The sequence below is a fragment of the Allonocardiopsis opalescens genome, assembly GCF_003002095.1.
GTDB lineage: Bacteria > Actinomycetota > Actinomycetes > Streptosporangiales > Streptosporangiaceae > Allonocardiopsis > Allonocardiopsis opalescens.
The window spans coordinates 1-54897 of record NZ_PVZC01000005.1 but is presented as its reverse complement, the minus strand read 5'-3'; the positions used below and the strand labels follow the sequence as shown (position 1 = coordinate 54897).

General features: G+C 73.4%; 55 protein-coding genes and 1 pseudogene. 22 read left to right on the top strand and 34 right to left on the bottom strand.

Annotation, left to right across the window (positions count from 1 at the left end; genetic code table 11):
- Positions 1-5 precede the first annotated feature (5 nt).
- On the top strand, positions 6-674 hold the full coding sequence (locus CLV72_RS17205; RefSeq protein WP_106247278.1) for a hypothetical protein: 669 nt from the start codon (positions 6-8) through the stop codon (positions 672-674).
- Between the two features lie 6 nt (positions 675-680).
- Here CLV72_RS17205 and CLV72_RS17200 read toward each other — a convergent pair whose 3' ends face one another.
- Positions 681-1253 carry a TetR/AcrR family transcriptional regulator gene (locus CLV72_RS17200; protein ID WP_106247276.1) on the bottom strand — a complete coding sequence of 191 codons (573 nt, stop codon included), beginning with the start codon at positions 1251-1253 and terminating at the stop codon, positions 681-683.
- Positions 1254-1367: 114 nt separating this feature from the next.
- Between CLV72_RS17200 and CLV72_RS17195 the strand changes: the two genes are divergently transcribed.
- The 3 genes from CLV72_RS17195 (at position 1368) to CLV72_RS17185 (ending at position 4585) form a co-directional block, all read left to right on the top strand.
- Positions 1368-2555, top strand: coding sequence for a serine hydrolase domain-containing protein (locus tag CLV72_RS17195; RefSeq protein ID WP_106247273.1), 1188 nt, complete (start codon positions 1368-1370; stop codon positions 2553-2555).
- A gap of 88 nt (positions 2556-2643) precedes the next feature.
- Positions 2644-3546: a siderophore-interacting protein gene (locus CLV72_RS17190; protein ID WP_106247270.1), complete on the top strand. Its 903-nt coding sequence runs from the start codon at positions 2644-2646 to the stop codon at positions 3544-3546.
- A gap of 64 nt (positions 3547-3610) precedes the next feature.
- A complete protein-coding gene (locus CLV72_RS17185; protein WP_106247268.1) occupies positions 3611-4585 on the top strand; it encodes an ABC transporter substrate-binding protein in 975 nt (324 codons plus the stop codon).
- 47 nt (positions 4586-4632) lie between these two features.
- On the opposite strand, the gene CLV72_RS17180 is transcribed toward CLV72_RS17185, so the two are convergent.
- The 6 genes from CLV72_RS17180 to CLV72_RS17155 all read right to left on the bottom strand — a co-directional run bounded on the left by CLV72_RS17180 (position 4633) and on the right by CLV72_RS17155 (position 9387).
- A complete protein-coding gene (locus CLV72_RS17180; protein ID WP_106247265.1) occupies positions 4633-5061 on the bottom strand; it encodes a DoxX family membrane protein in 429 nt (142 codons plus the stop codon).
- 94 nt (positions 5062-5155) lie between these two features.
- On the bottom strand, positions 5156-6100 hold the full coding sequence (locus CLV72_RS17175) for an alpha/beta hydrolase family protein (RefSeq protein WP_106247263.1): 945 nt from the start codon (positions 6098-6100) through the stop codon (positions 5156-5158).
- A gap of 120 nt (positions 6101-6220) precedes the next feature.
- On the bottom strand, positions 6221-6817 hold the full coding sequence (locus tag CLV72_RS17170; protein WP_106247261.1) for a hypothetical protein: 597 nt from the start codon (positions 6815-6817) through the stop codon (positions 6221-6223).
- A gap of 154 nt (positions 6818-6971) precedes the next feature.
- Entirely contained in the window at positions 6972-7811 is an 840-nt protein-coding gene (locus CLV72_RS17165) for an alpha/beta fold hydrolase (protein ID WP_106247259.1), read from the bottom strand.
- The gene (locus CLV72_RS17160) at positions 7808-8239 is read right to left on the bottom strand and encodes a helix-turn-helix domain-containing protein (RefSeq protein ID WP_106247257.1); all 432 of its coding nucleotides are present in this window, start codon (positions 8237-8239) and stop codon (positions 7808-7810) included. The genes CLV72_RS17165 and CLV72_RS17160 overlap by 4 nt, the downstream gene beginning before the upstream one ends.
- Positions 8240-8331: 92 nt before the next feature.
- Positions 8332-9387: a hypothetical protein gene (locus CLV72_RS17155; protein WP_106247255.1), complete on the bottom strand. Its 1056-nt coding sequence runs from the start codon at positions 9385-9387 to the stop codon at positions 8332-8334.
- 220 nt (positions 9388-9607) lie between these two features.
- Here CLV72_RS17155 and CLV72_RS17150 point away from each other — a divergent pair, with 220 nt between their 5' ends.
- The gene (locus tag CLV72_RS17150) at positions 9608-10612 is read left to right on the top strand and encodes a helix-turn-helix domain-containing protein (protein WP_170141010.1); all 1005 of its coding nucleotides are present in this window, start codon (positions 9608-9610) and stop codon (positions 10610-10612) included.
- 102 nt (positions 10613-10714) lie between these two features.
- Here the strand turns inward: CLV72_RS17150 and CLV72_RS17145 are convergent, their stop codons facing one another.
- The 4 genes from CLV72_RS17145 to CLV72_RS17130 all read right to left on the bottom strand — a co-directional run bounded on the left by CLV72_RS17145 (position 10715) and on the right by CLV72_RS17130 (position 16453).
- Positions 10715-11353, bottom strand: a complete 639-nt coding sequence (locus CLV72_RS17145; RefSeq protein ID WP_106247249.1) for a DsbA family oxidoreductase — start codon at positions 11351-11353, stop codon at positions 10715-10717.
- Positions 11354-11501: 148 nt separating this feature from the next.
- Positions 11502-12719 carry an FAD-dependent oxidoreductase gene (locus CLV72_RS17140; protein WP_106247246.1) on the bottom strand — a complete coding sequence of 406 codons (1218 nt, stop codon included), beginning with the start codon at positions 12717-12719 and terminating at the stop codon, positions 11502-11504.
- A gap of 192 nt (positions 12720-12911) precedes the next feature.
- Positions 12912-13559 (bottom strand): PadR family transcriptional regulator, encoded by a 648-nt coding sequence (locus tag CLV72_RS33675; RefSeq protein ID WP_106247243.1) that lies wholly within the window; start codon positions 13557-13559, stop codon positions 12912-12914.
- Positions 13560-13705: 146 nt separating this feature from the next.
- Positions 13706-16453, bottom strand: coding sequence for an AfsR/SARP family transcriptional regulator (locus tag CLV72_RS17130; RefSeq protein ID WP_170141009.1), 2748 nt, complete (start codon positions 16451-16453; stop codon positions 13706-13708).
- Between the two features lie 423 nt (positions 16454-16876).
- On the opposite strand from CLV72_RS17130, the gene CLV72_RS17125 reads away from it, so the two are divergent.
- Positions 16877-18193 carry a hypothetical protein gene (locus CLV72_RS17125; RefSeq protein ID WP_146159466.1) on the top strand — a complete coding sequence of 439 codons (1317 nt, stop codon included), beginning with the start codon at positions 16877-16879 and terminating at the stop codon, positions 18191-18193.
- A 175-nt stretch (positions 18194-18368) separates the two neighbouring features.
- Here the strand turns inward: CLV72_RS17125 and CLV72_RS17120 are convergent, their stop codons facing one another.
- Complete coding sequence (locus CLV72_RS17120; protein ID WP_245930272.1) at positions 18369-19235, bottom strand: aminoglycoside phosphotransferase family protein; 867 nt, start codon at positions 19233-19235, stop codon at positions 18369-18371.
- Between the two features lie 175 nt (positions 19236-19410).
- On the opposite strand from CLV72_RS17120, the gene CLV72_RS17115 reads away from it, so the two are divergent.
- A complete protein-coding gene (locus tag CLV72_RS17115) occupies positions 19411-19965 on the top strand; it encodes a dihydrofolate reductase family protein (RefSeq protein ID WP_106247232.1) in 555 nt (184 codons plus the stop codon).
- Positions 19966-19996: 31 nt separating this feature from the next.
- Here the strand turns inward: CLV72_RS17115 and CLV72_RS17110 are convergent, their stop codons facing one another.
- A complete protein-coding gene (locus CLV72_RS17110) occupies positions 19997-21178 on the bottom strand; it encodes a serine hydrolase domain-containing protein (protein WP_106247229.1) in 1182 nt (393 codons plus the stop codon).
- A 41-nt stretch (positions 21179-21219) separates the two neighbouring features.
- Positions 21220-21597, bottom strand: coding sequence for a hypothetical protein (locus CLV72_RS17105; RefSeq protein WP_106247226.1), 378 nt, complete (start codon positions 21595-21597; stop codon positions 21220-21222).
- Positions 21598-21944: 347 nt separating this feature from the next.
- Between CLV72_RS17105 and CLV72_RS17100 the strand changes: the two genes are divergently transcribed.
- Positions 21945-22790 (top strand): GH12 family glycosyl hydrolase domain-containing protein, encoded by an 846-nt coding sequence (locus tag CLV72_RS17100; protein WP_211302918.1) that lies wholly within the window; start codon positions 21945-21947, stop codon positions 22788-22790.
- Positions 22791-22935: 145 nt separating this feature from the next.
- Here CLV72_RS17100 and CLV72_RS17095 read toward each other — a convergent pair whose 3' ends face one another.
- The 3 genes from CLV72_RS17095 to CLV72_RS17085 are packed head-to-tail and all read right to left on the bottom strand — an operon-like array spanning position 22936 to position 25337.
- Entirely contained in the window at positions 22936-23778 is an 843-nt protein-coding gene (locus CLV72_RS17095; RefSeq protein WP_106247220.1) for a MerR family transcriptional regulator, read from the bottom strand.
- Positions 23779-23820: 42 nt separating this feature from the next.
- Positions 23821-24411 carry a YdcF family protein gene (locus CLV72_RS17090; protein ID WP_106247218.1) on the bottom strand — a complete coding sequence of 197 codons (591 nt, stop codon included), beginning with the start codon at positions 24409-24411 and terminating at the stop codon, positions 23821-23823.
- A complete protein-coding gene (locus tag CLV72_RS17085; RefSeq protein WP_245930271.1) occupies positions 24408-25337 on the bottom strand; it encodes an alpha/beta hydrolase fold domain-containing protein in 930 nt (309 codons plus the stop codon). Before CLV72_RS17085 ends, CLV72_RS17090 begins: the two co-directional genes overlap by 4 nt.
- Positions 25338-25545: 208 nt before the next feature.
- Here CLV72_RS17085 and CLV72_RS17080 point away from each other — a divergent pair, with 208 nt between their 5' ends.
- The 3 genes from CLV72_RS17080 (at position 25546) to CLV72_RS17070 (ending at position 27515) form a co-directional block, all read left to right on the top strand.
- Positions 25546-25887, top strand: coding sequence for a hypothetical protein (locus CLV72_RS17080; protein ID WP_106247213.1), 342 nt, complete (start codon positions 25546-25548; stop codon positions 25885-25887).
- A gap of 35 nt (positions 25888-25922) precedes the next feature.
- On the top strand, positions 25923-26897 hold the full coding sequence (locus tag CLV72_RS33670) for a helix-turn-helix transcriptional regulator (protein ID WP_106247210.1): 975 nt from the start codon (positions 25923-25925) through the stop codon (positions 26895-26897).
- 66 nt (positions 26898-26963) lie between these two features.
- Entirely contained in the window at positions 26964-27515 is a 552-nt protein-coding gene (locus CLV72_RS17070; protein ID WP_106247208.1) for a YciI family protein, read from the top strand.
- A 12-nt stretch (positions 27516-27527) separates the two neighbouring features.
- Here the strand turns inward: CLV72_RS17070 and CLV72_RS17065 are convergent, their stop codons facing one another.
- On the bottom strand, positions 27528-29018 hold the full coding sequence (locus CLV72_RS17065; protein ID WP_425428077.1) for a DHA2 family efflux MFS transporter permease subunit: 1491 nt from the start codon (positions 29016-29018) through the stop codon (positions 27528-27530).
- Positions 29019-29198: 180 nt separating this feature from the next.
- On the opposite strand from CLV72_RS17065, the gene CLV72_RS17060 reads away from it, so the two are divergent.
- Positions 29199-29807: a TetR family transcriptional regulator gene (locus CLV72_RS17060; RefSeq protein WP_170141008.1), complete on the top strand. Its 609-nt coding sequence runs from the start codon at positions 29199-29201 to the stop codon at positions 29805-29807.
- On the opposite strand, the gene CLV72_RS17055 is transcribed toward CLV72_RS17060, so the two are convergent.
- The gene (locus CLV72_RS17055; protein WP_106247202.1) at positions 29798-30391 is read right to left on the bottom strand and encodes a TetR/AcrR family transcriptional regulator; all 594 of its coding nucleotides are present in this window, start codon (positions 30389-30391) and stop codon (positions 29798-29800) included. The two genes, CLV72_RS17060 and CLV72_RS17055, sit on opposite strands and share 10 nt — an antisense overlap.
- Positions 30381-31937: an MFS transporter gene (locus CLV72_RS17050; RefSeq protein WP_106247199.1), complete on the bottom strand. Its 1557-nt coding sequence runs from the start codon at positions 31935-31937 to the stop codon at positions 30381-30383. Before CLV72_RS17050 ends, CLV72_RS17055 begins: the two co-directional genes overlap by 11 nt.
- Before the next feature lie 62 nt (positions 31938-31999).
- On the opposite strand from CLV72_RS17050, the gene CLV72_RS17045 reads away from it, so the two are divergent.
- On the top strand, positions 32000-32338 hold the full coding sequence (locus CLV72_RS17045; RefSeq protein WP_245930311.1) for a hypothetical protein: 339 nt from the start codon (positions 32000-32002) through the stop codon (positions 32336-32338).
- 360 nt (positions 32339-32698) lie between these two features.
- Positions 32699-34009: a cation:proton antiporter gene (locus tag CLV72_RS17040; protein WP_106247196.1), complete on the top strand. Its 1311-nt coding sequence runs from the start codon at positions 32699-32701 to the stop codon at positions 34007-34009.
- 61 nt (positions 34010-34070) lie between these two features.
- Here CLV72_RS17040 and CLV72_RS17035 read toward each other — a convergent pair whose 3' ends face one another.
- On the bottom strand, positions 34071-34793 hold the full coding sequence (locus CLV72_RS17035; RefSeq protein WP_106247193.1) for an SDR family oxidoreductase: 723 nt from the start codon (positions 34791-34793) through the stop codon (positions 34071-34073).
- 114 nt (positions 34794-34907) lie between these two features.
- Here CLV72_RS17035 and CLV72_RS17030 point away from each other — a divergent pair, with 114 nt between their 5' ends.
- Positions 34908-35294 (top strand): MerR family transcriptional regulator, encoded by a 387-nt coding sequence (locus CLV72_RS17030; protein WP_106247190.1) that lies wholly within the window; start codon positions 34908-34910, stop codon positions 35292-35294.
- Positions 35295-35310: 16 nt separating this feature from the next.
- Here the strand turns inward: CLV72_RS17030 and CLV72_RS17025 are convergent, their stop codons facing one another.
- The 3 genes from CLV72_RS17025 to CLV72_RS17015 form a co-directional block, all read right to left on the bottom strand.
- Complete coding sequence (locus tag CLV72_RS17025) at positions 35311-35841, bottom strand: hemerythrin domain-containing protein (RefSeq protein ID WP_106247188.1); 531 nt, start codon at positions 35839-35841, stop codon at positions 35311-35313.
- A 107-nt stretch (positions 35842-35948) separates the two neighbouring features.
- Entirely contained in the window at positions 35949-36278 is a 330-nt protein-coding gene (locus CLV72_RS17020; RefSeq protein ID WP_281262428.1) for an SDR family oxidoreductase, read from the bottom strand.
- Between the two features lie 15 nt (positions 36279-36293).
- Entirely contained in the window at positions 36294-37241 is a 948-nt protein-coding gene (locus tag CLV72_RS17015) for an EamA family transporter (protein ID WP_245930270.1), read from the bottom strand.
- 80 nt (positions 37242-37321) lie between these two features.
- Here CLV72_RS17015 and CLV72_RS17010 point away from each other — a divergent pair, with 80 nt between their 5' ends.
- Positions 37322-38236, top strand: coding sequence for a LysR family transcriptional regulator (locus CLV72_RS17010; protein ID WP_106247182.1), 915 nt, complete (start codon positions 37322-37324; stop codon positions 38234-38236).
- Here CLV72_RS17010 and CLV72_RS17005 read toward each other — a convergent pair.
- Positions 38211-38552: a VOC family protein gene (locus CLV72_RS17005; protein ID WP_106247179.1), complete on the bottom strand. Its 342-nt coding sequence runs from the start codon at positions 38550-38552 to the stop codon at positions 38211-38213. The genes CLV72_RS17010 and CLV72_RS17005 overlap by 26 nt on opposite strands.
- A 194-nt stretch (positions 38553-38746) precedes the next feature.
- On the opposite strand from CLV72_RS17005, the gene CLV72_RS17000 reads away from it, so the two are divergent.
- Both CLV72_RS17000 and CLV72_RS16995 read left to right on the top strand, forming a co-directional pair.
- Positions 38747-40336 carry an alkaline phosphatase D family protein gene (locus CLV72_RS17000; RefSeq protein WP_106247176.1) on the top strand — a complete coding sequence of 530 codons (1590 nt, stop codon included), beginning with the start codon at positions 38747-38749 and terminating at the stop codon, positions 40334-40336.
- 80 nt (positions 40337-40416) lie between these two features.
- Positions 40417-41082 (top strand): class I SAM-dependent DNA methyltransferase, encoded by a 666-nt coding sequence (locus CLV72_RS16995; protein WP_106247174.1) that lies wholly within the window; start codon positions 40417-40419, stop codon positions 41080-41082.
- Positions 41083-41156: 74 nt separating this feature from the next.
- Here CLV72_RS16995 and CLV72_RS16990 read toward each other — a convergent pair whose 3' ends face one another.
- Together CLV72_RS16990 and CLV72_RS16985 are read right to left on the bottom strand one after the other, a co-directional pair.
- A complete protein-coding gene (locus tag CLV72_RS16990) occupies positions 41157-41588 on the bottom strand; it encodes a peptidase inhibitor family I36 protein (protein WP_106247171.1) in 432 nt (143 codons plus the stop codon).
- Between the two features lie 295 nt (positions 41589-41883).
- Positions 41884-43275, bottom strand: a complete 1392-nt coding sequence (locus CLV72_RS16985) for a glutamate-cysteine ligase family protein (RefSeq protein ID WP_106247169.1) — start codon at positions 43273-43275, stop codon at positions 41884-41886.
- 250 nt (positions 43276-43525) lie between these two features.
- Between CLV72_RS16985 and CLV72_RS33665 the strand changes: the two genes are divergently transcribed.
- The 3 genes and pseudogenes from CLV72_RS33665 to CLV72_RS33315 form a co-directional block, all read left to right on the top strand.
- Positions 43526-44395, top strand: coding sequence for an alpha/beta fold hydrolase (locus CLV72_RS33665; protein ID WP_106247167.1), 870 nt, complete (start codon positions 43526-43528; stop codon positions 44393-44395).
- A gap of 225 nt (positions 44396-44620) precedes the next feature.
- Positions 44621-45271 carry a DUF1707 SHOCT-like domain-containing protein gene (locus tag CLV72_RS16975; protein WP_106247164.1) on the top strand — a complete coding sequence of 217 codons (651 nt, stop codon included), beginning with the start codon at positions 44621-44623 and terminating at the stop codon, positions 45269-45271.
- A gap of 36 nt (positions 45272-45307) precedes the next feature.
- A pseudogene (locus tag CLV72_RS33315) lies at positions 45308-45865 on the top strand (class I SAM-dependent methyltransferase); the annotation flags it as partial.
- Positions 45866-46353: 488 nt separating this feature from the next.
- Here CLV72_RS33315 and CLV72_RS16965 read toward each other — a convergent pair.
- Positions 46354-47382, bottom strand: a complete 1029-nt coding sequence (locus tag CLV72_RS16965; RefSeq protein WP_106247161.1) for a helix-turn-helix transcriptional regulator — start codon at positions 47380-47382, stop codon at positions 46354-46356.
- 114 nt (positions 47383-47496) lie between these two features.
- Here CLV72_RS16965 and CLV72_RS16960 point away from each other — a divergent pair, with 114 nt between their 5' ends.
- Complete coding sequence (locus tag CLV72_RS16960) at positions 47497-47964, top strand: VOC family protein (RefSeq protein WP_106248350.1); 468 nt, start codon at positions 47497-47499, stop codon at positions 47962-47964.
- A gap of 178 nt (positions 47965-48142) precedes the next feature.
- Here CLV72_RS16960 and CLV72_RS16955 read toward each other — a convergent pair whose 3' ends face one another.
- From CLV72_RS16955 to CLV72_RS16930, 6 genes are all read right to left on the bottom strand, one after another.
- Positions 48143-49366: a glycosyltransferase gene (locus CLV72_RS16955; protein WP_106247159.1), complete on the bottom strand. Its 1224-nt coding sequence runs from the start codon at positions 49364-49366 to the stop codon at positions 48143-48145.
- The gene (locus tag CLV72_RS16950) at positions 49363-49815 is read right to left on the bottom strand and encodes a GbsR/MarR family transcriptional regulator (RefSeq protein WP_106247157.1); all 453 of its coding nucleotides are present in this window, start codon (positions 49813-49815) and stop codon (positions 49363-49365) included. Before CLV72_RS16950 ends, CLV72_RS16955 begins: the two co-directional genes overlap by 4 nt.
- A gap of 112 nt (positions 49816-49927) precedes the next feature.
- Entirely contained in the window at positions 49928-51070 is a 1143-nt protein-coding gene (locus tag CLV72_RS16945) for an FAD-dependent monooxygenase (protein WP_106247155.1), read from the bottom strand.
- Complete coding sequence (locus CLV72_RS16940; RefSeq protein ID WP_106247152.1) at positions 51067-51522, bottom strand: GbsR/MarR family transcriptional regulator; 456 nt, start codon at positions 51520-51522, stop codon at positions 51067-51069. Before CLV72_RS16940 ends, CLV72_RS16945 begins: the two co-directional genes overlap by 4 nt.
- Before the next feature lie 206 nt (positions 51523-51728).
- The gene (gene nhaA, locus CLV72_RS16935; protein ID WP_211302915.1) at positions 51729-52955 is read right to left on the bottom strand and encodes a Na+/H+ antiporter NhaA; all 1227 of its coding nucleotides are present in this window, start codon (positions 52953-52955) and stop codon (positions 51729-51731) included.
- A 168-nt stretch (positions 52956-53123) separates the two neighbouring features.
- Positions 53124-54767, bottom strand: coding sequence for an ABC transporter permease (locus tag CLV72_RS16930; protein ID WP_106247147.1), 1644 nt, complete (start codon positions 54765-54767; stop codon positions 53124-53126).
- Between the last annotated feature and the right edge of the window lie 130 nt (positions 54768-54897).

Here is a 54897-nt window from a genome sequence, read left to right as displayed (position 1 = left end):
CCACCATGACCCGGTACCCCGCTCCGCCGTTCGTCCGGCCCGAGCCGCACGGCTTCCTCTACCTTGGCTTCACCGCCGAGCCGCAGCGGCCGCCCTTCTACCGGCTAACCCCGGGGCGGCGGCGCGCGGCCGAGCGGCTGGTCACCGCCGCCCGTACTCTCGCCGAGCGCCCGGAGGTCGCCTCCGCGCGGGTGTTCCGCGCGGTGTTCATCCCGCCGCTGCCCGGCGCGCCCCGCCATGACCTGGCCATGCTGGTGCGCACCTCCGGCCCCGGCGAGCTCGCGCCGCTGCGCGCCTCGGCGGAGCTGGCCGAGCTGGGCGGCGAAGTGCTGCTCGCGGGCACCAACGCCGCCCGGATCGGCGAGACGGAGGCGCGCGAGGACGCCGTCTTCCTGTTCAACCACTTCACCGCCGAGTCCGGCGCCGACCCGGTGGCGGTCTGGCGCGGCCTGGCCGGCTGGTACACGGCAAAGACGGGGATCGACAACTCCACGGCGCTGCGGTCCGAACCGCCCTCGCGCTTCCCCTTCGTCAACTACGCGCGGCTGCCCGGCGGAGCGCTGCCCTTCCTGGTGAACCAGCTCGCCCGGCCGAGCTTCCACCGCTTCGTCCGGGCCACCCTCGCGGCCGAGGGCATGGCGGCCTGCCCGGCCTTCCACCGGCTGGTGCGCTGACGTCGCTCAGCCGCCGCCGGCCGCCGGGGCCAGCCCGATGACCGCGGCGGCCCCGGCCACCAGCTCCTCGCGCAGTTCGTTCGCCGGCACGTCGGTGAACTGGGCGGCAGGATCGGTGGCGGCGGCGAAGGCCTGCGCGGCCCGCAGCCGCGCCCGCCAGTCGGCGCCGGGCCCGGCGAGCAGGTCGACCGCGCGGTCCACGGTGGCGACCACGCGCTCGACCACCCGCGTCGAGCCGTCGCTGTAGACCGACGCGTCGCGCAGCAGCAGCCGCATGGTGTCGCGGTGGGTGACGATGACGTCGACGCATCCGCGCAGCACCCGGCGCTTGGCCTCGGCGGGGTCCCGCTCGGCCGCGGCGGCGTCGACGGCCCGGGCGAGTTCGTCGATCGGCGTGCCGATCAGGCTTTCCAGGATCTCGGCCTTGCTGCTGAAGTGGTAGTACAGCGATGGCTTGGTGATGCCGAGCCGCTCGGCGATCTCCCGCATGGTGGCCGCGCGGTAGGTGTGCGCCGCGAACAGCTCGCAGGCGGCGGCCAGGATCCTCTCGCGGGTGCTCTCCGTCTGCTGGGTGCTCATCGGGTCCCTTCTGCTCCGTGCCCGCACCGATGATAGCGCTTTGCCAACCTACCGTTAGGTCGGTTAGCCTACCGACCGATAGGTAGGCAGGTGGACCGGGAGAGGCGGTCGGACATGGCGGTGGAGATCGGCGGCGGTACGGCGCCGGGCTGGGACGCGGTGCGCAAGGGCTTCGAGCGGAACTTCGCCGAGCGGGGAGAGGTGGGCGCCTCGGTCGCGGTGCTGCACCGGGGCGTGCCGGTGGTCGACCTGTGGGGCGGGCTCGCCGACCCGGCCACCGGCAGGCCCTGGCACCGGGACACCGTCGTGGCGATCGCCTCGACCACCAAGGCGCTGGTGTCGATCACTGTGCTGAGCATGGTCGAGCGCGGTGAGCTGGAGCTGGACCGCCCGGTCGCGGAGTACTGGCCCGCCTTCCGCGCCGAGGGCAAGGGCGGGATCACGCTGCGCACGGTGCTCGCGCACCGCTCGGGCGTGGTCTCGCTGGAGCACCGGCCGATCACCCGCGAGGGGCTGGCCGCGGGGACGCCCGTCTTCGAGGCGATCGCCTCGGCCCGTCCGCAGTGGGAGCCCGGCACCGCCCACGGCTACCACGGCGTGACCTTCGGCCACCTGCTCAGCGCCGTGGTCGAAGGGGTGACCGGCCGGACCGTTGGGGCGCTGTTCGCCGAGCGGATCGCCCGGCCGCTGGGCGCCGACTGCCACATCGGGCTGCCCGAGAGCGAGCTGCCCCGGCTGGCCGCGCTGGTGCTGCCGGGCACCGCCGAGGAGGTGGAGCTGGGCAGCGGCGTGGCCGAGCTGGCCGGGCTCTACCAGGGGCTGGCCGACCCGTCCTCGCTGACCTACCGCGCCCTGTACGGCAGTATGCGGATCGGCTGGGAGTCGGCGGCCGATCCGGCGTACTCCCTGCTGGAGGCGCCGTCCACCGACGGCGTGGCCAGTGCTGCCGGCCTGGCGCGGCTGTTCGCGGCGACCATCGGGGAGGTGGGCGGCGTCCGGCTGATCGGGCCCGCGCTGGTCCGGGAGGCGGCGGCCGCGCACTCCAGCGGACGGGACCGGGTGCTCGGCATCCGCACCGACTGGGGCCTGGGCTTCATGGTCCCCGGCGGTCCCTTCGTGCCCCGGGCGCTGCCCGCGGGCGCCTTCGGGCACGGCGGTGCGACCGGCTCCTTCGCCTTCGCCGACCCCGCGCACGAGCTGTCCTTCGGCTACGCGCCCAACCGCGGGTCCGAACTGCTCGAAGGCAATGACCTGCGGGTGAACACCCTGGTGGACGCGGTGTACGACTGCCTTCACGGCTGACGGCGGCGGCGCGCGGGGCCTGGCGCGCGGCGGACCGTTCACTGGATCACCATTGCGGTTAAGGTTAGGCTAGCCTTATTGTTCGGCCATGGAGTCCATCCGGGCCGCGATCCGCCGGCTGACGCGCGAGCACACCCCGATCACCTGCACGGTGACGGTCGACTCGATCGACCGGGTCTCCGACGGCTTCGTCCGGATCGGGCTGCGCGGACCGGCCCTCGCCGACTACCGGGTGCCCCGGCCGGCGGACGCGTTCAAGATCGCCCTCCCGCCGGACCGCGGCGGCGCGGTCGAGTTCCCCGAGCGCGGCCCCGACCGGCTGCCCTACTGGCGCGAGGGCGCCAGGCCGCCGGTCTTCCGCGCCTTCACGGTCCGCCGCCACCAGCCCGAGCGCGCCCGGGTGGAGTTCGACGCGGCGGTCCACCCCACCGGGGCCGTCAGCCGGTGGCTGGGCACGGCGGCCGTCGGCGACACCATCGGGCTCGGCGGGATGCGCCGGGAGTTCCACGAGGCCGAAGTCGTCGACCGGCACCTCGTCATCGGCGACTCCAGTGCGCTGCCGGCCGTCGCCGCCATCGTCGAGTCGCTGAGCGGGCGGGTGCCCGCACGCGTGTACCTGGCCGCCGACCACGACTCCGACCGCGCCCTGGTGCCCCGCCGCGAGCACGTGCGGGTGCACTGGGTCGAGGGCGGCTCGCCCACCGGCGACGGATCGGCGCTGGAGCGCGCGGTGCTCGGCGAGACCGGCCGCGGCGAGCGGATCCAGCTCTGGCTGGCCGGCGAGGCCGGGGTGGTGCGCCGGCTGCGCGGCTTCGCACTGGACACGCTGGGCGTGGCGCGCGACGACATGCACGCCGCCGCCTACTGGAAGGACGGCACCAGCGGCACCGAGGCCGACGCGGCGCAGCTGCTCCGCTACCGCGAGCAGGTCGCGGCCGGCGGCGACGCCGCCGACCCGGACGTGCGCGAGGCCGTGGAGCTCGGTGTCTGAGTCCCGCGGGCACCCCCGGCACCGACCCGAACCGACGACACCGACGAGAAGAGACGGACCAGTCATGGTGACACAGCGCGGCCGATCCGCATCGGCCCGGACCCTGGCCGCCGCACTGCTGTTGGCCGCCACCGCGGGCTGCGGGGCGCTGGAGACGGCGGCCGGCAGCGTCGGCACCGACAGCAGGGAGGGCGCCATCACCGTCGAGCACCGCTTCGGCACCACCACCCTCGACGCGGTGCCCGAGCGGATCGTCACCATCGACCTCCAGTGGACCGACGTCATGCTCGCGATGGGCGTCGAACCCGTCGGCTACACGGTCGACCCCTTCATGCCGGAGTCCGGGGTGCCCTGGCAGCAGCTGCCGGCCGACGCGGCGGCGCTGCCCACCGTGGACGGCCTGCCCGTCGAGCGGATCGCCGAGCTCCAGCCCGACCTCATCGTGGGCAACCACTCCATCGCCGACGAGCAGACCTACCAGCTGCTGTCCGAGATCGCCCCCACCATCCCCGACCTCGACGAACTCCAGGTCGGGGACTGGCGGAACCTCACCAGGGCCGCCGGCCAGGTGCTCGGCGATCCCGAGGCCGCGCAGGGGGTGATCGACTCCGTCGACGGGGAGGTGGCCGCGGCCGCCGGCGAGCTGTCGGCCCTTGACGGCCGCACCTTCGCCCTGGCGCAGTACATCGTCGGCGACTCACTGGTCGTGGTCGCCGACGAGCAGGACGGGTCGAGCCTGTTCTTCCAGGGGCTCGGCATGGAGCTGTACCCGCCGGTCGCGACCGAGGGGGCGGAGACCGGCCAGCCCCGCCTGAGCGTCAGCACCGAGCGGTCCGACCTGCTCCGCGCCGACCTGCTCGCCTTCCTGGTCAACGGCGGCGACGAGAGCGACCTCGCCGACATCCCCGGCTTCGACCGGCTGCCCGGCACCGTCGCGGTACTGGACTATCCGACCATCGTCGGGCTGAACACGCCCACCCCGCTGTCGATCCCGCACGCGCTGGCGGAACTGCGCCCCTACCTGGAAGAGGTCGGCTGACCCGGCGCTCCGCTCAGTGCTCCCGGCCCGCTCCCGGCCCGCTCCGCTCAGTGCTCCCGCCGCTCCGCCGCCGCGTCGGCCAGCAGGCCCAGGCCGATCGCGAGCAGCCACACGTCCTTGCTGACGCCGATCCCCTCGGGGGTCGGCCAGACGCTCCCGGGCTTGCGCAGCGCCGGGGTGCGCAGGTAGAGCGCGACCAGGCCGGACGAGAAGCCGGTCAGCGCGGCGCCGGCCAGCGCCCCGGGCACGAAGGGCGCCAGCAGCGCCGCGCCGGTCGCGATCTCGGTGGCGGCGAGCAGGCGCAGGAAGGTGCGGGGCGGGACGCTGCGCAGGAAGGGGAAGGCGCCGGCGGCCATGCCGTGCGTTCCGGCGGCCTGCTCCTCGCCGCCGTCCCACTTCTCCAGTCCGCTGTGCAGGATGTAGGCGCCGGCCGCCAGCCGGCCGGGCGCGGTCCGCGCCTTTCGCAGCAGTTCCATCGGTCCTCCTCCACGATGATCACTTCTGCGGGCGCACTTCCCAGCGGCGCGGCGGTCTAGCCCTCGACCGCCCGTCCGGCGGCACCCCGTCCGCTCAGCCCGGGGCCTCCGGTGTGCGGGCGGTGATCCAGCGGGTGAGCATGTCGAGGTAGCCGGCCGCCAGGCGGGTACCGCCCGTCTGCACGCGGTGGTCGGCGCCCGGGACGACCTCAACGGTCAGCGTCGCCCGCTTTGAGCGGAGCGGGTGGCAGGCGGCGGCCCCGAACAGGCGGACGCTCTCGGCGACGGGCACCAGTTCGTCGGCGCCGCCGAAGACGGCCAGGTGCGGGCCGCGCAGCCGGAGCGCGTCGGGGACCGGATCGTGGTCGTTCTTGCGGGTGAGGAACGGCCACAGGCGCTCGTCCACCCGGGCCCAGTAGTGCTCCAGGAAGGCCCGGGGCCGCCCGGCGGCGCCGAGCAGCCGCTTCGCCGCGGCGAAGTCGGCGCCGACGCGGCCCGCCTCGACCAGGCGGTCGTACAGGGCGAGGGCGCGTTCGGTCTCGGCCGCGGTGGTACGGGCCCGCCCCAGCGCGCCCGCCAGCGCGTGGCGCTCCTGCACCGCAGGAGTCGTCCCCGGGCAGCCGCATGTCACCACCCAGGCCGCGTCCTCGCGCCCGGCGGCGGCGCGCAGCACGACCCAGCCGCCCTCGCTGTGGCCGAACAGGCCGACCGCGTCGGCGCGCACCCCGGGCCGGGCGCGCAGGAAGTCCAGCGCCGCGGCCGCGTCGGCGGCCAGGTCGTCCATCGTCGCCGCGCGCCAGTCGCCGGACGACTCGCCGACACCGCGCTTGTCGTAGCACAGCACCGCGAAGCCGGCCGCCGCGAGGTGGCGCCGGATCGGCGGGAAGTAGACGTCGTTGTCGCGGTCGGTGGGGCCGGAGCCGCCGACCATGACCACCCCCGGGCTCGGCGCCTCCCGGCCGGGCAGGGTCAGCGAGCCGGCCAGGCTCACCGCGCTGCCGGCGAAGCGGACGGGGCGGGCGCGGGGAGCGGGTGGCATGGCACCAGTGTCGCGCATCGACATTGAAGCTCCTGCCTGGGCAGACGCCGGCGCCGTCCGGCGGTGCGGCCGGACGGCGCCCGCGGGCCGCTGGGCGGCGCTGCGTCGAAGGGGCGGATCTCAGCGCCAGCGGATGGAGGACGCCTGGTCCTCCATCGCGCCGAGGTGCATCCGCCTGCTGTGCCAGCCCGTCTGCGCTCCGGCGTAGTTCGGGTCCTCGTAGAGGTTCGGCTCGCAGGCGTTCCAGCCCTGGGAGGAGGAGATGCGGTCGTCCCACCAGGTGTCGTAGTTGTCGATGTCGCTGATCCGGTAGGCGATGGTCGTGCCGTTCCCGCAGCCGCTGTTCCCCGTGACGTTCCAGAACTCCCCGCCCTCGTCGGGGTGCTGCCAGAAGGTCGAGATGGGCACGGACGCAACCGCGGCGGCGGGCGAGCCGTCGGCCTCCGTCAGCGCGTTCATGCGCGCGGCGAACTCCGTACTGGCCGCGGCGGTGCGCGCGTCGGCCGGGGCATCGGCGATGAGCCCGCCGGTCGCGTGGACGATCGCCTCCTGGAAGCTGTCGAAGCAGCGCACGGCCCCGGTGTCCAGGTTCAGGTTGCAGCCGCCCGCGCCCTGGGCGGGCGGCGCGGCGGCCGTCCCGGCGTAGGCGGGCGCGGCGGCGGCCAGCCCGAGGAGTACGGCGGCGGCCACCGTGATCGATCTGCGCTTGGTTCCCATGTCGTTTCCCCGTTTCGCGAACGGCCGGCCGCGACGGGTCGTCGCGGTCGGCCGCCCAGGTCTGCCTGCCCCGGAATCGTCACACGGTTCACCCGCGGTGTCCTTGGCGAGGCGTCCACGGGCCTTAACACCGAGTGCACACCCGGCGGCCGCGTCAGCCGCGGAGGAACGCGAGGACGGACCCGGTCGCGCCGATGACCGAGTGCCCGACCCCGGGCAGCAGATCGACGGTGGCGTGCGGCACACTGCCGCGCACCCGGCGGGCGGTCTCCGCGGAGTCGAGCATGGCGTCGCGGTCGCCGGCTATCACCAGCACGGGCATGGTCAGCCGGCGCAGCGCGTCGTCGGGGAAGACCGGCAGCCGCTCGGTGCGCGGCCTGAAGTGGGTGAAGGTCAGCACCAGGTGGTCGAGGAAGGGTTCGGCCTCCGGCGCGCTCAGGCCCGCGACGGAGCGCGCCGACCGGCGTATCCCCCACGGGCCCAGCAGGTTCAGCAGAAGGGTCGCGGGCAGCCAGCCGTACTTTTGCCGCCCCACGCCGCCGGGGCACAGCAGGGCCAGCCGGGTCACCCGCTCCGGCCGGCGGGTGGCGAAGTCCAGCGCCATCCAGCCGCCCAGCGAGGCGCCGACCACCGAGGCGCCGTCGATCCCGAGCCCGTCGAACACGTCGTCCAGCCAGTGCGCGTAGGCGCCGGAGGCCAGCGCAGGACGCGAGGGCGCGCTCAGGCCCGCCTCGCCGATGAGGTCGACGGCGTAGGTGCGGAAGTGCTCGGACCAGGGGCCGATGTCGGACATCCACATGGTGTTGTTCGCGCCCGATCCGTGCAGCAGCACCAAGGGCGGCGCGTCCGGCGGCCCCGAGGCGAGGACGAAGGTCTCGCCCTCGCGGGTGGGCAGGCGCAGCCGCTCGGACGGGACCGGCCAGCCGCCCAGCAGCTCCTGGTAGCGCCGCTTGAGTTCGCTCTCCCCGGCCGGGGACCGGTAGATCGCGCTCATGGCGCCAGCGCCGCGTCGACGAACTCGAACAGCCGGGCGCTGTCGCGCAGGCCGCCGAGGATGATGATCTTCAGGCGGGCCCGCTCCGCGTCATAGGCCGTCTCGATCCGCAGCGGCCGGTCGCCCTGGCCGCGGTTGGCGGCCGCGCCCATCACCAGGGTGGTGACGCGGTCGGCCGTCTCGGGGCCGACCGCGTCGATCTCCACGATGCTCGACACCTCGGTGTGCCGCTGCCGCCGGACGGTCTCGCGCAGCGGAGCGGGTACCGGGCGGCCGGTGAAGGACTCAAGGTCCTCGTGCGCGATCCGGTACTGCTTCCCGATGCGCACGGCCGCCAGCCGGCCGTCGCGCACGTAGTTGCGGACGGTGCGGACATGCAGGCCAAGCCGCTCGGCCACCTGTTCCACCGAGTAGAGATGTTCACTCATGGAAGTACTCTAAATTCCGTTAAGTGTCAGTGCAATAGGGAAGTTTGAGGAATTTAGGGAGTGATGGAGTAGGTGGGCTGAGCCGGCCGGCATCACGGCGCCGGCGCGGGTGCCCCGGCGTCGGCACGGCGCGTCCGGTGCCGGGCCCAGGCCAGCAGGGCGGCGACCGCGACCAGGAACAGCGCGTTGGACGCGTACTTGCCCGCCGCGTCGGTGCCCTCCAGCGGCGGGACCAGGAAGGCCATCACCGCGTAGAGCAGCAGCGGAGCGCCGGCCGCGGCCAGCACGTGCAGCCGCGTCCAGCCGGTGCGGCGCGACCACGACCACAGCAGCGCGCCCAGCAGCGCCAGGATCAGCACCGACAGCGCGATGCTCGGCCACGCCCAGCCGCCCGCCTCGGGCTCGCGGGCCAGCCCGTGCGCGGCCAGCAGCACGAAGGCGGCGGTGCCGACCAGCCAGGGCGGCGGCACCCGCCGCGGCGTGGCGGCGGGCCGGCGCCGGACGGCGAAGGCCGCGAGCACCAGCGCCGCCACGGCCGCGACGGTGCCGACGAGCTGCACCGGGCTGAGCTGGAAGCCGTAGGTGGCCTGGAAGTCGAAGTGGAAGTACACCGCGGTCGCGAGGTAGAGCGCGGCCACCACGGCCAGGCCGGTCCGCCCCAGCCAGGGGCGTTCACCCAGCCTCGGGGCGCAGCCCTCCACCACCGCGATCGGCGCCACGAAGCTCCAGACCATGTGCCCGCCGACGAAGACCAGCAGTTGGCTCAGGTCGACGTCCAGACCGGGCACCAGGGCCGGCAGCCGCTGCCAGTAGGGGCCGCCCTCGAAGGAGGCGTGGTTGAACAGGGCCTTGTCGATGAGGCCCGCCTGGACCAGCCCGAAGGCCGCGCCGAGCAGCAGCATGGTCGGCCAGCCCCGGCCGGTCCGGCGGGTGAGTTCGCGGATCAGCAGCGCGACGGTGCCGTACAGCGGACCGATGATCAGCAGCGTGAGCAGCAGCCCGGGCAGGTCCGCGATGCCCTGCCCGTGGTAGCCGCTCAGGTACTCCGCGCAGATCGGCGACAGGGCGAACAGCGCGAGGACCGGTCCGAGCCGCCGCGGCAGCGACGGCCGCGGGCCGACCGGGCTTTCTCTGGGAGTCGCAGACATGGCTCGACCCTAGGAACGTGCCTGGTCACGGCACAGTCGGCGATGGTCTGCCCCGTCGCGGCGAAGGATGGCGGCCGCGGTGGTCCGCGGTCGCGTCCGCCGGTCCGATCGGACCCGCTCGACGGCCCCGGGGATCGCGGATTTACTGGTGCCGACCGGCCGGGCGCGGGGCTCCGGCGCGGGACCGGGCGGCGCTACGGGGGTCGGCATGGCGGTGGGTGTGGAGTTCGATAGCGCGCGCTTCCCGGCGCCCGAGCGCTTCGCGCGGTGGCGTGAGCAGCTGTCGTCCACCTACGCGCCGCTGGAGGCGTGGAGCGAGCACGCCGAGGACTTCTGGTTCCGCGAGCGCCACATGCTGCTCGGCCCGGTTGAGGTGTGGCCGACGACCCTCCAGCCGGTGACGCTGTGGCGCACCCCCGCGATGATCCGCTCGTCCGACCCCGACGGCCTCCACCTGTCCATGCTGCTGCACGGCACGATGGAGGTCGACCGCGACGGCTGGCAGACCGTGCACGACACCGCCACCTTCAACACCAACGACACCTCGCGCGCCTGGCGGATGCGCGCCTACGGCGACGGCGGCGGTCCGATGCGGCTGGTCGGCGTGGACTTCCTCAAGGAGCGGCTCGCCCTGCCGCGCCGGCTGGTCGACCGCGCGATCGGCGCGCCGATGTCCGCACGCGACGGCGTCGGCGCCCTGCTGGCCGCCTTCCTCACCCGGCTCGCCGACGGCTCAGCCGGACTCCGTCCCGAGGACGGCCCGCGCCTGGGCGCCGTGCTGACCGACCTGGTCTCCGCCGTCTTCGCGCACACCCTGGAGGCCGAGAAGGCGCTCGCCCCGGAGGCGCACCGGCGCGCCCTGCTGCTGCGGGCGCAGGGCTTCATCCTGGCCGAGCTGCCCGACCCCGGCCTGGACCCCGCCGCGGTGGCGGCCGCCCTGCACATCTCAGTGAGCCACCTGCACCGCCTCTTCACCGACCACGGCGAGACGGTCGCCGCCTGGATCAGGCGCCGCCGGCTGGACCGGACCGCCCGCGACCTGGCCGACCCCGCCCTGGCGCACGTCCCGGTCAGCACCATCGCCCGACGCTGGGGCCTCACCCAGCCCGTCACCTTCAGCCGCGCCTTCCGCGCCGCCTTCGGCACCTCGCCCACCGAGCACCGTCGCACCGCCCTCAGCGCCGCCCGCGACGCACCGTCGCACCTGCGGAGCGGCGGGCGGTAACCAGCGGGGCACCGCCCCTCGATACGACGGGACCGCCGCCTCCTCCCAGGCCGCCATCGCCCTGGCCGCACTGGTGATGTCGCTACGACACGACGACACGCCCTAAGCGGTTCCGTCCGCGCCGGCCAGGGCGGATTCCAGCAGCAGGCGCAGCCGGGCGGGCGGCTGGACGCCGGGGACGGGCGGAGCGCCGTCGATCACCAGGGACGGGACGCCGGTGACGCCGTGCTCGGCGGCGCGGCGCCGGTCGGCGCGCAGCTCGTCGGCGTAGGCGTCGCCCGCCAGGACGGCGGCCGCCTCACCGTCCGGCAGCCCGGCCTCAACGCCCAGGCGCCGCAGGGTCTCCGGGTCCGCCACGTTCAGACCCTCGGTGTGGTAGGCGCGGAACAGCCGCTCCACCATCTGCTCGGCGCGGCCGCGGCCGGCGGCCAGCCGGCACAGCCGGTGCGCGTCGAAGGTGTTCACCGGCCGGGCCAGATGAAGATTCAGCTCCAGTCCCTCGGCGGCACCCAGCGCCCGGATCCGGGCCACCCGCTGCGGCGCCTCGGCGCCCCACCACTCGGCCATCGCCTCGGCGGCGGTCGGCCCCGGGGTGCGCGCCGCGTCGGGCGCCAGCTCGTACCCCCGCCAGACCAGCCGCACCCTGTCGCGCCCGTCGACCGCGTCCAGCGCCGCCGCGAGGCGCCTCTTCCCGATGTAGCACCACGGGCACAGCACATCGGCATAGATCTCGACCCGCATGGCCGACCTCGATTCCAGTGGCGTCCTGCGGCCGCGCGGCCGCTTCGACCACCGTGCAAGCTCAAGCGGAGTTGACGTCAAGCGGACGCGTTCCGGGAGGCCGGCGGCGGGCACACAGCCGCTCGCCGGCCGTGTGCCCGCCGCCGTGTCAGCCCGTCGGCCGTGCGGCTCCTGCACCGGGCTCGACAGGGGCGTCGAAGTCGATCCGATGGCGCTGCTCCGGGCCGAAGGTGCGTTCGGGGCGCATCGCCGTCGCGGAGAGCAGCCGCATCGCCAGCGGCATCATGGCCCTGGTCAGCCGGCCCGGTGCCTTGACCTGGTTGATCCGGGCGGCGCGGGCGGCGATCCGCTCCACCCGGGGCCGGCGCAGCCGCTCGTAGGCGGCGAAGGCGGAACCGAAGTCGGGCAGGTCGCGCAGGCAGCGGGCGAGCTGGAGCGCGCTCTCCACGGCCAGGGACGCGCCCTGCCCCGAGCTGTTGGACGGGGCGTGCACCGCGTCGCCGACCAGCACCATGCGGCCGCGGTGCCAGCGCGGCACGCTCGGCATGATGTGCGTGGAGCCGACCACGTGCAGCTTCTCCGGCCTGGTGCGCCGGACCAGCTCCCCGCCGGGGGAGTCGCCGCCGTACACCTCGCGCAGCGTGGCCAGCCACTGCTCGGGCGGGACCCGACGGGCCTCGGTGAGGCTCAGCGGCCGCCGGTGCGGCAGGTTCGCGCCCCAGCCGACCCGGCCTCCGGGCAGCGTCCAGTACAGGTAGTACGCCTGCGAGCCGAAGGCGAAGGTCATCCCGCCGGGCCCCTCGGGCAGCTCCAGGTCCACCTCGGACTCCAGGCCCACCAGCCCGGTGTGCCGCGGGCCGGGGGCCTGCGGGTCGATGAGCCGGCGGACCGTCGAGTGCACCCCGTCCGCGCCGATGAGCACGTCCGCCGTCGCCGTGCTGCCGTCGGCGAACCGGGCGGTGACCCCGTCGGCCGACTCCACCGCGTCGACCAGGCGCTTGCCGGGCACGACCGGCACGCCCAGCGCCTGCGCGCGGTCGTGCAGCACGCGGCTCAGCCGGGCCCGGTCGAGCACCCGCATGGGCGGCAGCCCCTCCAGCCGGGGGAGGGCGACGGCGCGCCGCCCGAAGGACATCACGCTTCGCTCGATCGGGGTGCCGATGGCGGCGACGGCGTCGTGCACGCCGACCGCGTCCAGTGCGGCCAGCCCGTTCGGCGCGATGGCGAGCGTGCCGCCGACGCCGTCGGCCGTGCTCGGGTACGCCTCGTAGACCGCCGCCTCGACGCCGGCCCGGCGCAAGGCCACCGCGGCCGCCGGACCGGCGATTCCACCGCCGATGACCAGCGCGGTTTCGATTCCTGCCATGACGAACTCCTGTCAGGTGTCGTGTCGACCACCCCGCGAGTCCGCCCGGCTATCGTTGTCGGTGCCACCTGTGGCCGGGGCCCGTCCCGCGGGTCGCGGTCGGAGGTTCTCCGTCCTGGCGGCGGTGCGCCAACACCGCCGCCAGGGCACTGCGTTCCTCGTCGGTCGGCGTTCCGCCGACCGGTGTCCTCGTCAGCCGGTGCCGCCGCCCCTCTCCGCGAGTTCGGCCAGGTCGGCCGGCATCTCGCCGGTGTCGTGCCAGGCCCGCCACGCGTCCAGGCCGGGGTAGCGGCCGCTGGCCAGTTCGTCCAGCAGCGACCGCACCCAGGCCGCCTCCGCCTCCCGGACGGCCAGCTCGTACTCGTCCTCGACCAGGAACAGCCGGGGGACCTCCGCGCCGTGCCGAACCAGCGCCTCGCGCTGTGCCGCGATTCCCTCCGTCAGCGCCGCCAGCCGGCGCCGCAGCAGCTCGACCACCTCGCCGGGCGGCAGCACCGCGAGCACCGAGAGTCCCGCCTTGAACCGGGGCAGCTCCGGTTCCGGCTCGGCGATCAGCTCGCGCGTCCAGTCGGCCAGCTCCGCCCGCCCCGCGCCGGTGATCCGGTACGTGGTCCGCTCCGGACGCGCCCCCTGCCGCCCCACGTCCACCGCCTCGATGAACCCGTGCCGGGCGAGATTGCGCACCACCGTGTACAGCGAGCCCCACTTGATGGCCATATCGCCGTCCTTGCCGCGCGACCGCAGCACCGACGCCATCTCGTAGGGATGCATCGGCCGCTGCACCAGCGCCGACAGCACGGCGAGCGCCAGCAGATTCCCCACCTTCCGCCGCTTGGCCATGCTCGCCCCCATTCACTCCTGAACGAGTATACGCATGCGAGTATATCAGGCAAGTGATGATGGCGTGATCACTTCCGGCAACATCTGCCTTCGCGATGACGGCCACTGCGCTGGACGGTGACGGTCCCGGCCAGAAGAGGTGCCTGTCAGGGCTGACCAGTGTCGAGAGCATCCAGTTTGGCGCGCACTCCGTCTCTTCGAGGATCTTGGAGCTCGGTGAAGATGATCAGCGCCTCACCCCACGAGTCGCGTGCCGCCTGCGGGTCGCCGGCCTCGAGTTGGGCGGTGCCAAGGCAGGACAGGGTGGCGGCTTCGCCGTGTCTGTCGCCGTTGCGACGGCGGACGATGAGCGCTTGTGCATAGCAGTCGATGGCATCCGCCAGCTGTCCGGCCGCTCTGTGGGTGTCGGCGAGATGGTGCACGCTCTGTGCCCGGCCCCACGAGAAGTCATTCAGGTCGTCGGCCAACTGCAGAGTCTGCTGGTGGCGGGCTAACGCGTCTTCGTAGCGCCCGAGCCGCTGGTACGTGTGAGCGAGATTGTGTACGGCGAGGGCCGCTCCCACTTTGCCCCAGGGTTCCTCGATCGTGTTGCAGATATCCCGCGCCCGCTCGTAGCAGTCGACGGCCGCTTCAAGGAGATCACGGTCACGAAAAGTATCACCGAGAACGTTCAGAACTATGCTTTCACCCCAGCGGTTCCCAGTCGTCCGACAGAGGCGGAAGGCTCCCTCAAGGTGCTCTTGTGCCTCCCGGTATCTACCGAGTCCGCAGTAGGCGATACCGAGGTTCGTCAACAACCATGAGCGCCCGTGCTCGTCGTTGACGTGCTCGGCTGAGGCGAGTCCGGTTCGGCAGGTGGCGATCCAGTCGTCCCAAGGCTTGCGTACGTTGAAATAGCCTGTCAGTGCAGCCGGCAGTTGCCAGGCGATCCGATGTTCACCCTGAGTCGCCGCCTGCTGGACGGCGGCCACCAGATTGGCACGTTCGGTCTCACACCACTCCATTGCCCGGCTCGGGGTCTCGAAACGCATCGCCGGACAGGGCTGGCTTGGAGCGTCGAGGTCGACTGTCGGAATGATGGGTATCAGCAGATTGCATGTCGCGTGTGCCGTGTGCAAGTACCACTCCACTAGGTGGCGTACCGCGGTTTCACGGTCGTCCGAGGTCTCCTCCGCGTCGGCACATTCCCTGGCGAAGGAACGGAGCAGGTCGTGGAAATGGTAGCGATCCGTGCCACTCCGCTCCAAGAGATGCGCACTGGCGAGGTGCTCCATTAAGCGGTGCGCCCGAGACGGGGAGATACCGCCGAGTGCTGCTCCGGCCGTAACGCTGATATCGGGGCCGGAATGCAAACCGAGTAGGCGGAACAGGCGGGCCGCTTCAGCGGAAAGTGCTTGGTAGGACCATGAGAATGCGAGGCGTACGTCTGTGGTCGGATCGCCATCGGGGGTGGCGAGTCCGTCCAATCGGTCCTGTTCCGCGGTGAGTTCATCAACGATCTGCGCCAGCGAAAGCTCAGGACGAAAGGCGGTCCGTTGAGCGACTATCCGCAGGGCCAACGGTAGGCAAGAGCAGAGGCAGACCAGTGTGGCCGCAAGGTCGAGCTCACGGTCCACCCGAGAAGGTCCGATGATGAGTCGCAGCAGATTGATGGCCTCGGTCTGGGACAAACAAGTGAGGGTTATCGGGCGGGCGCCGTTTCCCGCGACCAGACTGGGCAGGTCGCTACGACTCGTCACCACTACAAGGCAACCAGGGGAGCCGGGCAGAAGCGGACGTATCTGTTCAGCGGCCTTGGCATTGTCCAGCATGACCAGCATCTTCCGTCCGGCCAGCAGCGAGCGGTAGAGCCCGATCTTGGACTGCTCGTCCATGGGCATATCTTGTGCTGACACACCCAGCGCATCCAGGAATTGCGTCAGCACCGCAGTCGGATGCATGGGGTCATCCGGACCGTACCCACGAAGGTCCACGTACAGGTGACCATCCGGAAATCGGTGTCCGATCCGGTGCGCCCACCACAGGGCGAGCGCCGTCTTGCCGACTCCAGCGATTCCTCCGATAGAGGTGATCACGACCGCGCCCCCGTGTCCGCCTGCATCATCCAACCGCCTGGTCAGCAGATCCAACTCACGAGATCGCCCGACGAAGTCCGTGACCGCGGGAGGGAGCTGTCGCGGTATGTTCCGTTCTTCCGGCCCACCGACTACGGTGGCGAGAGCATGGTCAGTCGCTGGGTGCTCGGCTTCCCTTCCTGGATCTGTCGCCTGTGGCGCCGTATCGTGCAGGATCTGAGCGTGTAGTTCCCGTAGGCGGGGTCCTGGCACGTTGCCCTGTTCACGGTGGAGTCGGCCTGCCAGTTCTTGGTAGAGCCGCAGCGCCACGGCGGGGTTACCCGCCTGACTATGCGCTTTCATGAGGACTTCAACGGTACGTTCGTCCGCTGGGAACTCTTCAGCGGGGTAGCGGACCGCGCAGCGGGCGGATTGCTCCAGCATGGTTCGAGCCTGTCCGGCTTGCACTGCCGCCTCCGCCCACGCTGTGACAGCGGTGCGGTACTCATTGAGCAGCGACCGGATCAGCCCTGTGACCCGAAGGCGGTCAGATAAACCGGAGAGGGGGACGCCGCGCCATAATGCGACCGCCTGACCACGCAGGTCCATCGCTGCCTGATAATCTTGCCTGTTTTCTTTTCTGCGGGCTTCATCGCACAGCCAGTGGAATCGCTGAAGGTCCACCACCTCGTTGCCGCAGACGAGTTGGTAGGTTCCCGATTGCGCGACAATCCTCACGGCGCCGTTGCTCGACTCTGTCAGCCGGCTGCGGAGTTCACTGACGTATCTCCACCAGGTGTCAGGTCTCCAGCGCTCCGCGTCTGGAATCAGATCGACCATTCGTTGCCTCGGTACCGGCTTACCAAGATGGAGTGCCAGAACGGCCAGGATTCCGACCTGGGAGCGCCGTAGCTGGACAGGCCGTCCATCCACCAGTAGCTGAGACACGGGTGCGAGCACAGCGATCTCGATTCGACTACGCCCGGTTGGCGATGGTTCGGTACGGGCGTGCACGTCCTGCGGTAAGGGGTCCGAGTTGGAGTCTCCGAGAGGTGACATGATCATGATCTCCGTTTTCGACACATGTGATCGCCGACGACCGATACGGCGGAACTGATTATCGTTTCTTCTTGACGTGGCTTACTTCGTTTTCGATCGGTTTCGATCAGCCGCTACGCTCACTGCGGGCACGCGCTACGGTGACGATGGCGGCTTGAGGAACGTCACGAGGCGAGGGGACGATCGTGTCAACCCAGGACAGTCGTGAATACACCCCCTGATCCGGCTGGCGCACGGACCCATGACGAGTTGACCTCGCGTCTGGAGGCACTGCGCATATGGGCCGGGATTGAGCTGCGGGAGTTGCATCGACGTATCGTGCGGCTGCGCGACGAGCGTCATGCCGAGCAGGTCCGGTGTTCTGGAAGTGCGAGGGGTGCCCGCGCTGCCTGCAACATCCCGCCGGCGTACAGCACGGTCAGGTATACGTTTCAACCTGGCCGTACCCGCCTGAACCCTGATCTGCTCGCGGACATCGTTCATGTCGTGCTCGGTGATCCAGAATTGGTCGCCCGGTGGCGTGCCGCCTGGCAAGTGCTTTCCATGCCAGGAAGACCGACTCAGGCGCCTTCGACCGACGGATTCATCCCACCGGACTCGATCAGAGACTTCCGTATCGGGCCCTTGCAGGTGCCCTGTCAGATCGTCGAGGGTGACGGGGAGCGGGCCATCGAGGAAGAGAACGTCCGGGTGATGGTCGATCCAGTCGAGGTTGAGTTGCCGCTGGCTCTGGCTCGCGACCGCGAGAAGATCGCTGCCGAACAAGAACGCTTACGGGCGACGGGACGAGACCACGCCTGGATCGGCCTCCGGTACGCGGTCGACGACCTCGTCATCTCACGCATCGGGCCGCAGGAGCATCCGACTGTGACATTGCGGCTGAAATATTCAGATTACTACACGTTTCTTGCGACCCAGAAACCCGGATACCGTCGTCTCTACGTCGATGGTCGGGACCCGCGAAATGTTCCGAATTTTATGCGTTCGAGCTTCGGATTGAATGTCGCAATTGTCACGGCCGACGGCTGGCTCGTCGTCTCCCGGCGCAGTGACCGGCTCGGCGTAGGGAAGGGCGTGTGGAACTCATCGGCGAATGAAGGATTACACCGGGAGAAGGACTCGGTCGACGGCGCGGCGCCGAATCTGTTCCGGGCCGCCGAACGCGGGGTCCGAGAGGAACTGGGCCTCGATCCGCATCAATACAGGTTGAGACTGCTGGCCTTCGCCGCCGTGACGTCACTGTCTCAGTGGTGTGCCCTCTTCATCGGCCGTCTCTACCACCTGACGAGGGACGAGTTCATCGCGCAGGCCAGCCGCAGTATCGCCGACCGCTGGGAACATGTCGCCTTTGACTATGTGTCGTTCGAGCCGGAAGCCGTGCTGCACTACTTACTTCGCGCGGACCGGCGCGACGCGTGGGCACCGGCGGCGCCGGTGCTCTTCTACCTTTCCCTGACGTATGCCTACGGCGCTGGACAGGTGGGCGCGGCGGTGACCCGTGTTCTGTCATGGTCGGAGTAGTCCGGGGCGCCGCACGTTTATTGGATAGGGGGTCTGTCGTCTCCGCAGCGCAGGCGTGCTCTTCGAGAGCGGGCGCCGTCCAGTCTCGTCACGATGTGCCTGTGCCGGTGTTCGCGGATGACCTTCCTTCTGTGTCGAATCTGGGCGCCGCATGTTCGGTCAGATCTCGCCGCACCTAGCCGGCCAGCGCCTCGGTGATCTGGCGGGTGGTCTGGGCGGCGATGCGGGGATCGGTGGCGGCGTAGGCGGTGTAGGCGTTCAGGCCGGTGGCCAGGGCCCAGCCGCGGCCGCGCGTCCAGGTGGCGTCGTCGGTGCCGAGGGCGGTGCGGAAGGCGGCTCGGCTGCTCGGGGACATCAGGGTGAAGGCGATGGTCAGATCGCAGGCGGGGTCGCCGATGCCCAGGCCGCCGAAGTCGATGACCGCGCTGAGGCGGCCGTCGATGGTCAGCAGGTTGCCGGTGTGGAAGTCGCCGTGGAACCAGACCTCCGGCCGGTCCCAGCCCGGGGCGCTCAGGGCCGCGTCCCACAGCCGGGTCATGGCCGCGGCGTCGAAGACGCCGGCCAGGGCGGCGATCGCGGCGCGGGTCGCGCGGTCGCGGGCGGCCAGCGGCGGGTGGGTGAGGCCGTCGCCGGCCGGCGGGACGCCGGGAGTGAACCGCTGGAGGGCGGCCAGGAACTCCGCCAGTTCGACGGCGGCCGCGGTCGAGTCGGCCAGCGCCTGGACGGTCGCCACCTCGCCGTCCAGCCAGCGCGACACCGCCCACGGCCAGGGATAGCCGAAGGCCGGTTCGCCGACCGCCACCGGAACGGGGATCGCCAGCGGAAGGTGCGGGGCGAGCCGGGGCAGCCACTCGGCCTCCTTCACGGCCTGCCCGATGGCGCCGGCGTGGCGGGGCAGCCGAACGGAGAGTTCCGCGCCGAGCCGGTAGATGACGTGGTCGGAGCCGGCCGGGTCGAGCCGGCTCAGCGGCAGCCCGGCCCACTGCGGGAACTGCGTGTCGACCAGACGCCTGGCCAGACCGGCGTCGATAGGGACGTCCACAGCGGCTCCCGTGCTCAGGCCCGCTCGTGCGGCGGGCGGCCAGAGCCATCACAGTGCGCCGCGGCCCCGCCTGTCGACCGGATTTCCGGGCCGCGCGGGCGGGCCCCGCTACCATCGCGGCTGTGCCGCCACGGGCGGCGCCCGCCGGGCCGAGTGGCCGGACCAGGAGGAAGACATGCGGAAGCTCGTTTCCGGGCTGTTCGTCTCGCTCGACGGCGTCGTGGAGTCGCCGGACCAGTGGCAGTTCGCCTTCGACGAGGAGATGGGCGCCGCCCTGACCGAGACGCTGCAGACCGCCGACACGGTGCTGCTCGGCCGGGTGACCTACACCGCGTGGGCCGGCTACTGGCCGACCGTGACCAGCGGCGAGGACCTCGGCTTCGCCGACTGGATCAACGGATCGCCCAAGTACGTCGCCTCGACCACGCTCGACACGGTCGGCGGTTGGGCGAACAGCACCCTGATCCAGGGCGACCTGGCCACCGCGGTCAACCGGCTCAAGGCGGCGGAGGGCGGGACGATCGCGGTCGCCGGCAGCCCCGGGCTCGTCGCCTCCCTGCTCGACCAGGGGTTGCTGGACGAGCTGGTGCTGCTGATCCACCCGGTGGTCGCCGGCCGGGGCCGCAAGCGGCTGTTCGCCGACGACACCCCGCTCAAGCGCCTCGAACTGGTCGGCGCCCAGCCGACGAGTAGCGGCGTGGTCATCACGACCTACCGGCCGCTGCGCTGACCCCGGCGGAACCCCGGACGGCACGGCCGGATCACCCGTGCCCGGCCTTGACGGCGCCGCGGACGGCGGCCAGGAGATTGGCGGCTCTGAGGTCCGGCACGCCCTCGCGGACGTGGTTCATGACATAGCCGAAGGCCAGGCCGGTGGCCGGATCGGCGAAGCCGAGCGATCCGCCCATGCCGGGGAAGCCGAAGGCGGTCGGGCTGTACCAGAAGGCGTCGGGCGTCGGCAGGCCGAAACCGGTGCCGATCCGCACCGGGATGCGCAGGACTCGGTCGGTGCCGCGGACCTGCTCGGCGGTGGCCGCCGCGAGGGTGCCGGGCGAGAGCACACGGTGCCCGTCGACCTCGCCGATGAGCGCGGCGTAGCAGCGGGCCAGGGCGCGGGCGGTGCAGATGCCGTTGGTCGAGGGCATCTCCGCGGCCTGCTCGGCGGGGTCGTTGTGGTCCAGCGGCGGCGAGACGACCGTCAGCGAGCGCACGCTGAGCGATCCGGGATCGGTGAAGGCGCGCACCATCTCGCGGACGGAGTCGGGGAGCGCGTCCAGGTCGGCTCCGGCCGGGAGCGGGGCGGGCGGGCCGGTGACGATCCGGCTGACCCGGTGGTGCTCGGACTCCGGCAGCCCGATCCACAGGTCGAGTCCGAGCGGTGCGGCGATCTCCTCGGCGAGGACGGTGCCGAGACTGCGGCCGGTGGCCCGGCGGACGACCTCGCCGACCAGCCAGCCGTAGGTGAGGCCGTGGTAGCCGTGCTCGGTGCCCGGCTCCCAGGCCGGGCGCTGGGCGGCCAGCGCGGCCGCGACCGGATGCCAGGCGACCGCCTCCGCCGGGGTGACCGGGTGGTCGAGCACGGGCAGTCCGGCCTGGTGGGTGAGCAGCCAGCGGACCGGGATCCGCTCCTTCCCGTTCGCCGCGAACTCCGGCCAGTACGCCGCGACGGGCGCGTCCAGGTCCAGCTCGCCCCGCTCGGCCAGCAGGTGCGCGCAGGCGGCGGTGATGCCCTTGGTGGTGGAGTAGACGACCTGGAGTGTGTCGCGCTCCCAGCGGCGGCCGGTGTCGGGGTCGGCCAGCCCGCCCCACAGGTCGACCACCTTCCGCCCGTGCAGGTAGACGCCGACCGCGGCGCCCACCTCGTGGTGCTGGGCCAGATTGGCCGCGAAGGCGTCGCGGACCCCTTCGAACCCCGGAGCGGTCTCCCCGCCGATTTCGGGCATGCGCCATCGCCTTCCGTGCTCGGGTATCGCGCCGGAGAGGGTCAGCCGCGCCACTTCTGCATGAGCCAGGCGCAGATCTCCGGCTCGGTCATTTCGGGGAACTCCCCGGCGAACTCGGCGAGTGCGCGCAGGGCCTCGCCCCGGTCCAGGCCGCGCTCGGCCGCCGCCTTCAGGTACTCCTGGCGCGCGGCGGACGGACGGCCGCCGCCGGCGCCGCGGCCGGGCAGGCCCTCACGCCACCGGACGATCTCCGCCAGCCGCTCGGCCCGCCAGCCGGGGGCTCCGTCGACCTCGACGTCGGGCTCGGGGAAGGGGTGATCGGAACCGCTGGGATGGCGGGAGCGCCACTTGTGCACCGCGTGCCGACTCACCCCCAGCGCCGCGCCGATACCGAGAACACCGAGGAAGTGCTCCGTCATGGTGCACCGAACCGCCTGCGCGCCTCCTCCATGGGCTTTTACTACCACGCCCGACGCACACGCCGGGTCGGGCTTACCGTCTGACCTTGTCTCTGACATTGACGACGTTAGCGCGCATGTCGAACATCGTCAACAGGCGAGACGATGTTTCGGATCGGATGGACGGCGAGCCTGTCGGCGACTGCCGACGGAGGTCGACTCCGGCGCTTCGACCGGTTCCCGTAGGCACTTCCGAAAGTTTCGACGGTGGCCTAGAGTGCGGAGTCAATCACGAAGCGCGATAAGGGGATGATCTCGATGACGCATGGAAAGCGCTTACCTTGATCCCTTGAACTGAGGAGAGTCCCATGACCGAGCGGACTATGCGCTCCACCGTCCGACCTGCCCGCCGGCGGTGGACGCACCGGATGGGTGCGGGCGCCGTCGCGGCGGCCGCCGTGCTCGCCCTCACCGGCGCGACCGGCCTCGCCGGCGCGGGCGAGGCGGCCGCCGAGGTGAGCGCGCAGCAGACCAGCTGCGAGCCCTTCGCCGCCATCGACCAGGGCAGGTACTGGATCAACAACAATCTGTGGGGCCAGGACAGCGGCACCGGCAGCCAGTGCATCCAGGACCTCTACACCAGCGGCGACACCATCGGCTGGCGCACGAACTGGCAGTGGTCCGGCGGACAGTCCAGCGTGAAGTCCTTCTCCAGCGCCGTCCTCGGCTGGCACTGGGGCTGGCGCAACAGCGGCACGGGTCTGCCCGTGCAGCTCTCCGCCGGCCGCGCCGTGCCCTCCAGCTGGGACTTCTCCGTCCAGCCGAGCAACCCGGGCACGATGAACGTCGCCTATGACCTGTGGCTGCACGACCGGCCGGACCCGACCTGGGAGCACAACCCCACCGACGAGATCATGATCTGGCTCTACACCTCCGGCGGAGCCGGGCCGCTCGGCCAGCGGGTGGGCACCTTCACCGTCGAGGGCGCCCAGTGGGACCTCTACGAGGGCAATATCGGCTGGAACGTGTACTCCTTCGTCCGCCGGGGCAATACGCAGTCCGTCGACCTCGACCTGAGCGCCTTCACCCGGTTCTTGGTGCAGCGCGGTGAACTCGACCCCCGCAAGTACCTGACCAGCGTGCAGGCGGGCACGGAGGTCTTCACCGGCCAGGGCGCGCTGGAGACCTCGGCCTACCGCACCACCATCGGCTGAGCGGCCGAGGGCCCGACCGGATGGCGGCTCCCGCGGCGGCTTCGCGGGAGCCGCGCCCGTCTCCACACGCACGCCCGCCCGCGGTACCGATCCGCGCCGGCCGGTGGCGGGCGGCCCGGAGGGCGGGGGACCGCGGCCCGCGCGGTCATTCGGTGGGGCCGGAGTCGTCGAGCGGATGGATCTGCGCGGCGGACTCGATGCCGTCCTCGTGCAGGAGATGGCGCATAGCGACGATGTCGACGTAGGCCGAGTCGAGCGGGTGGGTGATGAGGCGGGACAGCGCGGTGCCGTACTTGGCCATCGAGCTTCTGCCCGGAATGAAGATCGACAGTTCCTCGCGGGCTTCGAAGGTCTGCAGTTCGACCTCGGCGGGCAGGGCGGCCGCGGCCCTGTCGTCGGCTACCACGGGGAGCTTCACCAGCCAGTGCGGCCCTTCCATGGTGAGGCTGCGGCGCTTCTGCTCGGTGGTCTCCATGGCCCAGGTGCGCCAGGGCGTTCCCGCGACCGTGGCTCCGCACGATTCCACGGTGGCGACGAGCTCCTTGACCGTGGCGGTGACGGCGGCGTCGACCTCGGCCCAGTCGTACTGGGTGCGGCCGGCCGACAGGCCGGGCACGAGCTTCGATACCACGGTGGCCGCGGGCGTGCGGCGCCGGCGCACCTCGGGCCAGGAGCCGAGGAACTCGCGGGCATCGCTGAGCGCTTCGTCCTGGGCCCGCCGCCGGCGCTGTATCTCCTCCTCGTGCTGCGCCAGCAGTCCGGCCGCGGTGTCGGGCTCGTCCAGGGCGCGCCGGACGAGCTTGACGCTCATGCCGGTGGCGCGCAGGACGGTGATCAGCATGGCCTGCTCGACCTGGTCGAAGCGGTAGGAGCGGTAGCCGGTCTGCTCGTTGACCTCGGCCGGGACGAGCAGCCCTTCGGAGTGGTAGAACCGCAGCGTCTGCGGCGACAGATGACACATTTCACTGAACTCGCTGATGAGCAACATGGGTCCATGGTCGGGCCTGCAGCAGCCACAAGGTCAAGCGGCTCAGCGGCGGAGCACGGCGAGCAGCGGCTTGACCGCCAGCAGCTCCCCGAAGCGGTGGTCCCGGGTGGGACGGAGCCGGGCCGCCACGGCGGGCGCCTGCTCGCGCAGGTAGCGCCGCCCCTTGCGGGCGTGGAAGGTGTTGGAGGCGATCTTCACGACCGGGAAGGACTCGATCAGCGGCAGCGAGTAGCGGATGTTCTCCCAGGTGGTGGTGGCCTGCTCCTCCAGGACCACATCCGCCGGATCGACCCCGAGGACGCCGACCGCGTACTCGGCCATCACGGCCGCCTCGGAGCGGCGCGTGCTCGGCCGGCCGGGGCTGCGGCCGGTGAACACCAGCACGCTGCGCTCCGCCCGCGGATCGCGCGAGCGCACCGCGATCCTCACCCGGTAGCGCTGCACGAGACCCGGCCGGTCGCCGCGGCCGCTGGGGAAGCCGAGCACGACGATCGCCTCCGCGCCGCACCCGGCCGCCGCCGCGGCGGGGTACTCCTGCCGCGAGGCCCGCCGGTTCGCCCATTCGCCCCACAGCAGCACGGCACCGGCGGCGGCCGCCGCCGCGAAGAGCAGCCGCCTGCGCGCCGGACTCATGCCCCCTCCTCCCGCCCGTCGCGGAACGCCCGCCTGAGATGGGCGGCGATCAGCGCGTAGACCTCGCGGGCCGCGCGGGCATCGCTCAGATCGTAGGCGTGGTCGGCCCGCGGCACCTCGCGGTGCTCCAGCAGCGCCCCCGCCCGGCGCAGCCGCTCGGCGTAGCGCACGCCTTCGGCGCGCAGCCGGTCGTACTCGGGCGTGATGACCAGGGCCGGCGCGATCCCGCCGAGGTCCGCGGTGTCGGCCGGGCCGGCCGGGGAGACCAGGCGGTCGGCCCGCACGGCCGGGTCAGGCACGTAGGAGGCGTCGAAGACCTCGCCCATCCAGGGGCGCAGCATCGGCCTGGCGATGGCCGCGGACTTCTCGCCGGGCGGTGTCACCAGGTCGAGCGGCGGATAGTTCAGCACCTGCACGGCGATCGCCGGCCCACCCCGCTCCAGCGCCTGGCGGGCCACCGCCGCGGCGAGCGCGCCGCCCGCGCTCTGGCCGCCGACCGTGAGCCGTCCGCCGTCCCATCCGTGTTCGGCGCCGTGCCCGGCGACCCACTGCACCACCTCGAAGACCTGGCGGCACGGCGCGGGGAAGCGGTGCCGCGGCGCGAGGGCGTAGTCGACGTTCACCACGACGGCACCCGCCTCGGCCGCCAGGTACCGGCACAGCGGGTCGTCCAGCCACACTCCCGGCAGGACGAAGCCGCCGCCGTGGAAGTTGACGTGGACCGGCGGACGCGGCTCCCCACCGCCCGGCCGGTAGACGACCGCCGGCGCGGGCGCCACCGACGTGGGGATTACCAGCTCACTGGTGTCGCCCGGGAACTCGGGGAACCTGGCCGCGCCGCGCCGAGCGGCCCCGCGGGCTGAGAGCGCGGCCAGGCCCTGCATGGCCCGCGCCACGGCGGCGGCCACCCGGGGCCTGCCGAGCACCGACATGTCTCCTCCAGCGTGATGCCGTCCGCCGCGGACTCGCATTCAAGCACGGCGGGCCCGCCCGCGGCGTCCGGCGGCGGAGACCTCCCTTCGTGACGCCGCCGCAGACGAAAGTGCCTAGCGGCGGCCACCCGCGCCCTGGTGCGCTCGAGCCGGAGCCGGCGACCGGCCAAGTGACGACGAGGACCAGGGAAGGGAGCCGTAGATGGCGAGCATCGGACTGGGCGCCGACGTGCCGGGCGAGCAGGTGCTGGCGAGGGTCCGCGAGACCTTCGAGAGCCGCGACTACCTGTGGAAGGAGACGGACCCGCTGCGCGCGGTCGCCAGTGAGGGCGGCCGGCCGATCAACAATGTCGCGGTCTCCCAGCGGCTGCGGGTGGCGGTCCGCGTCGATCCCGCGAAGCACCGCCTGCTGCTGACGCAGGAGACCCTGGGAGCCGCTTACACCGCCAACGGCGGACCGATCTTCTACATCTGGCTGTCCATGCGCTTCCGGAGGATGGTCAAGGCGGTCAAGGAGGACCTGGCCGCCGCCGGCCTGGACTGAACGCGAAGGAACGACCCGCCGAGGAGGCGACACTTGTGAGGCTGCACATCGACCGCGAGGCGGCCGGGCCGGTCATCGGACTCGTCACCGCCGCGCTCCTGGGCGCGGTGATCGGCATCATCGCGATCCGCCCGGCCGCGCCGGCCATCGCGGCGATGACCCTCGCGCAGCTCGCCGTCACCGCGCTCGGCGCGCGGGCGCCGCGCGCCCCCGTGCTGTGGGCGGGCGCCATCGCGGTGGTGATGCTGGGCTCCACCCTGCTGGACGCGCGGATCGCCGAACTCGTCCACAGCGGCGCCGTCCCCTGGCTCGCCCTGGCGGTGGCGATGGGCGCGCTGAACCTGTACCGGCACGCCACCGACTGGCTGGCGATCACCGCGGGCAGCGCGGCCCTGGCGCTCGGCTCGGCCGGCGTCGTGGCGGTGGGCGTCCGCGCGGGAGTGCCCGTGGCGACCACCATCCTGGCCGCGAGCGTGCCCTTCCTGGCCGGTGTCATCTTCGCCCTCATGTTCCAGCTGCGCGACGCCCGCGACGACCGCGTCCGCCGCCCCGAGCTGTCAGTGGAGGTCGCCGACGCGCCGGACGCCGCCGGGACGCTCGACGCCGCCAGGAGGGCGCTGGCCCTCGTCGCCCTGCGCACCGACGAACTCGTCGCCTCGACCGGCGACACCTCCGCGCGCCGGGCAGCGGCCGACCTGCGCGACATCGCCCGCCGCGCCCTCACCGGCGAGAGCGCCGGCCGGCACTCCGTGGCACGGATCGAACTGCACACCCCGGCCGCCCAACCGGCCGCCGCACCGCCCGCACCCCCCATGCCGGAGCTGCCCGACCGCGAGCGCGAGATCCTGCGCCTCGTGGCCACCGGCGCCTCCAACGCGGCCATCGGCCGCAGCCTCTACCTGAGCGAGGCGACCGTCAAGCAGTACGTGTCCCGCCTCATGCGCAGATTCGACCGCGAGAACCGCACCCAGCTGGCCCTGATGGCGGCACGGTGGTTCGACGGGCCCTGAGGGCCGGTCGCCCGCCGGCCCGGTCCGACGGCGCCCGCCCCGGGCGCGCTTCGGTATGTTCGCCGCATGCCCTTCTACGTGTACGCGCAGGACAGGCCGGGGGCCGGGAGTGAACTGCTGGACCTGGCCGAGGCGCACTGGGCCTATATGGACCGGTTCGCCGATCGGCTGATCCTGCGCGGTCCCACCCTGTCCGACGACGGGGAGGAGCACACCGGGAGCGTCCACGTAATCGACCTGGACGAGCGCGCCGACGCGGAGCGCTTCGCCACCGAGGAGCCGTACTGGCGGGCGGGCCTGTACCGGCGGTTCACGGCCGTCCGGACGAGCGTCCTGCTCGACCGCGGCCCGGCCGAGGGGCCGCTGGCGCTGGTGACGGGCGAGTGGCCGCCCGGGCCCCGCGCCGCCGACATGGCGGCGGGTGACGGCACGGACGGCCGCGTGGGCTACCTGGGCGTGCTCGTCGACGACGAGGGGGCCCGCACGACGGGGATCGTCGCCGTCGTGCGGGCCGCCCCGGACGAGGCGCTGCGCGTCGTGCGGCCGCTCGCCGACGGGATGGCGGCCGGACCCGCCGCGCTCACCGCGCGGCGCTGGCACCGGGGCGGACGCCGCTAGCCGGCGCCGCGGTCAGTGCGCCGGCAGCTGCTCAGGGGTGGTGGGCGGCCGCCTGACCAGCAAGGACGTCAGAGCGGCCACGACGGCGAGCGCGGCGCCGCACAGGAAGGCCGAGTGGATGCCGGCCGCCTGCGCCGCCACCTCGTCCAGGCCCGCCGCGGTGTGCTCGACGGTGCCGGTGGTCATGATCGTGATGAACAGCGCCGTGCCGGCCGCCCCGGCGAGCTGCTGGAGGGTGCTCATGATCGCGCTGCCGTGGGAGTACAGGGAGGTGCCGAGCGACCCGAGCGCCGAGGTCATCAGCGGGGTCATGACGAAGCTGAGGCCGACGGTCAGCGACACGTGCAGCGCCAGCACCAGCGGCACGGGGGAGGACTCGTCCAGCAGCGTCATCAGCGCGAGCGCGCCGGTGACCACGAAGGTGCCCGGGATGACGAGCGGGCGCGGGCCGACGCGGTCGAAGGCCCGGCCCACCAGCGGTGCCATCAGCCCCATGGTGGCGCCGCCGGGGAGCAGCAGCAGGCCGGTCTCCAGGGTGGTCAGCCCGAGCACGTCCTGGAGGTAGATCGGCAGCAGGATCAAGGTGCCGAAGAGCGCGCCCATGGAGATCAGCAGCACGATGATGCCGAGGACGAAGGGCCGGGACCGGAACGGGCGCAGGTCGAGCAGGGCGGCGTCGCGCCGCTGGAGGCGCAGCTGCCGCAGCACGAAGACCACCAGCGCGGCGGCGCCGACGACGATCGGCACGGCCGGCGGGACCGGGGTGTGGCCCTGGGTGGCCTCGCCGATACTGCTGAGCCCGTAGATCAGGCCGCCGAAGGCGGTGGCCGACAGCAGGATGGACGGCACGTCGAAGCGGACCGGCCGGGGCGTGGTGACGTTCTTGACCAGCACGGACCCGGTGACGAGGCTCAGGGCCGCGATCGGCAGCACGATCAGGAAGAGCCACCGCCAGCTGAGGGCGGACAGGATCAGCCCGGAGAAGGTGGGGCCGATGGCCGGCGCGACCGCGATGACGATCGTGATCAGGCCCATGGTCCGACCGCGCCGCGAGGCGGGCACGAAGGTCAGCACGGTGGTCGTCAGCAGCGGCAGCATCACGGCGGTGCCGCTGGCCTGGACGACCCGGGCGACGACGAGGAGGCCGAAGCCGGGCGCGGCGGCGGCCAGCAGGGTTCCGGCGGTGAACAGCGACATCGCGGCGATGAACACCGTGCGGGTGGTGAAGCGCTGGAGGATCAGGCCGGTCATCGGGATGACGACCGCCATCGTGAGCAGGAACGCGGTGGTCAGCCACTGCGCGGAGGCGGCCGAGATGCCCAGCTCGGTCATCAGGCTCGGCAGGGCGACGCCCATGATCGTCTCGTTGAGGATGACGACGAAGGACGCCACCAGCAGCAGGGCGAGGACGACCTTGATCTGCCGCGGCATCGGCCCGTCGGGAGCCGGTACCGGCTCCGGTTCGGGCGTGGATCGGGGCGCGCTGCCCACGTCGGCGGTCATGCGGTGCCTTTCTCAGCGGAACATGCGGTGTGCGACGGAGCGGGCGGGGTGTGTGCGGTCCCCGAGGCCAGGCCGGATGCGGTGCTGCGCACCGTGGCGGCGACAGTGCTCGACACGAGTGACACAGTACGCGATCAATGTCAGCGCCTGCCATTCAAGTCAGTTGCTAGCATGTGTGACATGTCCGGCACCAGCGAGCTGCGTGAGCTGTCCCGCCGTGCCGTGCGGTCCAAGATCGCCGAGGTGGCGGAGCGGCTGTTCGCCGCCAAGGGCTTCGAGGCCACCACCGTGGACGACATTGCCAAGGCCGTCGGCATGTCGCAGCGGACCTTCTTCCGCTACTTCGCCTCCAAGGAGGACGCCGCGCTCGACGGCTTCGAGCGGCGCAGCGACGACTTCGTCGCCCGCCTGGCCGGCCGGCCGCTGATGGAGTCGGAGTGGGACTCCCTGCGGCGCGTGTTCGACGTCGTGGTCGAGCAGAGCGCCGACGCCGGCCACCGCAACCGGATCGCCGCGATCCACCAGACCGCCGGAGCCAGCCCCACCCTGCTGGCGGCCTACCTGCACAAGGTCGACCACATGCAGCAGCGGCTGGTCGACGCCCTGCTGGCCCGCGCCGCCGAGCGCGGCGAGACCCCCGACGAACCCGTCCTGCGCGCCGTCGTCGGCTCCGCCTTCGCCTGCCTCCAGGCGGCCCTGTCCTGTGCCGCCGGCTCGTCGCACCCGGCCGACCTGGCCGAACAGCTCGACGCGGTGATGGCGGCGGTGCGGCCGGTCCGCTACGTCTGACCCCGCGCGGGGGTCCGCGCCAGGGCCTTGCCGAGCAGCGTGCGGATGTGGTCGGGGTCGGCCGGACCGCCGTCCAGGAGGATCGCCGCGCACAGGCCGTCGCACAGGGCGACGAAGGACTCGACCGCGTCGGGGTCGTCGCTCAGGGTGCGGCCGAGTTCCGCGACGTTGTCGCGCCAGCGCCGGGCCACCGGGCGCAGCGCCGGGCGGCGGGCGGCCAGGGTCGACAGCTCGCGTTCGGCCAGCGCGCGTTCGCGCCCCGGCCCGGCCGACTCGGCGAGCAGCACGGCGAGCCCGCGCAGCTTGTCGTCGCCGGCGTCGATGATCTGGCGGATCCGGTGCGTGTACGCGTCCGCCACGCTGGTGAGGGCCGCGACGAGCAGGTCGTCCAGGGTGGCGAAGTAGTAGAGCGTGAGGCTTGCGGGGATGCCCGCCTCCTTGGCGACGGTGCGGTGCGTGACGCCCGCGGCTCCGTCGCGGCGTACGACCGTCAGCGTCGCCTCGATGATCTGGGCGCGGCGGCGCAGGCCGCGCTGCCTGCGCCCGTCGGCGGTGTGCTCCTCGGCGCGCTCCTCAATGGCCATCGCCCCTCCCGTGCGTAGAGGCTACCGACTCCGGTTCGGGCGCGGCGCCGCTGATGGGGCGGACGTGCCGCAGGGTCGTGAAGCAGACGACGGACGCCGCCGCGATGGCGGTCCCCGCGACGACGGAGGCGGTGTTGAGCCCGCCGGTGAACGCGGCCTGCGCGTGGCCGAGGGCGTCGGCCGGCAGCAGGTCCGCGACCGACAGCGCGCCGGAGAGGCTGTCGGTGAACGCCGCGGCCGCGGCCGCGGACAGTCCGGCCGGCGCCTCGACCGCCGCCCGGTAGACCGCCGTGGTGAGGCTGCCGAGCAGCGCCACCCCGGCCGCGACACCGAGTTCCTGCACCGTCTCCGACAGCGCCGCGGCCGATCCCGACTTCTCCGGCGGCGCCGCGCCCACGACGATGTCGGTGCCCAGCGCGGCGATGGCGCCGAGGCCGAGGTACACGAAGGCGAAGCCCACGACCACGCTCGGCGTGCTCCCGGTGCCGGCGAGGGCGAGCAGGGCGTAGCCGAGCAGCGACACCGCCAGGGTCCCCGCCATGACGGTGCCGGGCGGCACGACGCGGGCCAGCAGGGGCGCGCCGATGGCCGCGACCAGCATGGCCAGCGCGGGCGGTCCCATCAGCAGGCCGGCCGCCGTCGGTGACAGGCCCTCCACCAGCTGGAGGTACTGGGTCACCATGAACATCACCCCGCCGACGCCCACCAGCCCGACCAGCAGGACCGACAGCGCCGCCGAGAAGGCGCGGTCGGCGAAGAGCCGCATGTCCAGCAGCGGCGCTTCGAGCCGCAGCTGGCGCCGGACGAACACGACCGCCGCACCGGCCGCGAGCACGACGGCGAGCAGCGTCTGGGCGTCGAGGCCGTGCCCGGCGGCGTGCTTGACCGCGTAGACGGCCGGCAGTATCGCCGCCAGCGACAGCCCCACGCTCGGCAGGTCGAACCGGCCGGCGTCGCGCGTCCGGAACTCCGGCAGCAGCCAGGGCGCACCGGCCGCCACCAGCACCGCGACCGGTACGGCGATCAGGAAGGCCGCTCCCCACCACAAGTGCGCGATCAGCGCCCCGCCGACGACCGGACCGGCGGCCATCCCCAGCGCGAACATCGTGGCCCACACCCCGATCGCCACCGCCCGGTCCCGCGCGTCGGCGAACATATTGCTGATCAGCGAGAGCGTCGACGGCATCAGCGTCGCCCCGGCCACCCCCAGCAGCGCCCGCGCCGCGATCAGCCAGCCCGCACTGGGCGCGAAGGCCGCGAGCACCGAGACCGCCCCGAAGGCCACCACCCCGATCACCAGCAGCCGCCGCCGCCCGATCCGGTCGCCCAGCGTCCCCATCGTGATCAGGAACCCGGCGATGAAGAACCCGTAGGCGTCCATGATCCACAAGCTCTCGGCCGCCGTCGGCTCCAGATCGGCCGCCAGCCGCGGCAGCACCAGGTAGAGCACCGTCACATCGAGCCCCAGCAGCATGGTCGGCAGCGCCAGCAGCCCGACCCCGCTCCACTCCCGCCACCCGGCCCGCCCCGCCCGACGCCCAGCCATCACGCCTCCAGCCATATAGTTGAACGGATGTACTAGTTGTACCATAGTTCAAATTCTTGACGGTGCGACGGTCGGGCGGGCGCCGGATCACCCGCTTCCGGTTCTTCGAGGCGGAGTTCTCGCCGCCGTTCGCGCTCGACCACACGCAGGCGTACGTCATGGCCGGCGACGAGATGGTCATCACCGCGTTCCGGGGCACGGAGATCGCCCGGATCCTGGACTGGCTCTCCGACAGCAAGGCGCCCATGGCGCCGCAAAGGAACCCCGGGCTGCTGGGCGGGCCGGCCGACAAGGGCAAGGGGTACGCCGCCGACATCACCGCGCTCGAGCCCGACGCCGACGGGGCCACCGACCACTTCATCGACGCCTACATCACCTGCCTGGAGGCGGCCAACCGCTGAGTCGCCCGGACGCCGGGGCCACCGTGCGCAGTTGACGAGGTCTCCGGCGACCTCGAAGAGTACGGGCCCCGGCGGCGGTACGGATTGCCGGGCGCCGGAGCGCGTCCTTAGCGTGGCGGGAGGCCGGCCCGGCGGGCGCCAGGGCGGTGCCGGGCCGGCCGCCGGCGGCGCGGCCGACCGGGCCGGCCGGGGGAGAAGGCACGTGAGCACCCTGCCCGGTGAGAACGCGCCCGCCCGCGAGGTCGGCGCGCCGCCCCGCCCGCGCCGCGGCGCCCCGGGAAGCCGGACGGCCTCCGCACGGCCCGTCCACGGCGGCGCCCGGCGCGCGCCGAGCGCGATTCGCCCGTCGAGGCGGCGCTGATGCCCACCGATCTGGACCTGGCCACCCGGTTCTTCCTCCAGCTGGCGGTGATCCTGGCGGCGGCGCACGGGCTGGCGCTGGTGCTGCGCCGGATCGGGCAGCCCGAGGTGGTCGCGCACATGCTGGCCGGGCTGCTGCTCGGCGCCTCCGGGCTGGGCTGGATCGCCCCCGAGCTGTCCGCGCTGCTCTTCCCCGCCACCGCGGTGCTGCCCGGCGGGACGGCCGTGGCGCACCCCTCGCAGTCCGTGCTCTACGTGGTCGGGCAGCTCGGCGTGGTGTGCTGCATGTTCTGCGTGGGCCTGGGCTTCGACACCGGAGTCCTGCGCCGGCACGCCCGCGAGTCGTCCTGGGTGGCGGCCGTGGGCCTGGGCGCGCCGGTCCTCGGCGGCGGACTGCTGGGGCTGCTGCTGGCCGGCGACGACCGCCTGTTCCCGCCGGACGTGGCCGACCGCGTCGCGGTGCTGTTCGTGGCGGCCGCCGTCGCGGTGGCCGCGCTGCCGGTGCTGGCCCGCATCGTCGCCGAGCGGGGGCTGACCGGCACCCGGGCCGGCACCATCGCGCTGGGCGGGGCGGTGGCCGACGACGTGGCGGCGTGGACGCTGCTGGCCGTCGCCATCGCCACGCACCGGGCCGAACCGCTGGTCGCCGTGGTGACCGCGGCGGGCACGCTGCTGTACGTGGCGGCCGTCCTGGTGCTCGGACGGCCGCTGCTGCGCCGGCTCGCCGCCGCGGACGGCCGCGTCGGCGCCGGGGCGGCCGTGGTGGTGCTCGGGCTGCTCATGCTGGGCGCCTGGTTCACCGAACTCGTCCAGATCTACGCGGTGTTCGGCGCCTTCGTGCTGGGGCTCGCGACGCCGCTCGGCCCGCTCGCCGACCGGCTGCGCGCGCTGCTGGAGCCGGTGACGCTCGCGCTGCTGCTGCCCGTCTTCTTCGTGCACGCCGGGGCGGCCGTGCGCCTGGCCGCGCTGGACTCGGCCGGGCTGGTGCTGATCGCCGCCCTGGTGGTGGCCGCCGCCTTCGCCACCAAGGCCGGCGCCTGCGCGCTGGCCTCGCGGGCGGCGGGCGCGTCCTGGCGGGACGCCGCGGGACTGGGCGTCCTGATGAACGCACGCGGCCTCACCGGCCTGGTCCTGATCGGGATCGGCCTCCGCGAAGGGCTGATCACCGGCGCCGGTTACACCCTGCTGGCGATCGCGATCCTGGCGACGACGGTCGCGGTCGCCCCGGGTCTCGCCCTGGTGGACCGGCTGCTGCCCGCGGACGCCGCGCGGCGGCCGCGGGCGGCGGCGCGGCAGGGCTCGCCCGGGTGACACGGCCGCCCCCGGCCGCCGCGACGGTGAACGGGAGCGGCCGCCCCGGCCCGGGGACGGCTCAGGCCGCGGCCCAGCCGGCGGGCACCGTCCCCGGGTAGCGCTCGCCGGGGTCGGCCGACAGCGCGGCCTTGGCCTCGACGCTCTCGCGGTCGGCCAGGATCTCCAGCCGGTCGGCCTCGACGCCGTCCAGGGCGATGCGCACCATGTCGGCCGGGTCGCTCTTGGGCAGGTCGAAGCCGGCGAGCATGTCGGTGTCGGCGCTGCCCAGGTGCAGGCCGGAGACCATCGTGCGCTGGCCGGCCAGCTCCATGCGGACGCCGTTGGTCAGGCTCCACTCGGCCGCCTTGGCCGCGGCGTAGGCGTTGGCGCCCGGGTAGGAGCCGAAGGACAGGGCCGACAGCACGTTCAGCACGGCCCCGCCGCCGTTGGCGGCCAGCGCCGGGGCGAAGGCGCGGATCATGTTCAGGGTGCCGAAGTAGTGCGTCTCCATCTCCAGCCGGATGCGGTCCATATCGCCGGTGACCAGGTGCTGGAAGGTGGAGATGCCGGCGTTGTTGACCAGCAGCGTGACGTCCGGCGCGGCCTGCGCGGCGGCGGCGACCGCGGCGGTGTCGGTGATGTCGAGCCTGATGGCCTCCACCCCGGCGAGGTCCACCAGCTCAGGCCGCCGGGCGGCCGCGTACACCTTGGCGGCGCCCCGCTCCAGCAGCTGCCGGGCGAAGTGGCGGCCGAGGCCGCGGTTGGCGCCGGTGACCAGCGCGACGGAACCGGAAATCTTCATGTCTGCCTCCGGGCAGCGGTGCGGACGAGCGGTACGGGCGCTACGCTAGAACCTGACGCTGACGTCAGGTGCAAGTGCTGTTCCGCAGATCACCCGACCGCCCCAGGAGGCGCCGTGCGCATCGGTGAACTCGCCGCCAGGACGGGCGTGAGCGTGCGCGCCCTGCGCTACTACGAGGAGAAGGAGCTGCTGGCCGCCGACCGCTCCACCGGCGGGCAGCGCACCTATCCCGGCCACGCGGTCGACCGGGTCCTGCTGATCCAGCGGCTCTACGCCGCCGGGCTGTCGAGCCGGTCGATCCTCGACCTGCTCCCGTGCGTCTACTCCGGCACGGCCACTCCGGACACGCTGGCCCGGCTGGTCGCCGAACGCGACCGCATCGACCAGCGGGCCCGCGAGCTGGCGCAGACCCGGGAGCGGCTGGACTCGGTCATCGGCTCGGTCAGGGCGCAGCTCGACGGCGCCGGCCGGCCGGCGGAGTGCGAACCGGTCGGCGCCTGACGGGCGGGCCCGCCGGTCACTCGGCGAGCGGACCGAGGTACCCGTGCCGCGAACCGGGCAGCGCGGCCGCGTTCAGCACGCTGATGAGCTTCTTCTCCTCGTAGCGGAAGTGGGTCTCCATGACCGCTTCGACGCCGTCGAGGTGCCGCAGGCGCTCCTGGGTGCCCGCCCCGCTCTCGACGGCCGTCTCCAGCCCCGCGAGCAGGTGGTCGATCATGCTGTGGTCGCGGGAGAGCTGGGCGATCACCGGTGCCAGATCGGGGCGCGCGGCCAGCAGTTCGGGGAACAGGGCGGCGTCCTCGCCCCGGTGGTGCCCGGACAGCGCCGCGCAGAAGCCGCGGCAGTACAGCAGGAGCTCGCGAGTGGCCCGGTCGCCGGGATCGGCGCCGTCGGCGCTCTCGATCGCCTCCCTGGCGAGGGCCAGGGCGTCGCGCAGCCGGTTGTGGATTCGGGTCAGCTCATCGCCCCAGGCGATGAGGCGGTCATGCTCGGAAATGGCGAAAGGACTTTCCGCTCCGGCGCCTCCATGCCTGACGCGGTCCGCCATCGGCACGCGACGCTGCCGACGAACATAGCGGACGCGGCCGCGCCGGGCGAGCGGCACCCGGCGGCGCCGGGTTCCCGCACCTCCGGCACCGCCGGCCGGCGGCGCCCTCAGCCGAGCAGCATCCCGCCGTCGACGACCACCGACCGGCCGGTCAGGTAGGCGGCGTCCGGTGAGGCGAGATAGGACACCAGACCGGCGACGTCATCGGGATGCTCCAGGCGGCCCAGCGGGATGTCGGAGACGGCGCCGGCGATGACGTCCCCGGGGGTGCCGCCCTCCAGCGCGACGATCTCCCTGTCCAGCGCGTCCCACATGTCGGTGTGCACGAGGCCGGGCGAGTAGGCGTTGACGGTGATCCCGTGCCCGGCCCATTCGAGCGCGGCGGTCTCGGTGAGCGAGCGCATGGCGGACTTGGACGCCGAGTAGTGGCCGACCAGGGCGGAACTCCTGATTCATGGGGCGTGCCTTCCCGCGGCGGCGGCCGCGACGGGTGGGCGCGGGCGGGCCCGCGCGGGGAGCTGCCCGGCGACGATCGCGGCCAGCGCGAGCGCGAAGCCGAGCAGCTGGACCGGGCCGAGCAGCTGGCCGAGCACGACGGCGCCGAGCAGCGCGGCGACCATCGGCGACAGCAGGGTGAGGACCGCCACCGAGGCGACCGGCAGTGCGACGACACCGCGGAACCACAGGACGTAGGCGATCAGGCCGCCGGGCAGGCCCAGCCAGAGGTAGCCGGCGGCGGCGGCCGCGTCGATCGGGGGCGGCGAACCTTCGGCGAGGAGCGTGACGGGCAGCAGAAACAGGCCGCCCGCGGTGAGCTGCCAGCCGGCGAAGGTCAGCGGACCGACTCCGCCGGGGCGCCCCCAGCGCTTGGTGAGCGTCAGCCCGAGCCCCATGCCGGCGGTACCGGCGAGGCCCGCCGCGATTCCGGCGGGGTCGAAGGCCGCCGCCGGACCGATCACGACCAGGCCGACGCCCACCACCCCGACCACCCCCCAGGCCAGCCGCCGGGCGGCCGGGCTCTCGCGCAGGACCAGCACGGCCAGGACGGCGACGATGATCGGCTGGGCCGCCCCGAGGGTGGCGGCGACGCCGCCGGGCAGGCGCTCGGCCGCGACGAACAGCAGCGGGAAGAACAGCCCGATGTTGAGCACACCGAGCGCCGCCGCCTTCCACCACCACGCTCCGCGCGGCAGCGTGCGGGTGAGCGCGAGCGCGATCAGGCCGGCCGGCAGGGCGCGCATGAGCCCGGCGAACAGGGGATGCCCCTGCGGGAGGAGTTCGGTGGTGACCACGTAGGTCGTGCCCCACACCGCCGGCGCGAACGCGGTCGCCGCCGTGCGGGCCAGGGTGTCGGGGGTCAGCGCGCCGCCCGGAGCGCTCGGTACCGCGAGGTCTCTCACCGCTCCAGTCTCGGCCGACCCACATCGATCGGTCCAACGCATGCTTGTCACAGCATCGATCGCGATACACGATGAATGCCGTGGAACTCCAGCAGCTGCGCTACGTCATCGCCGTCGCCGAGACCGGCGGCTTCACCCGTGCCGCCGAGCGCTGCCACGTGGTCCAGTCCGCCCTCAGCCACCAGATCGCCCGGCTGGAGAAGGAACTCGGCGCCAGGCTCTTCGACCGCACCAGCCGCCGGGTGCGGCTCACCGACGCCGGCGCGGCCTTCCTCCCCGCCGCCCGCCAGTGCCTGGACGCCGCCGAGCGGGCCGCGGCCGAGGTCGCCGCGGCCGTCGGCGAGGTGCGGGGCCGGCTCACCGTGGGGGTGATCACCACCGTCGCGGCGGTGGACATCCCGGCCGCGCTGGACGACTTCCGCCGCAGGCACCCGAAGGTGCGTGTCAGCCTGCGGGTGGCCGCCAGCGAGGTACTGGTCGAGCAGGTCAGGCAGGGCGCCGTCGACATCGCCTTCCTCGGCCTGCCGAACGCGGTCCGCCCCCAGGGCGTCTACGCCCGTGAGCTGGCCAGGGACCGGCACGTCGCCGTGGTCGCGCCCGGCCATCCGCTCGCCGCGGCCGGGGACGTCGACCTCGCCCGGCTCGCCGAGGAGGTCTTCGTGGACTTCCCGGCGGGCACGGCCGGGCGCGCCCAGTCCGACCGGGCCTTCGCCGCCGCGGGACTCAGCCGCGACGTCGCCTTCGAGGTGACCGCCGTGGACCTGATGGCCGGCCTCGTCCGGCGCGGCCTCGGCGTCGCCATGCTCCCGTCGGCCTACGCCCCGCGGCTCACCGGGGTCGCCACCGTCCCGGTGGCCGACGCGCCCGGCCGGGTCGAGCACCTGGTCTGGAGCCGCTTCAGCCGCACCCCCGCGGCCACCGCCTTCCTCGCCGTCCTGGGCGTCGCGCCCGACGGCGCCGGAGGCGGCGTCAGTCCCGGCTCCCGCCCAGGCTGATCTCGTTGCCGTCGGCATCGCGGTAGCTGACCTTGGTGACGCCGCCCTCGTAGGTCTCGCGCGCCGCGGGCTCGACGCCCCGGTCGGCGAGTTCGGCGACCCGCTCGTCGAGGGCGTCGGTGAACAGCAGCACCAGGGCGTTCCCCGCCCGCCCCGGGTCCTGCACGATGTAGACGTAGCGGTGCTCGGCCGTCTCCCAGACCGCCTCGATCTCGTTGGGCAGGAACGACGGCGGCCGGCCGAAGAAGCGCTCGTACCACGGCAGCGCCGCGGCGTAGTCGGTGACGGGGATGCCGGCGAAGAGATCCTGGGCCATGCGGTCCTCCGGGTGCGGTGGGCGCGTCGTCCGTTCTGACCCCGGCAGCGTCGCACACCCGTCTGTCACCGGCCCGGCACGCTGTGCCCGGCCGTGCCGCGGCCCGGCCCGGCGCCCGCCCGTCGGCCGTCGAGCCCGCAACGATCAACTGCGCGCCACACGCCCGTCACCTGCGGCGAGTACACCTTTCGTCCATGACAGACGAGCCCTCCGGGCCGGCGCGCGCCGAGCGGCGCCGGTTCCTGGCCGGCGTGGCCGGTGTCGCCGCCGCTGCCGCCCTGGCCCAGCTCCCGGCCGACCCCGCCGCCGCCTCCCCGCGTCCGTCCGGCGGCGGGTACCCGTTCACGCTCGGCGTGGCCAGCGGCGATCCGACGGCCGGCGGCGTGGTGCTGTGGACCCGCCTGGTGCCCGCCCCGTACGAGCCGGGCGGCGGGATGCCCGACCGCGCCGTCCCGGTGGAGTGGCAGGTCGCCGCCGACGACCGCTTCCGGCGGATCGTCCGGCGCGGCACCTCCTGGGCGCTGCCCGAGCTGGCGCACTCCGTCCACGTCGAGGTGGCGGGCCTGGCCCCGGACCGGGAGTGGTTCTACCGCTTCCGCTACCGCGGCGAGCAGTCGCCGGCCGGCCGCACCCGCACCGCCCCCTGGCACGGCTCCGGCGGCCGCTTCTCCTTCGCGGTCGCCTCCTGCCAGGCGTGGGACAACGGCTACTACCCGTCCTACGCGCACATGGCCGGCGAGGACCTCGACCTGGTGCTGCACCTGGGCGACTACGTGTACGAGGGCGGCATCCCCGCCGACGGCGGCCTGCGCAGGGCGTCCACCCCCGACGTGCTGCGCGCCGCGCCGCGCGACCTGGCCCGCTGGCGCATGCAGTACGCCCTGTACAAGAGCGACCCCGACCTCCAAGCCGCCCACGCCCGCTTCCCCTGGTCGGTCACCTGGGACGACCACGAGGTCCAGAACGACTACGCCAACACCCGCTCCCAGTACGAAGGCGACATCGGCGCCCTGCGCGCCGCCGCCTACCAGGCGTGGTACGAGCACCAGCCGGTGCGGGCCCCGGCCCGCCCCGGCCCGGACGGGCCGCGGATCTACCGCCGGCTGCGCTGGGGCTCGCTGGCCCAGCTCGACATCCTGGACGGGCGCCAGTACCGCTCGGTGCCCCCGGCCGGCTGGGGCGAGGCCGACGCCTCGCCCGCGTCCTACGAGCCATCGGTCACCATGCTGGGCTTCCGGCAGGAGCGCTGGCTCTACGACGGCCTGGCCGCCTCGCGCGCCCGCTGGAACCTGCTGGGCAACAACGTCATGCTGGCCCGCCTGGACCACGACGGCGCCGCGGGCGAGCGCCTGTGGCACGACGCCTGGGACGGCTTCCCCGCCGCGCGCAACCGGCTGACCCGGGCCTGGGTCCGCCATGGCGTGAGCAACCCGGTGGCGCTGACCGGCGACTGGCACTCCACCTTCGCCAACGACATCAAGCGCGACTTCGACGACCCGGACTCCCCGGTCGTCGCCTCGGAGATCGTCGCCACCTCCATCTCCAGCAACGGCGACGGCGCGGTGTACGGCCCGTACTACGGGCCGATGATCCCCTTCAACCCGCACATCCGCTACTTCGACGGCGACCGCCGCGGCTACCTGCGCTGCGAGCTCACCCGCGCCCGGCTCCGCGCCGACCTGCGCGTGGTGAGCACGGTGAGCCGCAGGGACGCCCCGGAGTCGACACTGGCCTCCTTCGAGGTGGCCGACGGCCGCCCGGGGGTGCGCGTACTGGGCGCCTAGCGGGTACGCCAGGCGGGGACGGGCCCGACGGGGCGCTCAGGCGCGCCCCGAGGGCGTCCCGACCCCGAAAGGCGAGACCGATGACCGCAGGCACCCCCGGCCCCGGCGGCGAGAAGCCGGTGCGCCCGCTGACCGCCGTGCAGCTCTTCGACGCGCTGGCCCCCCGCTACGAGGAGGTCTTCGGTGTTCCGGAGGAGCAGCTGGCCGCGATCGCGTGGCTGCTCGGCCGGCTGCCGCCGCGCGCCCGGGTGCTGGACCTCGGCTCGGGGACGGGGCGGCCCACCGCGCGGTTGCTCGCCGACGCCGGGCACCGGGTGACCGGCTACGACGTGTCGTCCGCCATGGTCGCGCAGGCCCGCGAACGGGTGCCCGAGGCGCGCTTCGAGCAGGTGGACATGCGCGCCCTGCCCGACAGGCCGGGGGAGTGGGACGCGGTGACCGCCTTCTTCTCGATGCTCCAGCTGCCGCGCGCCGAACTGGACGCCATGCCGGCGCGCATCGCGCGCCGGCTGGTCCCCGGCGGCCTGCTGGTCTTCGCCACCGTCCCGGCCGACGTGGAGGACGCCGTGATCGACTTCGCCGGCCACCCCACCCGGGTCACCAGCCACCCGGCCGAGGTCTTCCCCCGGCTGCTGCGCGCGGCGGGGCTGGAGGTGGTCGAGGAGCGGCGGGCGGTGCACCATCCGCCCTCGCCGGCCGTGCCTCCCGAGGACCACCTCTACCTCTACGCGCGCCGCCCGGCCTGAGCCGGCCGGCCGCGAGGGCCGCGGTTCGCGGCCCTCGCGGTGCCCGCGCGGCGGCGGGCCGGGATGCGTCCGGGCTACGGCCAGCGGACGAGGTCGACGGTGTCGTTGTTGGGCGGAGGCTCCTGGAGGGTCCGGTTGGCGGGCAGGGGGCGGGATACATCGTCGTCGACGTCGATGAGCACGGCGAGGTAGCCGGTCCGGTTCACCCAGGAGGAGACCTCATTGGCCGCGCTGGGGCCGTGGACGCCGCCGGGCATGGGCAGCTCGTACAGGTTGACGTTGTAGCCGGCGCCGACGGCGTAGGCGGGGCCGGAGAAGTTGTAGTCGCGGTACAGGCACAGGCTGGCGAACGGGCAGGGTTCACCGTCGTTCAGCCTGATCACGCCGGGCGGCAGCGGGGAGGCGGCGGCCTGGGCGGCGCTGAGCGGCAGCAGTGCGGCGGCCGCGGCCGCCGCCGCGAGCGTCACGCGTGCGAGCCTGGCGGGAAGGGCGGGGCTGGTGAACATCTGATCCTCCTGGATGCTCCCGGCGCCCGGCGGTCGCCGGGCGCCCACGGCCGGGGCATGGGCGCGCCGCGGCAGGCCGGCGCGTCGCCCCGGGGCTGCCGGGAACGCGTCCCGGCAGGTCCGAGAGCATAGTTACACGGCGGATATAGTTACTCACCGAGAGTTGTCGAACCTGTGGTGTGACGGCGCTTACACCGCTGCGGACCGTCATCGGCAGCAGGTGACCAGGGCGAACGCCCGAAACAACGTGCGGTGCCTCGGGTACGGCCATGAGCGGCCGGCGCGGCCGGCGCGTTCAGACCGGCCGTCCGAACTCCCGTACCAGCCGCCGCACCCCGCCCGCGCCGAAGGCGGCGATCATCCGGTCGGCCGGCGTCTCACGCCGCTCCAGCCGGTCCAGCAGCGGGAGCAGGTGGACCTCCTCGCCCGCGCCCCGTCCGCGCAGGCCGTCCTGGGCAAGTTCCAGCATCTCGCGGGCGGTGCCGAGCAGGCGCGGGTCGGCCGCCCCCAGGCCGTGCTCGCCCGCCGTCGCCCACAGTTCGCACCAGTACTCCCACGGGAAGCGCGCCAGCAGCGCCTCGGCGTCGTCGAGCCGCTCGACCAGGCCCATCGTCAGCGCGGCCGTCACGCCCTCCTCGCCGTGGGGGGCGACGCCGCAGGTGCGGTTCTCGACATAGCAGCCGACCGCGTGCCGCTCGAAGTAGTCGGCCATCCTCCCCTCGGTGAGGGCGGCGCGGACGCCGTCGAGGTCGGTGGCGGAGTCGAAGCGGTAGTGCAGCTTCGCCGCCGGCCAGCCGTACTGGTGGATGCGGTCGAGCATGTCGCGCTCCGGCGCGATCTCGACCAGGGTGCCGTCGATCCGCCTGGCCCGCACCGGGCGCGGTGACAGGATGAAGTCCTTGAACGACCTGTCGCCGACGACCTCGTAGCCGCCGCTCTTGAACTTCGTCAGGAAGTACAGGTGCGAGTCCCAGAAGTGCTCGATGTAGGAGCCGATGTGGGGGTAGGGCCGCGCCGGCATCCCGTTGGAGGTGTACAGCGCCTCCCTGACCGGCACCCGCGCGCACCGCTCCTGCCACACCCAGTTCCGCATCTCCTTCCACGGCTGCAGGGCGCCCCGGGCGACCGGCGAGCCGGCGGTCAGCGCGACGAAGATCCCCGCGAAGCCGCTCAGCACGTTCACCGCGCGGGCCGCCTCACCGGGACTCACGTCGACGGACGCCTGGTGGGAGGCGATCGGGACGAGCCAGTGGTGCAGCCGCCACCGGCGCGGCAGCAGCAGGTACCAGTCCTTCGGCGACTTGCGCGCCGGATCGAACCAGGTGCGCGGCTGGATCCCCGTGCTCAGCATCGTGTAGCCCATCGCGGCCAGCGGCTCCTGGAGCCCGCGCAGCACGCCGACGGCCGCGTCGACCGCCGCGCCGATCGTCTCCTGCGGAGCCAGCGCCACCTCGACGGTGCACACCCCGGTATCGGTGTTGACGACCTCCAGGAAGCCCGACTCCGTCCGGCACACCCCGGTGACGGCGCCCCTGAGCACCTCCGCCTCCAGTTGCCACGACGGATCGCGCGCCGCGAAGGAGTGCCACAGCCGCTCCGCCGCCGACCGCCCCATCCCCCTGCCGGTGGCGACCTCCACGACGGGAAACTCAAGCTCCAGTCCGACCCGCCGAAGAGGCGCGGCCATACGACCCCCTCCGCTACGCGGCCCCCGGCCGCACGGCGCTCTTCCGGAGCCTCACTGTAAGTGATCATTCGAGTGCCAGCGGAGAGCATGCGCCGGATCCGGGCGTGTCGCGCCCTGAGAGACGCGCCGCTCCGCCGCGCTCACCACGACAGCGCTGGTCGGACGCGGCGTGCCGAGGGACGCGTCCTCCCCGCCGAATGTCATGGCCCGGGCATACGCTCGCGTCGACACGAAAGGGCCGGACATGGTTATGACGACACACGTACTGGAAACTCCCGAGGCGGACATCGCCTACGACGTCCGCGGTCCGCTGCCGACCGCCGACGGACGTCCACCCCTGGTCATGATCGGCCAGCCCATGGACGCCAGCGGCTTCGCCGTACTCGCCTCGCACTTCCCCGACCGCACCGTCGTCACCTACGACCCGCGCGGCCTGGGCCGCAGCACCCGCAAGGACGGCCGCGTCGACAGCGATCCCGACGTCCAGGCCGGCGACGTCCACGCGCTCGTCCAGGCCCTCGGCGCCGGTCCGGTCGAACTGTTCGGCAGCAGCGGCGGCGCCGTCACCGCCCTCGCCCTGGTGACCGCCCACCCCGAGGACGTCGTCACCCTGGTGGCGCACGAACCGCCCATCCTCAGCGCCCTCCCCGACGCCCAGGCGGCCGAGCGCGCCAACGCCGCCGTCCGCGAGGCGTACTACGGCAAGGGCTGGGGCGCCGGCATGGCCGCCTTCATGGCCATGACCTCCTGGCAGGGCGAGTTCACCGACGACTACTTCGCCCAGCCCGCCCCGGACCCCGCCGCCTTCGGCATGCCCACCGACGACGACGGCTCCCGCGACGACCCCCTCCTGTCCGACCGCTCCCTGTCCGTCACCGCCTACCGCCCCGACGTCGAAGCCCTCAAGTCGGCGCCCACCCGGATCGTCATCGCCGTAGGCGAGGAGTCCGCCGCCGTCCTCACCGGCCGCACCGCCGTCGCCACCGCCGAACTCCTCGACCAGGAGGCGACCGTCTTCCCCAGCCACCACGGCGGCTTCCTCGGCGAAGAGTCCGGCTACGCCGGCCAACCCGAAGCCTTCGCCCGCAAACTCCGCGAGGTCCTCGACAAGGCCGTCTGACCGGGCCGTCCGCCCGATGCGGCGCCGCTGCCCCTGGCGCCCGGCAGGGCGGGGCGGACTCCTGACCCTCGTGCGGAGCCGTCGCACCGAGGCCGCGTCCCGGATCCACCGCCCCCGGCCGGACCGGAGTCTGGTCGGGGGGCATGTCGCGATATAGCGTTAGTCTGCTAGTCGCGCCGCTGCCCGCGTTGCGTGGAGAACGGTCGACAGGACCAGGACGGAAGCATGTCGGGAGAGATTTCGCCCACCGGGAAGGGCTCCGGCTCGTCGCCTGAGCTGCGGGCCTCGCACGCGGACCGCGACCGGGTGGTGGAGGTGCTGCGTATCGCGGCGGGGGACGGGCTGCTGACGGCGGAGGAGTTGGACGAGCGGCTGGAAGCCGCTCTTTCGGCGCGCACGCTGAGCGAGCTGGCCGTGCTCACCGCGGACCTGCCGCCGGTGTCGGCCGCGGCCGGGGCGACCGTGGCGGAGGTCAAGGACGTCGTCCGGATCGAACAGGTCCACAGCGGGCCGATCGAGCGGGTGGGGCGCTGGGTGGTGCCGCGCAGGCTGGAGTTGGCGCTGACGTACTGCGGGGTGACGCTCGACTTCACTCAGGCGGTGATCACGCATGACACCCTGCGGATCGACCTGGCCATGGAGGGGAAGACCCTGACGCTGGTCACGCGGCCGGGCATCGAGGTCGATACCGATGGCCTGCAGCTGGTGCACAGCAGCGTCAAGTACCGCCGGTCTCCGGCGGACTCTGGCACGCCGGTCCTGCTGCGAGTGGAGCTGGTCGGCCGGAAGGCCCACGGCCGCGTGGTGGTGCGGCCCCCGCGCCGGACGTTCGGGCAGTGGCTGCTGCGCAGGCCGGCGTCCCTTTCCGGCGCTTGACGCCGTCGTTGTGAGGTTCCGGCGGGGCGGTGGTCCGTGCCCGGGGACGAGTCCGCGCAGGCGATCCCCTGGCAGAGGGCGGCGGAGCCCGGTGAGCTGAGCCGTACCGGCCCGGGTCCGCCCGGCCGGTCGGACACCGACGGCCGGCGCGACCTGGTGGCTGCCGGAGTTCGAACCCGGTACGAGGCTCGACACCGTGCGGCGTACTCCGTGACGGCCCAGCGGCATGAGGAGACGATCGCCTTGTTCGACTACGACTCAGAACTCGCCCGCTACCACCGGCGGCTGCGGGCGGCCCTCGACGTCCGGCCCGGTGACCGTGTCCTCGACATCGGCTGCGGCACCGGGCAGACCACCCGGGACGCCGCCCGAGCCGCCACGCCGGGGACCGCGCTCGGCATCGACGTCTCGGGTCCGATGCTGGCGCGGGCCCGCCGGCAGGCCGAGACGGACGGGCTCCGCAATGTCGGCTTCGTGCAGGCCGACGCCCAGACCCATGCCTTCCCGCCGGAGCACTTCACGCTCGCCACCAGCCGGTTCGGCACGATGTTCTTCGCCGACCCCGGCGCCGCGTTCGCCAACATCGGGCGGGCCCTCCGTCCGGGCGCGCGCCTGGTGCAGCTGGTCTGGCAGGCCGCCGAGCACCAGGAGTGGCATATCGCGATCCAGGCGGCGCTCTCCCCCGGGCAGGCGCCACCGGCGCCGGCCGCAGCGGCCGTCGACCCCTTCACCCTGGCCGACCCCGACGTCGCGGCCGACCTGCTGGCGGCGGCGGGCTTCACGGCGGTGGACGTCGTCGACGTACACGAGCCCGTCTACTACGGCCCCGATGCCGACCGGGCACGTGCCGCCGTGCTCCAGCTGTGGATGGCGAAGGAATCGCTCGCCGATCTGGATCCCGCGTCCGCCGAGCACGTGGCCGAACGGCTGCACGCGACGCTCGACGCGCACGACACCGGCAAGGGGGTGTGGTTCGACTCCCGCGCCTGCTGGGACCCGGGGTACCGGTCGCCACGATGCGGCCCCGTTCACGACGGGGCGATAGGGTCCGCCGCCCCTCGCATGAGCCGGCCTACGGGCGTTCACCGGGAACTCGGGCCCGTGGCGGGCGCAATCGCCCCGCCCGCGGCGCGCTGCGCGCGGCGGGCCAGCACGGCGAAGGCATCCCGCAACTCATCCGGTCCGACAACCTCGATCTCGGTGTCGAAACGCGCCAGCGTCGCGGCGAGAGCGGCCCAGGACCAGGATCCCATGACCAGTCTGGTCCGGCCGGGGCCGGATTCCTCGGCGAGGCCGTCGGTGGCGAACGGCGCCACCTGCGCGACCGGAAGGCCGAGGATCACCTCGCCGCGGCAGGGCCAGGCGTCCGTGCTCTCGGAGCCCTTGAACCGGGCCGAGACGAAGGCGGCGACGTCGCCGCCCGGCACCTGCCGCGGGGTGAAGCGCGGCCCGTTGGGGACGCGTAGCGTCATCCGGTCGGCGCGGTGGATCCGCCACTCGGTGCGCTCGGGGTCCCAGCCGACGAGGTACCAGCGTCCGTTCCGGGCGACGAGGTGGTGGGGCTGCACCCGTCGCGGCGGACGCGGGCCAGCGTCATCCTGCTGGGTCGGCGACCGGTAGTCGAACCGCAGCTCCTCGGCGGATCGGATGGCGGCGCTCAGCGCGAGCAGGACGTCGGTGTCGGCCTGGGGGCCGCCCCGGCGCCCCGCCGCTTCGACCGTGGTGACCTCGAGGGCGTCGACGCGCCGCCGCAGGCGGGACGGCAGGACCTGGCGTAGCGTCGCCAGGGCCCGTGCGGCGGCCTCTTCGATGCCCGCTCCCGTCCCGACCGCGATCCGCAGGGCGACGGCGAGCGCGACCGCCTGCTCGTCGTCGAAGAGCAGGGGCGGCAGTTCGCTGCCCGCCTCGAGCCGGTAGCCGCCGTCGGGTCCCTTCACCGCCTGGACGGGGTAGCCGAGTTCGCGCAGGCGATCGACGTCGCGGCGCACCGTGCGCTCGCTGACGCCCAGCCGGTGGGCGAGCAGCCCACCGGGCCAGTCGCGGCGGACCTGCAGCAAGGACAGCAGCGAGAGCAGGCGACCGGAGGTCGCGGTCGAAGAAGCGATCGGCATGGTTTCCAGACTGCCACGAATAGCGGACGTTCTCTGGCCGGTACTGCTGCGACAGTCGTTCTCGTCGCCGGAAACCTCCGGCGGCGAGAACCGCTCGTGAAGGACCGGATCAACATGTCGGTAAACGCTGTCGCCCACCTGAACTTCCACGGTGAGGCCCGTGCGGCCCTGGAGTTCTACCAGTCGGTGTTCGGCGGCCAGGCCACCATCGCCACCTACGCCGACTTCGGCATGCCCGCCGAGGCGCCCGGGGCCGGCAGGGTGGTGTTCGGCCAGGTCGTCGCGGACAACGGCTTCCGGATCATGGCCTACGACGTCCCCGGCGAGGACGCGCCGCCCGCCAAGGCCGCGCCCAGCACCCGCCGCGAGAACGGCACCACCATCACCACGGAGCCCTTCTTCCTCTCCGTCCGCGGCGAGACCGTCGAGGAGGTCGGCGCGCTCTGGGAACGCCTGGCGGACGGCGCGACGGTCATCGAGGAGTTCGGTCCGGCCCAGTGGGCGCCCGCCTTCGGGATGCTGACCGATCGCTTCGGCACCACCTGGATCCTCGACGTCGCGGCCGAGTACGCCCCGTCCTGACGCCTCTCCACCCCGGGGTGCGGCCGGATCCGGCCGCTCCCCGCACCGCCGCCCCGCCGGGCACGAGCACCACGCAGGAGACACCCGTGCACATGCGCCCGCTCGACCGCACCGGCATCCAGGTCAGACGTGTCGCGATGGATGTTCCCCGAGCCCCTCGGCCAAGGAAGCCGGTCGTCTAGTGCCGCTGTCCGTCGAGAAGGTGCTCCAGGCGCGTGACGGCGGTCGCCGTGCCGTTCTCGGCGGTGATGCGTTCGGCGAGAGTGCGGGCGGCCGGGGTCAGGGCGGTCGCGTGCTGGATCACCGCGGCCAGGCGTTCGGCGGTGAGGCGGCCGGTCAGGGGTGGCGGGGCGGCGCCGGTGCGGTGCAGGCGGGCGGCCCAGAAGGGCTGGTCGGCCTGGAAGGGGCGGACGACCTGCGGGACGCCCGCGCGCAGGGCGGCGGCGGCCGTGCCGATGCCGCCGTGGTGCACGGCGACGGCGGTGCGCGGTAGCAGCCAGTCGTGTGGTGCTTCCTCGATGACGAGGACGTCGGTGTGCTCCCGGCCCGGCCGCAGCGCGCCCCAGCCGGTGGCCAGTACCGCGCGGCGGCCGGTGAGGCGGACGGCATCCAGCACGGTGGCGGCCAGCGTCTCGGGGTCGCCGCCGGTCGAGCTGCCGAAGCCGACGTACACGGGCGGCTCTCCCTCGTCCAGGAAGCGGGCGAGCCGCTCGGGTGGGGTCCAGCCGCTGCGGGCGGGCAGGGTCCAGAAGCCGATCGGGTGGGCGGCGGCGGGCCAGTCGGCGGGGCCGGGCAGCAGGTGCGGGCTCCAGGCGTGCAGGACGCCGCCCGCCGCGACCAGTTCGGCCACCGTCCGCGCGTCGCCCCGCAGGCCCAGCGCCTCGGCCCGCCAGGCGCGCACCGTGCTCCGGTAGGGCGACTCGATGGCCGAGGAGGTCCGCCAGCTGGCCCGGTTGAGCAGGCGCGGCAGCCGGAGCGGCAGGATCGGGGAGGGGAAGGCCGAAGTCGGCAGGTAGAGCGGCAGCAGCAGGCCGGCGACGGCCGGGACGCCCAGCCTCTCGGCGATGGACGGCCCGCCGAGCGACTTGGGGTGGTAGACCACCACGTCGGCCTGCCGCTCGGCGAGCACGGTCATGTCGTCGAGGAAGCGGCGCAGCATCGGCCGGACCGACCGGGCGGCGGTGATGGCGGCGCGCACGCCCTGGCCCTGGACGGAGTCCTGCAGGTCGAGCATGGCGTCGTCCAGCGGCGCGAACGCCACGCCGTGCCCGGCGGCGAGCGCTTCGAAGCGGCGCGGGGCGGCCAGCACCGGTTCGTGCCCGGCGGCCAGCAGTCCGACGGCCAGGGCGAGGTAGGGCTGGACGTCCCCGCGGCTGCCCGCGGTGATCAGCAGCGGTCTCATCGCTCACCCTTCAGCTCGTCCCACTCGTCCAGCAGGCGGGGGAAGCGGTCCATCATGAAGGCGTACATGTCGCGCATCAGTTCGAGCCGCCGACGGCGGCCCGGGTCGTCGCCGACCGCGCGCAAGCCCTGCTCGGCCAGCGCGCGGAAGCCGTCGAACTCGGCCATCTTGGCGCGGAAGGCGCGGGCGAAGACGTCCTCGGCCAGCCGGTAGCGGTCGCGCCGCACGCCCCGCACCCGGAACCGCTCGACCAGGCCCGCCTGTTCGAGCTGCCGCAGCGCGACGCTCATGCTGCTCTTGGCCACGCCCAGCGCCTCGGCCAGCTCGGGCGCGTCCGCGCCGTCGGCCTCGGCGGCCAGCAGCCACCCCATCACCCGGCCCGACGTGCGGCTCAGGCCCAGCCGCTCGTAGAACAGGCCGGCGTCCTCAACGAAGCGCTCGACACTCATGGCGTCAGTCTAGCGGATCGTTCGGAACGATCCGAACGAATCGAACAGCAGTGGTGCGGCTGCCGGGACCGCCGCGGCCCGACCGCGCCGCGGACCGCTCGGAAACCGGTGGTCAAGACCGGCGCAGGCGGGGCGGCCGCCAGCGCCAGGTGGGATTGCCGTCTGGAGCGATGCCTTTGCGCCACAGGGACGCCGGCATGAGCCGGATCATGGTGGTCAGCGCCCGGTGGGCGGCGCGGGAGGTGGTGCGGTGGCCGTCGGCGCGGGCGCCGCGTGCGGTCGCCTGGGTACGGGGGCGGCGTTCGGCGTCGTAGCGGCGCAGCGCGGCTTCGACGGTCGGTGCCTCGGCGAGCGCGGCGGCCAGGACGACGGCGTCTTCGAGGCTCTGGCCGGCGCCTTGGCCGCGGTCGGGGCTCATGGCGTGCGCGGCGTCGCCGAGCAGCGCCACCCGGCCGTTGACGTAGGTCGGCAGCGGGTCGAGATCGCGGATGTCGGTATGGATCACCGCGTCGTCGGCGGTGGCCTCGATCAGTGCCGGGATCGGCTCGTGCCAGCCCCGGGTGCGCCGGGCCGCCTCGGCCTTGCCGGATTCGTAGCGGACACCAGGCCGGTCGGCGGTGGTGACGTAGGCCCAGTAGGCGCGGCCGCGCGAGAGCGGGTGGATCAGGAAGTACCCGTCGCGGCCGAGCGTGACGCTGCCCGGCAGGCCCTCGATCGGAGCGACGCCCAGCCAGGCGGTGCGGCCGAGGAAGCGCGGCGCGGGCGCGTCCGGCCACAGCAGCCGCCGCGCGGTGCTGTTGATGCCGTCGGCCGCGACGACCAGGTCGGCGCCCAGTTCGCCGCCGGAGTGGCCGACGGCGGCCGACGCGCCGTCCTGCCGGACGGCGGTGACGGTCGTCGCGGTGCGGACCCAGCCGTCCGGGACCGCGTCCAGTAGCACTTTGTGCAGGTCGGCCCGGTGGAAGGCGAGGAGTGCGGGCGGGTCGCCGGGACGGGCGCGCTGCAGGTGGCGGCCGTCGGCGGTGCGCAGGTTGCCGGTGGCGCGGGTGGGCACGCCGACCCGCCGTGCCTGCTCGCCGACGCCGAGTTCGTCGAGGACGCGCAGCGCGTTGGGCGACTGGGACATGCCGGCGCCGATCTCGCCCGGCTCGCTCGCCCGCTCCAGGACGGTGGCGCGCCACCCGATCCGGTCCAGCGCCACGGCCGCGGCCAGGCCGCCGATGCCGGCGCCGATCACGATGGCGCGGCCGGTCATCGCTCCTCCTGCCCGATGGGCGGGGCGTCGTCGAACACCTTGGCCATCCAGGCGTAGGTGTCGTGCGCCTGGCGGACGCGTGCGGCCCGGTCGCTTTCGGGGCCGAGCAGGTCCAGGCCCTGGCGGGTGACGTCGAGGAAGGCGGCGATCCCGGCGATCTGCTTGCGCACCACCGCCTGCCAGGCGTCGTCGGCCATCCGGTAGTACATGGTGCGATCACCGGGCCGGGTGCGCCAGGTCAGGAAGCCCATGCCGGTCAGCAGCCGCAGGTTCATGGTCAAGGACGCGCGGCTGGCGCCGATGGCGGCGCTGAGCTGGGCGGCCGACTGCTCGGGAGGGTCGCAGACCATCAGCCGGCCCAGGATCCGCCCGGCGATCGGCGGCACACCGTCGCGCGCCAGGTACATGGCCACCTGCTCGGCCCACTCCCGCAGTCGCTCGTCGTCGGCCATGGCCCTCTTTCGTGAGTTTCAGTATGAACTGAACTCAGTGTATCGAACTGTGGTGAGCGGGGAAGCCCGGTCGGCCCGTGGCCTCGGCCGCGGAGAACGAGAAGGGCTTCCGGTCGTCCACCACGTGGCCGCCGGGCAGCGGTGGCGCGGCCGGCGTCCTGGTCCCGGCCGTGCCGTGGCCGCGGTCGACCCGGCGGCGCTGGACCTCAGAGCGGTTCGCGGGTCCGGCCGTGCAGGCGGGCGCGGGCCGCGAGGATGACCGAGGCCAGTGCCGCGGCGACGAGGGAGGCGGTGAGGACGCCGGCACGCGCGTCGGCCTGGGTCGCTTCGTCGGTGAAGGAGAGGTCGGCGATGAGGAGGGAGACGGTGAAGCCGATGCCGGCCAGTTGGGAGATGCCGGCGATGTCCCACCAGGTGAGGCTCGGGTCCAGGTGGGCGCGGGTGAGCCGGGTGGTCAGCCAGGCACCGCCGAGGATGCCGACGAGCTTGCCGATGACGAGGCCGGCGATGATACCCAGCGCGACGCGGTCGGTGACGACCTGGAGGCCGCCGGTGAAGGAGACTCCTGCGGCGAAGAACGCGAAGACGGGGAGGGCGATGCCGGCCGACACGGGCCGGAGCAGGCGTTCGAGCCGGTGGCTGGGGTCGGTGCTCTCGCCGCGATGCGCGCTGGTGCGCATGAGGAGTCCCATGGCGGCGCCCGCGATGGTGGCGTGCACACCGCTCTCGTGGGTGAGGATCCAGATGAGGGCGGCCAGCGGAAGGTAGACCAGCCAGTTGGGCACCCGGGAGGCGTTGAGGCGGGCGGCGAGGCCGCGTCCGCGCTGCAGGTAGCCGAAGACGGCGAGGGCGGCCAGCGCGCCGGCCAGTGCGAGAGGGGCGATGTCGTCGGTGTAGAAGACGGCGATCACCAGCACCGCGCCGAAGTCGTCGACGATGGCCAGCGTGAGCAGGAAGGTGCGCAGCGCAGGCGGCAGACCGCGTCCGACGATGGCCAGCACGGCGAGCGCGAACGCGATGTCGGTGGCCATCGGGATGCCCCACCCGCTCGACAGGCCCGGATCGCCGAAGGTGACCGCGGTGTAGACCAGCGCGGGTACGGCCATACCGCTCACCGCGGCGACGATGGGCACCAGCGCGCGGCGCGGATCGCGCAGCTCGCCCTTGGTGAACTCCTGCTTGAGTTCGTTGCCGACGATGAAGAAGAACACCGCGAGCAGCCCGTCGGCCGCCCAGGTCTCCAGCGACAGGTCCAGGTGGAGGGCGGCAGGGCCGATCGTGAGCTCGCGCAGTCCCGCATAGGAGTGGCGCCACGGTGAGTTGGCCCAGACGAGCGCGAGGGCCGCGGCGCCGATGAGCAGGAACCCGCCGACGGCGTCGTTGCGCAGCGCGTCGATGCCGCGCCGCAGGGACGGAGGAAGAACAGGGCGCACGAGAGCGACTCCGGGAATCGAGGATCGGCACAGTCATCGCCGACCAGACTTCCCGGCACACCTTCGTCCGACGATACCGGACGCTCCGCAGGCGACGGCGACCGCCTGAATCGGCTCTTCCGCACGGACGCGCGTGCGCCGGGGCGGCGGTCCGCCGCCCCGGCACGGTCAGGAGGTGATATCGCGGCGCCGCAGTGCGAGCAGTCCGACGGCGCACAGCGCCGCCGCGAGGAGGACGAGCGTGCCGAGCGTCGCCGGGTGGGGCGGTCCGTAGAACGGCAGGACGTGGGCGAAGGGGGAGAAGGCGAGGAAGAGCCACTGCGGCCAGCCCAGGTGCTGGCCGAACTCGACGGTGATCGCGATGATCAGCGCCGACCAGGCGACCACGGGGGCGCGTCGGCCGAAGGCGCCGAAGGCGGCGAAGGCGATGCCGATCATGACCCACTGCGCGGGGATGAGGCCGGCGGTGAGGGTGAGCATCCGCACGAGCTCGGCGGCGACCCGGCCGCTGCTCAGGCCGCTGCCGAGGCCGAAGCCGGCGCCGAGGGCGAGCTGCAGCCCGGCGGAGACGGCCGCCGCCACCAGCAGGTGCCCGGCGGCCCAGCGTGCCCGGGTGACGGGTGCGGCCAGCAGCGGCTCGGCGGTGCCGTCGGACTCCTCAGCGGGCAGTCGCAGCACCGTCATCAGCGCGTAGATGGCGATGGGGAAGCCCATGGCGAAGGCGATGTAGGCGAAGAAGGCGTCACCCGGGTCGGCCGCGCCCATGGCGTCGGCCCACTCGCGCATGCGCTCGCCGCCCGCGTACTGCTCCATGGCGCCGGAGCCCCCGTACCCGGTCGGCAGCGCGATGGCGAAGGCGCCGGCCAGCCAGGCCAGCGCCATCGGCCGGTTGAGCCGCCAGGCGAGCGCGACCGGGCCGCGCAAGCGCGCGGGTGCCGACGCTCTGCCGAGCCGCGGCGGCACCAGGCCGCTGCCGAGGTCGCGCCGCTCCGACAGGCGGTAGGCGAGCCCCACCGCTCCGATGACCAGGACAAGGACGGGCAGCAGCGCCCACCAGCGCTCGTCGGCGAACGGGCGTACCCGCTGCAGCCAGCCATTGGGCACCAGCCAGCCGATCCAGTGGATGCCCGAACCGCCGAGATCGGATACACCGCGCACGAAGTGCAGGGCGAAGAAGACGGTGAAGGCGCCGATACCGGCGGTGCGGGCGTGCCGGCCGAGCTGGACGGCGACGGCCGCCAGCGCGGCCGCGACCCCGACGGCTCCGGCGCACACCAGACCGAAGGCCGACGATCCGGCGGCGGGCAGGCCCAGCGCGACCAGCGTGACGGCGGACAGCACTCCCAGCAGCGCGCCCGCCCCCAGCACCACGGCCAGCGCGGCGGTGAGGACGGCGTGCCGCCCGCACACGGCCGAGCGCAGCAGTTCGGCGCGGCCGGCCTCCTCGTCGGCCCGGGTATGGCGCACCGTGAAGGCGATCGCGCCCAGCGCCGCGACGATGGTCGCTCCGCCGAAGGTCTCCTGCGCGAAGAGGGCGGCGGCGGTGTCGCCGTAGGCGGGGCCCTGGAAGAGCCGGAACATCGGTACCTCGACCATGACCTCGGCATAGCGGGCGGCCCGCGCCTGGGCGGTCGGGTAGGTGGCGTCCAGGGTCGCGGCCCGGCCGACGACCACGCCCCAGGCCAGCAGCAGCCAGGCGCCGAGCCACAGCCCGTCGCGGCGCAGGATGAGCCGGATGAGCGTGCCGGTGCCGGTGACGGGAGTCGAGCGGGGGCCGCGTCGCGGCGTGCCTGATGCGGAGGAAGCCGTCACGGTGCCGTCACCTGCTGCGTATCGGACGAGCTGCCGTAGTGGCGCATGAATAGTTGTTCGAGGGTGGGTGGTTGGGCGGTGATGGTGGTGATGCCGTGGGTGGTGAGGGTGGTGAGGATGGTGTTGAGGT

Coding starts and splice junctions, on each gene's coding strand:
- CLV72_RS17005 (WP_106247179.1), bottom strand. CDS start 38,552: ATGGCCCAGGATCTCTTCGCCGGCATCCCCGTCACCGACTACGCCGCG.
- CLV72_RS17095 (WP_106247220.1), bottom strand. CDS start 23,778: ATGTTGCTCATCAGCGAGTTCAGTGAAATGTGTCATCTGTCGCCGCAG.
- CLV72_RS17195 (WP_106247273.1), top strand. CDS start 1,368: ATGGCGGTGGAGATCGGCGGCGGTACGGCGCCGGGCTGGGACGCGGTG.
- CLV72_RS16940 (WP_106247152.1), bottom strand. CDS start 51,522: ATGGCCGACGACGAGCGACTGCGGGAGTGGGCCGAGCAGGTGGCCATG.
- CLV72_RS17000 (WP_106247176.1), top strand. CDS start 38,747: ATGACAGACGAGCCCTCCGGGCCGGCGCGCGCCGAGCGGCGCCGGTTC.
- CLV72_RS17055 (WP_106247202.1), bottom strand. CDS start 30,391: ATGGCCATTGAGGAGCGCGCCGAGGAGCACACCGCCGACGGGCGCAGG.
- CLV72_RS17100 (WP_211302918.1), top strand. CDS start 21,945: ATGACCGAGCGGACTATGCGCTCCACCGTCCGACCTGCCCGCCGGCGG.
- CLV72_RS16945 (WP_106247155.1), bottom strand. CDS start 51,070: ATGACCGGCCGCGCCATCGTGATCGGCGCCGGCATCGGCGGCCTGGCC.
- CLV72_RS17155 (WP_106247255.1), bottom strand. CDS start 9,387: ATGTCTGCGACTCCCAGAGAAAGCCCGGTCGGCCCGCGGCCGTCGCTG.
- CLV72_RS17025 (WP_106247188.1), bottom strand. CDS start 35,841: ATGGCGGACCGCGTCAGGCATGGAGGCGCCGGAGCGGAAAGTCCTTTC.
- CLV72_RS17070 (WP_106247208.1), top strand. CDS start 26,964: ATGCCCTTCTACGTGTACGCGCAGGACAGGCCGGGGGCCGGGAGTGAA.
- CLV72_RS16990 (WP_106247171.1), bottom strand. CDS start 41,588: ATGTTCACCAGCCCCGCCCTTCCCGCCAGGCTCGCACGCGTGACGCTC.
- CLV72_RS17035 (WP_106247193.1), bottom strand. CDS start 34,793: ATGAAGATTTCCGGTTCCGTCGCGCTGGTCACCGGCGCCAACCGCGGC.
- CLV72_RS17050 (WP_106247199.1), bottom strand. CDS start 31,937: ATGGCTGGGCGTCGGGCGGGGCGGGCCGGGTGGCGGGAGTGGAGCGGG.
- CLV72_RS17060 (WP_170141008.1), top strand. CDS start 29,199: ATGTCCGGCACCAGCGAGCTGCGTGAGCTGTCCCGCCGTGCCGTGCGG.
- CLV72_RS17185 (WP_106247268.1), top strand. CDS start 3,611: ATGGTGACACAGCGCGGCCGATCCGCATCGGCCCGGACCCTGGCCGCC.
- CLV72_RS17040 (WP_106247196.1), top strand. CDS start 32,699: ATGCCCACCGATCTGGACCTGGCCACCCGGTTCTTCCTCCAGCTGGCG.
- CLV72_RS16985 (WP_106247169.1), bottom strand. CDS start 43,275: ATGGCCGCGCCTCTTCGGCGGGTCGGACTGGAGCTTGAGTTTCCCGTC.
- CLV72_RS16955 (WP_106247159.1), bottom strand. CDS start 49,366: ATGAGACCGCTGCTGATCACCGCGGGCAGCCGCGGGGACGTCCAGCCC.
- CLV72_RS17175 (WP_106247263.1), bottom strand. CDS start 6,100: ATGCCACCCGCTCCCCGCGCCCGCCCCGTCCGCTTCGCCGGCAGCGCG.
- CLV72_RS17080 (WP_106247213.1), top strand. CDS start 25,546: ATGGCGAGCATCGGACTGGGCGCCGACGTGCCGGGCGAGCAGGTGCTG.
- CLV72_RS17205 (WP_106247278.1), top strand. CDS start 6: ATGACCCGGTACCCCGCTCCGCCGTTCGTCCGGCCCGAGCCGCACGGC.
- CLV72_RS17145 (WP_106247249.1), bottom strand. CDS start 11,353: ATGCGGGTCGAGATCTATGCCGATGTGCTGTGCCCGTGGTGCTACATC.
- CLV72_RS33665 (WP_106247167.1), top strand. CDS start 43,526: ATGACGACACACGTACTGGAAACTCCCGAGGCGGACATCGCCTACGAC.
- CLV72_RS33675 (WP_106247243.1), bottom strand. CDS start 13,559: ATGGCCAAGCGGCGGAAGGTGGGGAATCTGCTGGCGCTCGCCGTGCTG.
- CLV72_RS17115 (WP_106247232.1), top strand. CDS start 19,411: ATGCGGAAGCTCGTTTCCGGGCTGTTCGTCTCGCTCGACGGCGTCGTG.
- CLV72_RS16995 (WP_106247174.1), top strand. CDS start 40,417: ATGACCGCAGGCACCCCCGGCCCCGGCGGCGAGAAGCCGGTGCGCCCG.
- CLV72_RS17105 (WP_106247226.1), bottom strand. CDS start 21,597: ATGACGGAGCACTTCCTCGGTGTTCTCGGTATCGGCGCGGCGCTGGGG.
- CLV72_RS17090 (WP_106247218.1), bottom strand. CDS start 24,411: ATGAGTCCGGCGCGCAGGCGGCTGCTCTTCGCGGCGGCGGCCGCCGCC.
- CLV72_RS16965 (WP_106247161.1), bottom strand. CDS start 47,382: ATGCCGATCGCTTCTTCGACCGCGACCTCCGGTCGCCTGCTCTCGCTG.
- CLV72_RS17130 (WP_170141009.1), bottom strand. CDS start 16,453: ATGGTCGATCTGATTCCAGACGCGGAGCGCTGGAGACCTGACACCTGG.
- CLV72_RS17065 (WP_425428077.1), bottom strand. CDS start 29,018: ATGACCGCCGACGTGGGCAGCGCGCCCCGATCCACGCCCGAACCGGAG.
- CLV72_RS17170 (WP_106247261.1), bottom strand. CDS start 6,817: ATGGGAACCAAGCGCAGATCGATCACGGTGGCCGCCGCCGTACTCCTC.
- CLV72_RS17200 (WP_106247276.1), bottom strand. CDS start 1,253: ATGAGCACCCAGCAGACGGAGAGCACCCGCGAGAGGATCCTGGCCGCC.
- CLV72_RS16960 (WP_106248350.1), top strand. CDS start 47,497: ATGTCGGTAAACGCTGTCGCCCACCTGAACTTCCACGGTGAGGCCCGT.
- CLV72_RS17160 (WP_106247257.1), bottom strand. CDS start 8,239: ATGAGTGAACATCTCTACTCGGTGGAACAGGTGGCCGAGCGGCTTGGC.
- CLV72_RS16975 (WP_106247164.1), top strand. CDS start 44,621: ATGTCGGGAGAGATTTCGCCCACCGGGAAGGGCTCCGGCTCGTCGCCT.
- CLV72_RS17140 (WP_106247246.1), bottom strand. CDS start 12,719: ATGGCAGGAATCGAAACCGCGCTGGTCATCGGCGGTGGAATCGCCGGT.
- CLV72_RS16950 (WP_106247157.1), bottom strand. CDS start 49,815: ATGAGTGTCGAGCGCTTCGTTGAGGACGCCGGCCTGTTCTACGAGCGG.
- CLV72_RS17190 (WP_106247270.1), top strand. CDS start 2,644: ATGGAGTCCATCCGGGCCGCGATCCGCCGGCTGACGCGCGAGCACACC.
- CLV72_RS17180 (WP_106247265.1), bottom strand. CDS start 5,061: ATGGAACTGCTGCGAAAGGCGCGGACCGCGCCCGGCCGGCTGGCGGCC.
- CLV72_RS17110 (WP_106247229.1), bottom strand. CDS start 21,178: ATGCCCGAAATCGGCGGGGAGACCGCTCCGGGGTTCGAAGGGGTCCGC.
- CLV72_RS17165 (WP_106247259.1), bottom strand. CDS start 7,811: ATGAGCGCGATCTACCGGTCCCCGGCCGGGGAGAGCGAACTCAAGCGG.